This window comes from Streptomyces sp. NPDC014623 (assembly GCF_043088245.1).
Classification (GTDB): Bacteria; Actinomycetota; Actinomycetes; order Streptomycetales; family Streptomycetaceae; genus Streptomyces.
The window spans coordinates 114,421-169,930 of the sequence record NZ_JBIBZU010000009.1; the positions used below are offsets into that span (position 1 = coordinate 114,421).

General features: G+C 70.6%; 50 protein-coding genes and 4 tRNA genes (1 of these 54 cut by a window edge). 18 read left to right on the forward strand and 36 right to left on the reverse strand.

What is annotated here, in order from left to right:
- The first annotated feature begins 149 nt into the window (after positions 1-149).
- Positions 150-1,643 carry a S1C family serine protease gene (locus ACF1FZ_RS16715; RefSeq protein WP_391774120.1) on the forward strand — a complete coding sequence of 498 codons (1,494 nt, stop codon included), beginning with the start codon at positions 150-152 and terminating at the stop codon, positions 1,641-1,643.
- A gap of 134 nt (positions 1,644-1,777) precedes the next feature.
- On the opposite strand, the gene ACF1FZ_RS16720 is transcribed toward ACF1FZ_RS16715, so the two are convergent.
- Entirely contained in the window at positions 1,778-3,031 is a 1,254-nt protein-coding gene (locus ACF1FZ_RS16720) for a hypothetical protein (protein WP_391774121.1), read from the reverse strand.
- Positions 3,032-3,497: 466 nt separating this feature from the next.
- On the opposite strand from ACF1FZ_RS16720, the gene ACF1FZ_RS16725 reads away from it, so the two are divergent.
- Positions 3,498-3,582 (forward strand) — tRNA-Ser (locus ACF1FZ_RS16725).
- Positions 3,583-3,645: 63 nt separating this feature from the next.
- On the opposite strand, the gene ACF1FZ_RS16730 is transcribed toward ACF1FZ_RS16725, so the two are convergent.
- Positions 3,646-3,936 (reverse strand): WGxxGxxG family protein, encoded by a 291-nt coding sequence (locus ACF1FZ_RS16730; protein ID WP_391774122.1) that lies wholly within the window; start codon positions 3,934-3,936, stop codon positions 3,646-3,648.
- Positions 3,937-4,340: 404 nt separating this feature from the next.
- Entirely contained in the window at positions 4,341-5,222 is an 882-nt protein-coding gene (locus ACF1FZ_RS16735) for a bifunctional DNA primase/polymerase (RefSeq protein ID WP_391774123.1), read from the reverse strand.
- 263 nt (positions 5,223-5,485) lie between these two features.
- Here ACF1FZ_RS16735 and ACF1FZ_RS16740 point away from each other — a divergent pair, with 263 nt between their 5' ends.
- From ACF1FZ_RS16740 to ACF1FZ_RS16750, 3 genes are all read left to right on the forward strand, one after another.
- Positions 5,486-5,803, forward strand: a complete 318-nt coding sequence (locus ACF1FZ_RS16740; RefSeq protein ID WP_391774124.1) for a hypothetical protein — start codon at positions 5,486-5,488, stop codon at positions 5,801-5,803.
- Positions 5,804-6,017: 214 nt separating this feature from the next.
- Positions 6,018-6,572, forward strand: coding sequence for a SigE family RNA polymerase sigma factor (locus tag ACF1FZ_RS16745; protein WP_391774125.1), 555 nt, complete (start codon positions 6,018-6,020; stop codon positions 6,570-6,572).
- 186 nt (positions 6,573-6,758) lie between these two features.
- Positions 6,759-8,405 (forward strand): long-chain fatty acid--CoA ligase, encoded by a 1,647-nt coding sequence (locus tag ACF1FZ_RS16750; protein ID WP_391774126.1) that lies wholly within the window; start codon positions 6,759-6,761, stop codon positions 8,403-8,405.
- Between the two features lie 205 nt (positions 8,406-8,610).
- Here ACF1FZ_RS16750 and ACF1FZ_RS16755 read toward each other — a convergent pair whose 3' ends face one another.
- Together ACF1FZ_RS16755 and ACF1FZ_RS16760 are read right to left on the reverse strand one after the other, a co-directional pair.
- Complete coding sequence (locus ACF1FZ_RS16755) at positions 8,611-12,672, reverse strand: PAS domain-containing protein (protein ID WP_391774127.1); 4,062 nt, start codon at positions 12,670-12,672, stop codon at positions 8,611-8,613.
- A 346-nt stretch (positions 12,673-13,018) separates the two neighbouring features.
- Positions 13,019-13,489 (reverse strand): SSI family serine proteinase inhibitor, encoded by a 471-nt coding sequence (locus tag ACF1FZ_RS16760; RefSeq protein WP_391774128.1) that lies wholly within the window; start codon positions 13,487-13,489, stop codon positions 13,019-13,021.
- A 399-nt stretch (positions 13,490-13,888) separates the two neighbouring features.
- Between ACF1FZ_RS16760 and ACF1FZ_RS16765 the strand changes: the two genes are divergently transcribed.
- Positions 13,889-13,979 (forward strand) — tRNA-Ser (locus ACF1FZ_RS16765).
- Between the two features lie 216 nt (positions 13,980-14,195).
- Positions 14,196-14,268 (forward strand) — tRNA-Arg (locus tag ACF1FZ_RS16770).
- Between the two features lie 81 nt (positions 14,269-14,349).
- Here ACF1FZ_RS16770 and ACF1FZ_RS16775 read toward each other — a convergent pair.
- The 11 genes from ACF1FZ_RS16775 to ACF1FZ_RS16825 all read right to left on the reverse strand — a co-directional run bounded on the left by ACF1FZ_RS16775 (position 14,350) and on the right by ACF1FZ_RS16825 (position 23,363).
- Positions 14,350-15,624, reverse strand: coding sequence for a tyrosine-type recombinase/integrase (locus ACF1FZ_RS16775; RefSeq protein WP_391774129.1), 1,275 nt, complete (start codon positions 15,622-15,624; stop codon positions 14,350-14,352).
- Complete coding sequence (locus tag ACF1FZ_RS16780) at positions 15,624-15,821, reverse strand: helix-turn-helix domain-containing protein (protein ID WP_250288263.1); 198 nt, start codon at positions 15,819-15,821, stop codon at positions 15,624-15,626. The genes ACF1FZ_RS16775 and ACF1FZ_RS16780 overlap by 1 nt, the downstream gene beginning before the upstream one ends.
- Before the next feature lie 167 nt (positions 15,822-15,988).
- Positions 15,989-17,152, reverse strand: coding sequence for a DUF3631 domain-containing protein (locus ACF1FZ_RS16785; RefSeq protein ID WP_391774130.1), 1,164 nt, complete (start codon positions 17,150-17,152; stop codon positions 15,989-15,991).
- Entirely contained in the window at positions 17,149-17,502 is a 354-nt protein-coding gene (locus ACF1FZ_RS16790) for a hypothetical protein (RefSeq protein WP_391774131.1), read from the reverse strand. Before ACF1FZ_RS16790 ends, ACF1FZ_RS16785 begins: the two co-directional genes overlap by 4 nt.
- Complete coding sequence (locus ACF1FZ_RS16795; RefSeq protein ID WP_391774132.1) at positions 17,499-18,404, reverse strand: bifunctional DNA primase/polymerase; 906 nt, start codon at positions 18,402-18,404, stop codon at positions 17,499-17,501. Before ACF1FZ_RS16795 ends, ACF1FZ_RS16790 begins: the two co-directional genes overlap by 4 nt.
- Before the next feature lie 83 nt (positions 18,405-18,487).
- On the reverse strand, positions 18,488-18,946 hold the full coding sequence (locus tag ACF1FZ_RS16800; protein ID WP_391774133.1) for a hypothetical protein: 459 nt from the start codon (positions 18,944-18,946) through the stop codon (positions 18,488-18,490).
- A gap of 206 nt (positions 18,947-19,152) precedes the next feature.
- Complete coding sequence (locus ACF1FZ_RS16805; protein WP_391774134.1) at positions 19,153-21,270, reverse strand: FtsK/SpoIIIE domain-containing protein; 2,118 nt, start codon at positions 21,268-21,270, stop codon at positions 19,153-19,155.
- Between the two features lie 63 nt (positions 21,271-21,333).
- Positions 21,334-21,888: a hypothetical protein gene (locus tag ACF1FZ_RS16810; protein WP_391774135.1), complete on the reverse strand. Its 555-nt coding sequence runs from the start codon at positions 21,886-21,888 to the stop codon at positions 21,334-21,336.
- A 25-nt stretch (positions 21,889-21,913) separates the two neighbouring features.
- Positions 21,914-22,246: an RRQRL motif-containing zinc-binding protein gene (locus ACF1FZ_RS16815; protein WP_391774136.1), complete on the reverse strand. Its 333-nt coding sequence runs from the start codon at positions 22,244-22,246 to the stop codon at positions 21,914-21,916.
- Entirely contained in the window at positions 22,246-23,100 is an 855-nt protein-coding gene (locus ACF1FZ_RS16820; RefSeq protein WP_391774137.1) for a DUF2637 domain-containing protein, read from the reverse strand. The genes ACF1FZ_RS16815 and ACF1FZ_RS16820 overlap by 1 nt, the downstream gene beginning before the upstream one ends.
- Positions 23,097-23,363, reverse strand: a complete 267-nt coding sequence (locus ACF1FZ_RS16825) for a DUF6284 family protein (RefSeq protein ID WP_391774138.1) — start codon at positions 23,361-23,363, stop codon at positions 23,097-23,099. Before ACF1FZ_RS16825 ends, ACF1FZ_RS16820 begins: the two co-directional genes overlap by 4 nt.
- Positions 23,364-23,877: 514 nt before the next feature.
- Between ACF1FZ_RS16825 and ACF1FZ_RS16830 the strand changes: the two genes are divergently transcribed.
- Entirely contained in the window at positions 23,878-24,651 is a 774-nt protein-coding gene (locus ACF1FZ_RS16830; RefSeq protein ID WP_391774139.1) for a GntR family transcriptional regulator, read from the forward strand.
- On the forward strand, positions 24,648-25,190 hold the full coding sequence (locus ACF1FZ_RS16835; RefSeq protein ID WP_391774140.1) for a GNAT family N-acetyltransferase: 543 nt from the start codon (positions 24,648-24,650) through the stop codon (positions 25,188-25,190). Before ACF1FZ_RS16830 ends, ACF1FZ_RS16835 begins: the two co-directional genes overlap by 4 nt.
- A 4-nt stretch (positions 25,191-25,194) precedes the next feature.
- On the opposite strand, the gene ACF1FZ_RS16840 is transcribed toward ACF1FZ_RS16835, so the two are convergent.
- The 3 genes from ACF1FZ_RS16840 to ACF1FZ_RS16850 form a co-directional block, all read right to left on the reverse strand.
- Positions 25,195-26,313, reverse strand: a complete 1,119-nt coding sequence (locus tag ACF1FZ_RS16840) for a DUF5677 domain-containing protein (RefSeq protein WP_391774141.1) — start codon at positions 26,311-26,313, stop codon at positions 25,195-25,197.
- A 522-nt stretch (positions 26,314-26,835) separates the two neighbouring features.
- The gene (locus ACF1FZ_RS16845; protein WP_391774142.1) at positions 26,836-28,032 is read right to left on the reverse strand and encodes an NAD(P)/FAD-dependent oxidoreductase; all 1,197 of its coding nucleotides are present in this window, start codon (positions 28,030-28,032) and stop codon (positions 26,836-26,838) included.
- Positions 28,033-28,123: 91 nt separating this feature from the next.
- A complete protein-coding gene (locus tag ACF1FZ_RS16850) occupies positions 28,124-29,068 on the reverse strand; it encodes an RNA polymerase sigma-70 factor (RefSeq protein WP_391774143.1) in 945 nt (314 codons plus the stop codon).
- 244 nt (positions 29,069-29,312) lie between these two features.
- On the opposite strand from ACF1FZ_RS16850, the gene ACF1FZ_RS16855 reads away from it, so the two are divergent.
- From ACF1FZ_RS16855 to ACF1FZ_RS16885, 7 genes are all read left to right on the forward strand, one after another.
- Positions 29,313-30,200 (forward strand): DUF2797 domain-containing protein, encoded by an 888-nt coding sequence (locus tag ACF1FZ_RS16855; RefSeq protein ID WP_391774144.1) that lies wholly within the window; start codon positions 29,313-29,315, stop codon positions 30,198-30,200.
- 680 nt (positions 30,201-30,880) lie between these two features.
- The gene (locus ACF1FZ_RS16860; protein WP_391774251.1) at positions 30,881-31,618 is read left to right on the forward strand and encodes a response regulator transcription factor; all 738 of its coding nucleotides are present in this window, start codon (positions 30,881-30,883) and stop codon (positions 31,616-31,618) included.
- On the forward strand, positions 31,611-33,257 hold the full coding sequence (locus ACF1FZ_RS16865) for an ATP-binding protein (protein WP_391774145.1): 1,647 nt from the start codon (positions 31,611-31,613) through the stop codon (positions 33,255-33,257). The genes ACF1FZ_RS16860 and ACF1FZ_RS16865 overlap by 8 nt, the downstream gene beginning before the upstream one ends.
- A gap of 25 nt (positions 33,258-33,282) precedes the next feature.
- On the forward strand, positions 33,283-34,599 hold the full coding sequence (locus ACF1FZ_RS16870; RefSeq protein WP_391774146.1) for a glycosyltransferase: 1,317 nt from the start codon (positions 33,283-33,285) through the stop codon (positions 34,597-34,599).
- On the forward strand, positions 34,596-36,683 hold the full coding sequence (locus tag ACF1FZ_RS16875; RefSeq protein ID WP_391774147.1) for a glycosyltransferase family 39 protein: 2,088 nt from the start codon (positions 34,596-34,598) through the stop codon (positions 36,681-36,683). Before ACF1FZ_RS16870 ends, ACF1FZ_RS16875 begins: the two co-directional genes overlap by 4 nt.
- 195 nt (positions 36,684-36,878) lie before the next feature.
- Positions 36,879-38,378: an MFS transporter gene (locus ACF1FZ_RS16880; RefSeq protein ID WP_391774148.1), complete on the forward strand. Its 1,500-nt coding sequence runs from the start codon at positions 36,879-36,881 to the stop codon at positions 38,376-38,378.
- Between the two features lie 78 nt (positions 38,379-38,456).
- Positions 38,457-39,227 (forward strand): TetR/AcrR family transcriptional regulator, encoded by a 771-nt coding sequence (locus ACF1FZ_RS16885; protein WP_391774149.1) that lies wholly within the window; start codon positions 38,457-38,459, stop codon positions 39,225-39,227.
- 376 nt (positions 39,228-39,603) lie between these two features.
- On the opposite strand, the gene ACF1FZ_RS16890 is transcribed toward ACF1FZ_RS16885, so the two are convergent.
- The 4 genes from ACF1FZ_RS16890 to ACF1FZ_RS16905 form a co-directional block, all read right to left on the reverse strand.
- Positions 39,604-40,074, reverse strand: coding sequence for a PPOX class F420-dependent oxidoreductase (locus ACF1FZ_RS16890; RefSeq protein ID WP_391774150.1), 471 nt, complete (start codon positions 40,072-40,074; stop codon positions 39,604-39,606).
- A 203-nt stretch (positions 40,075-40,277) separates the two neighbouring features.
- Complete coding sequence (locus ACF1FZ_RS16895; protein WP_391774151.1) at positions 40,278-41,093, reverse strand: YceI family protein; 816 nt, start codon at positions 41,091-41,093, stop codon at positions 40,278-40,280.
- 180 nt (positions 41,094-41,273) lie between these two features.
- Positions 41,274-43,769 (reverse strand): MFS transporter, encoded by a 2,496-nt coding sequence (locus ACF1FZ_RS16900; RefSeq protein WP_391774152.1) that lies wholly within the window; start codon positions 43,767-43,769, stop codon positions 41,274-41,276.
- A gap of 23 nt (positions 43,770-43,792) precedes the next feature.
- Entirely contained in the window at positions 43,793-44,305 is a 513-nt protein-coding gene (locus ACF1FZ_RS16905; protein ID WP_391774153.1) for a MarR family winged helix-turn-helix transcriptional regulator, read from the reverse strand.
- Between the two features lie 327 nt (positions 44,306-44,632).
- Between ACF1FZ_RS16905 and ACF1FZ_RS16910 the strand changes: the two genes are divergently transcribed.
- Positions 44,633-44,848, forward strand: coding sequence for a hypothetical protein (locus ACF1FZ_RS16910; protein ID WP_391774154.1), 216 nt, complete (start codon positions 44,633-44,635; stop codon positions 44,846-44,848).
- A gap of 238 nt (positions 44,849-45,086) precedes the next feature.
- On the opposite strand, the gene ACF1FZ_RS16915 is transcribed toward ACF1FZ_RS16910, so the two are convergent.
- From ACF1FZ_RS16915 to ACF1FZ_RS16960, 10 genes are all read right to left on the reverse strand, one after another.
- Entirely contained in the window at positions 45,087-45,953 is an 867-nt protein-coding gene (locus tag ACF1FZ_RS16915) for an RNA polymerase sigma factor SigF (RefSeq protein ID WP_391774155.1), read from the reverse strand.
- A gap of 234 nt (positions 45,954-46,187) precedes the next feature.
- Entirely contained in the window at positions 46,188-47,045 is an 858-nt protein-coding gene (locus ACF1FZ_RS16920; RefSeq protein ID WP_391774156.1) for an RNA polymerase sigma factor SigF, read from the reverse strand.
- A 186-nt stretch (positions 47,046-47,231) separates the two neighbouring features.
- The gene (locus ACF1FZ_RS16925; protein WP_391774157.1) at positions 47,232-47,525 is read right to left on the reverse strand and encodes a Dabb family protein; all 294 of its coding nucleotides are present in this window, start codon (positions 47,523-47,525) and stop codon (positions 47,232-47,234) included.
- Positions 47,526-47,535: 10 nt separating this feature from the next.
- Complete coding sequence (locus ACF1FZ_RS16930) at positions 47,536-47,700, reverse strand: hypothetical protein (protein WP_391774158.1); 165 nt, start codon at positions 47,698-47,700, stop codon at positions 47,536-47,538.
- Between the two features lie 380 nt (positions 47,701-48,080).
- Positions 48,081-49,700, reverse strand: a complete 1,620-nt coding sequence (locus tag ACF1FZ_RS16935; RefSeq protein WP_391774252.1) for an MDR family MFS transporter — start codon at positions 49,698-49,700, stop codon at positions 48,081-48,083.
- Between the two features lie 107 nt (positions 49,701-49,807).
- Positions 49,808-50,455, reverse strand: coding sequence for a TetR family transcriptional regulator (locus ACF1FZ_RS16940; protein ID WP_391774159.1), 648 nt, complete (start codon positions 50,453-50,455; stop codon positions 49,808-49,810).
- A gap of 117 nt (positions 50,456-50,572) precedes the next feature.
- Positions 50,573-50,657, reverse strand: a tRNA-Ser gene (locus ACF1FZ_RS16945).
- Positions 50,658-50,736: 79 nt separating this feature from the next.
- A complete protein-coding gene (gene tadA / locus ACF1FZ_RS16950) occupies positions 50,737-51,165 on the reverse strand; it encodes a tRNA adenosine(34) deaminase TadA (protein WP_391774160.1) in 429 nt (142 codons plus the stop codon).
- Positions 51,166-51,246: 81 nt separating this feature from the next.
- Complete coding sequence (locus ACF1FZ_RS16955) at positions 51,247-51,813, reverse strand: hypothetical protein (protein WP_391774253.1); 567 nt, start codon at positions 51,811-51,813, stop codon at positions 51,247-51,249.
- A gap of 218 nt (positions 51,814-52,031) precedes the next feature.
- Complete coding sequence (locus ACF1FZ_RS16960) at positions 52,032-52,268, reverse strand: hypothetical protein (RefSeq protein ID WP_391774161.1); 237 nt, start codon at positions 52,266-52,268, stop codon at positions 52,032-52,034.
- Positions 52,269-52,382: 114 nt separating this feature from the next.
- Between ACF1FZ_RS16960 and upp the strand changes: the two genes are divergently transcribed.
- Entirely contained in the window at positions 52,383-53,018 is a 636-nt protein-coding gene (gene upp / locus ACF1FZ_RS16965) for a uracil phosphoribosyltransferase (RefSeq protein ID WP_391774162.1), read from the forward strand.
- A gap of 39 nt (positions 53,019-53,057) precedes the next feature.
- On the opposite strand, the gene ACF1FZ_RS16970 is transcribed toward upp, so the two are convergent.
- The 3 genes from ACF1FZ_RS16970 to ACF1FZ_RS16980 all read right to left on the reverse strand — a co-directional run.
- The gene (locus ACF1FZ_RS16970; RefSeq protein WP_391774254.1) at positions 53,058-53,654 is read right to left on the reverse strand and encodes a LytR C-terminal domain-containing protein; all 597 of its coding nucleotides are present in this window, start codon (positions 53,652-53,654) and stop codon (positions 53,058-53,060) included.
- Between the two features lie 141 nt (positions 53,655-53,795).
- On the reverse strand, positions 53,796-54,092 hold the full coding sequence (locus tag ACF1FZ_RS16975; protein ID WP_003955420.1) for a type II toxin-antitoxin system VapB family antitoxin: 297 nt from the start codon (positions 54,090-54,092) through the stop codon (positions 53,796-53,798).
- A gap of 249 nt (positions 54,093-54,341) precedes the next feature.
- On the reverse strand, positions 54,342-55,510 hold the 3' portion of the coding sequence (locus tag ACF1FZ_RS16980) for a M20/M25/M40 family metallo-hydrolase (protein WP_391774163.1). Its footprint extends 370 nt past the window's final position; 1,169 of the gene's 1,539 nt are visible here — the last part of the coding sequence; the start codon falls outside the window, past its right edge; its stop codon occupies positions 54,342-54,344.

Here is a 55,510-nt window from a genome sequence, read left to right on the forward strand (position 1 = left end):
TAGGACCTTTTTGCCTGATGTAAAGATTGGCGTGCGGATGCACAGGTCCTGCTTACAGTGGCCTGACGTGCTGTGGGAAAAGCTGACTGCAGACACGTGCACAGCGGATCTCTTGCCGAATGCCGAGTGGAACCGAGGAGTAAAGAGCTGTGAGCACCGAGAACGAGGGCAACGAGGGCAACACGGTTCCGTCCGTACCGTCCGTTCCGCCCGCACCTCCCGTGCCGGCTGCTGCTCCTGAGAGCACCCCGCAGGGAGGTCACTCCGCGCCGGAGGTCCCGCCCGCCGCTCCCGCGGACGCACCGACGGCCCCCATTCCGGCCGCCACGCACCACCAGGGGGCAGAGCCGTCCGCCGCCGGGCACGAGCCGCCCCCCTACGCGCCGCCGTCGCCGCAGCAGTCCACGGCAGGCTCGGCCGCCTGGCCTCCGCCCCCGCCCGCCGTCCCCTCGTACGCGGACGGAGGCAGCCCCCCGGCCTGGGGAGCCCCGGCACCCTCGGAGTCCGGGTCCCCGCGCAAACGCCGGGCGAGCGGTCTGGTCGCCGCCGTGGCGGTGGCCGCCCTGGTCGCGGGAGGCTTCGGCGGTGCCCTCGGTTACTGGGCCGCCGACAGCAACGGACTCGGTTCCTCCTCCGGGTCCACCACGGTCGCCGCCTCCAACAGCCCGAAGGACTTCAAGCGCGACCCGGGCACGGTCGCGGGCGTCGCGGCGGGCGCGCTGCCCAGTGTGGTCACCATCGACGCGCAGTCCGGCGACGGCGAGGGCGGCACGGGCACCGGCTTCGTGTACGACAGGGAAGGCCACATCCTCACGAACAACCATGTGGTGGCTTCCGCGGCGGACAGCGGTCAGCTGTCCGCGACGTTCTCCGACGGCAAGAAGTACGACGCCGAGGTCGTCGGCCGGGCCCAGGGCTACGACGTGGCGGTGCTGAAGCTGAAGAGCCCCCCGAAGGGCCTGACCCCGCTGCCCCTGGGTGACTCGGACAAGGTCGCGGTGGGCGATTCCACCATCGCGATCGGCGCGCCGTTCGGTCTCTCCAACACGGTCACCACGGGCATCATCAGCGCGAAGGACCGTCCGGTCGCCTCCGGCGACGGTTCCAGTAACAAGAACTCGTACATGAGCGCCCTGCAGACCGACGCCTCGATCAACCCGGGCAACTCGGGCGGACCGCTCCTGGACGCGGGTGGTGCGGTCATCGGCATCAACTCCGCCATCCAGTCCACCAGCGGTGGCGGCGTCGGGCAGTCCCAGGCCGGCTCCATCGGCCTCGGCTTCGCCATCCCGGTCAACCAGGCGAAGAACGTCGCCGAGCAGCTGATCAAGACGGGCCAGCCCGTCTACCCGGTGATCGGCGCGACGGTGACGATGGAGGAGAAGACCGGTGGCGCCGTCATCTCGGACGCGGGCACGGACGGCACCCCGGCTGTCACCCCGGGCGGCCCCGCGGCAAAGGCCGGGCTGAAGGCCGGCGACGTGATCACCAAGTTCAACGACACGGTGGTCGAGAGCGGTCCGACGCTGATCGGCGAGATCTGGACCTACAAACCGGGCGACAGGGTCACGCTCACCTACACGCGCGACGGCAAGACGTCCACGGCCGAACTGACCCTGGGTGAGCGCAAGGGAGACAGCTGACCGGCCGGGCGCGCCCCACGCATCGGACCGGCCCCGGGCACGGATCGCCGCGTCGATGCGGGCGGGCTGCCCGAGCGGCCTGAGGAACGGTCCCGGAGGCCTTCGTGACGGGACCCCTGGCCGGCCGTCCGGGCTCAGGAGCGCTCGCGAACGGCCGGGTTGTTCAGGCAGAGCGCGATGTTCCGCACCGCGGCGGTGAGTTCCTCGATCACCCGGGCCGCCTGCTCCGCGTTGTGGAAGACCGGGCGTTCCGTCAGGGCCAGGCCCAGTTCCTGGGCGGACCGGAGAGCCGGCTCGACGCTCTCGGCGGAGGGGGTGGCCGCCGCGGACGTCTCGGCCGCCGGCGGGAGCTTCGGCACCACCGGTTCTGCCGCCGGCGCGCCGGAGGCCGCGGATGCCGGCTGGTACGAGGATTCGGGTACGGCCGGTGCCGGTGCGCCGGACGCCGGTGCGCCGGCCCCCGGCGTCTCCCGGTGTCCGTCGGCCCAGGTGTGGGCGGCGCCGAAATCACCCGTCGTGGAGGTGCACTCCTCATCCGGCCACCCCGGCGCGGTCGGCACGGACTGCGCGGGACGGGAAGCCTGTTCGAGGTGGGCGGATGCGTCCCGCGCCTGCCGCGTCCGGGGGAGCACGAAGTGCTCGAAACCCGGGAACGCGGGAGCGGCGGAGGACGCGGGGGACGCGGAGGGGCCGGGATGGCGCGGGTGGTACTCGGTCTGCCACTGCATGCGGTAGCAGTCGACCTGGTCGGCGCAGGAGGTGCGGGCGTGGAAGACGGCCGTGTCCTTCCCCAGGTCCGGGTACCAGAGGTTGGGTCCGGGGAAGCGCACGGTCCGCACCCGCGGCTTGATCGGCTCGGCGCACCCCATGCAGCAGTTCTCCGGCACCATGAGCGGGATGCCGCCGTTCTGCTCCGGCGAACGGGGGCCGCCCTCCCAGCGGTACTCGCCGTGACGGCAGGGCGGTAGTTCGCCGCAGGCGCGGCAGACGGCGTAGTGCTCGGGGAGGACCCGCCAGTCGTGGCTGGCGGGCGCGCACCAGTGCTTCGACGCGGAGCGGGGCAGGTTCTCGTTACGCAGCACCAGTACCACCGGGCGCTTGTAGAACTCGGTCCGTTCCGGGGCCGGTTTGACCGCCTGGTTGTTGGCCCGCCGCAGTTCGTTGGCGTGCCACCACAGTTCCACGTGGTCGCGCCACGCCTTCTCGTAGGAGTCCGGCCACCGGTCGCTCGGATAGCAGTTGATCTCCAGGATCCGCCACGCCTGCCGGTCCAGTACCACGATGGAGCCGGCCCGCAGTCGCATGTGCGTCCCGTTGTCCCCCTCGTCCGGCCAGTCATGCCGGCCGATATGGGTGGGCTGGTCTGGGAGCCACTCGCACACCTGCATGACATGCTCCTCGGTAAGGGAACTTCCTAGTTTCAACTGGGGCATTAAGGAACATTCTGACAAACAGGACTTTTAGGTCGGTTCAGACACGCGCACGCTGTTGATCGAAGGTGACCGGAAACGCCTCCCGTGCCCTCGCTCCCTTTCGCGCACATCGCTGCTGCCAGGTCTTTCGGCCCCGGATCCGATATCGGGCCCGGTCTGCCGCCGACGCGTGGACGGCGGCTTCGTACCCTGGTGACCACATCCGACACTCACCCGTATGTGTGGTGATGCACGGATTGCTGTCCCTCCGTACGTGTACATCACTTTGCGTGCCCGTCGCCGAATGCCCTACGACGGCACGCCGGGGGACCCGGAAAGTGGTATGGGTGCGAGCAGCGACGGCCTCGCTGTGGACCACCGCCTCTCGCGACGCGCGCGCCGGGTACGCTGTACCCGCTCCGTCCCTGATGGGCGGTGCGTGGGTGGGTTGCCCGAGCGGCCTAAGGGAACGGTCTTGAAAACCGTCGTGGCGCGAGTCACCGTGGGTTCAAATCCCACACCCACCGCAGACGAGAGGCCCCTGACCGGGAACACCGGTCAGGGGCCTCTCGCCTGGGAGCGGTCCCGGCTCAGGGACGGTCGGTGGGGTGCGCGCCGCCTCCCGTGCCCCGGTGGGTACCCGTGTCGTGTGTCTTCTGCCGACGAGGGATGAGTCCGAGCAGACCCAGAAGACCGGCAAGGCCCCAGATCCCCCATCCTCCGCCGTCATCGTCCTTCTTGTCGTCGTTCTGGGCCTGGGGCTGAGTAGCCTGCGCGGCAGCCGTTCGGGCCGCCACCGGCGTCTGTGCTTCCGCGGTGACCGCAGCGGGCCCCGCGAGGAGAGCGGCGGTCAGGACGGCACCGATAGTCGTGCGACGCATGGGTCCTCCTTCTGTGGCCCCTACTGGACGGGGTCTTGTGCCCATGTCGCATGACGTCGGAGTGCCGTGCAACTCCGGTGGACGTGAAGACCTCCCCGGAAACCCGGCCGGGCCCGCTCTCCGGGCTCCGACAGCCGTCGGGGGCATTAGGCCGAACGGATGTCCGATCCGCCGGCCCGCATGTGGCCGGCCGGTGTCCCCGGGGGCCGGGCGGCTGCCGGCGGGCGCATGGTGCCGGACACCGCTGTGGCGCGGTTCTCCGCACGGTCACCGGGGCGGGAAGGATCTGTCCGGGGGAGCTTCGCCGGCGCCTTCCGCGGCGGTGACTCCGTGCGGGAGAAGGGCGGATGCGCGCAGGGCGGGGCGCCGCCCGCTGCCGGGGGCCGGCAGCGGGACGTGCGTGATCAAGCGGTACGTCGCGGGGCGGTCAGGCGTGCGGCCGAGGCGATCGCGGCGCGGGCCTCCTGTTCGGTGAGGCCCGTGCCGACCGCCGCGTCGGTGAGAGCGTCCGCGAGGTCGTCGCCGAAGCCGCGTTCGTACGCGCGGCAGGCCGCCCAGAACAGGCGGGTGTTGCGCTGGCCCTCGTGCGCGGCGCGTACGAACTGGACCAGGCCCTGTCCCTGCCGGGCGGGAGAGACCCGGTCGGCGGGGTGATGAGGGCGCGGTGGGGGCGTGAGCAGGCGCAGGAGGGCGCGGGGGCAGGGGGCCGGGGTCAGGTGGGCCGTGCCGGGGGCGAGTCTGTATCTGCCGTGGGCCGTGACCGAACCGGGCCCGACCAGGTAGCCGCCCGCTCCGCGTACGTCGATGCCGGGGGCGAGGCGGCCGGCGGAGTTGGCCACGGAGACACCGGACGGGCCCGTCAGCCAGAGGTGCCTGCCGCCGCTGGGCGTGAGCACCGTGACGGTGGCCGGGATGGTGAACAGGTGCTGCAGGGCGAGCTGCTGGAGTGCGGCCACGGAGTCGTTGCCGTGGGCCGTGTCGATGTCGAGGTCGATGCCGATGAGGTGGTGCGGGGGCCGCCCGCAGGCGATGCCGTACCCGGTGGCCCGGGGAGCCGCGGCGAAGAGCGCGCGGACGGCGGCCGGGTCGGTGGTGGCGTCGTGGACCCCGTGGCCGGGCAGCCCGCAGGCGCCCCGGCACCGCACGGGCGGGTCCTCGTCGCGGTGCGGTGAGCGCAGGGCGGGGAGCTTGGAGGCGGACAGCGGGAAGACGGGGAGCCCGCGCTCTGCGGCGGAGAGCGCATGGGCCAGGGCCAGGGTGGCGGTCTGCCGGTCGGTGGTGGCCATGGAGCTATTTTCGTACAACTGTTCGAAGAAAGGAAGAGGGCCTGGTACTGGGGTTCGGTGTTCGAGTGGGATGTTCACCTCGTGAGGGAGGTTTATCGGGTGTTCCTCACACGAACGGGGGGATCGCGCGGCATGGGAGGTTCGCCTGGGATGCGGTGGGCAGTTCTGCTCCCACGACGTCGTGACCACTACCGGGGCGGTCGGCCGACTGCTTCGGAAACCAGACGTATCGAGCCACGTTCTCGGTCCCCGGAGGAATTGACATGGCACATATCCGTACCGCTCGCGCTCTTGCCCTCGTTGCCGCCCTGCCTCTTGCCGCCACGCTGTTCGGAGGGGTCGCGGTGGCGGACAACGGTGCGTTCGCGAGGGACGGATCGAACGCGGGGGTGGCCACCATCGGGTCCGGCGGTGTCGGCGGGGACAACCTCGGCAATTCGTCCACGTCGCAGCAGCAGGCCGTCGGTGCCGGTGCCTCCAACCACAGCAATACGGTTCAGGTGAACAACTCGCCCTTCGCGTACATCGACCAGTCCACCTACAACGTCTATGTGACCTTCGGCCCGCTCTGGGTGAACTGAGCCCAGGGCCCGTGCGGCAGCGGCAGCGCCGCTGCCGCACGGGCCGCTTCCCTGCCGGTGAGGGTGCGTCCCCGGGGGTGAGGACCCTGAGGACGGGGTGGGCCACCTCCACCTTCAGGAGGTGCAGGCCGCCCGGCCCCTACAACCTGAGGCGGACGAAGCTTCGGGACCTGGGGCCGATCCCCTCGCCCGTGCCCGCTCCTAGCGTGGAGCCATGACCACGCCAGTCTGCACCGGCGCCTCCAGGGCGGCCGCTGCCTCCGCCGGACACCGCCGCTATCCGTCGTTCTCGTCGTACGTGAGGGCCCGGGGTCCCGTACTGCTGCGCACCGCCCGTTCCCTCACCGCGAACCCGAGTGACGCGGAGGACCTGCTGCAGACCGCCCTCACCAAGACATATGTCGCCTGGGAGCGGATCGAGGACCACGGGGCGCTCGACGGATACGTCCGCCGCGCACTGGTGAACACCCGCACCTCGCAGTGGCGCAAGCGCAAGGTCGACGAGTTCGCCTGTGAGGAACTGCCCGAGAAGGAGGCCGCGCCCGCCCCGGACCCGGCCGAGCGGCAGTCGCTGCACGACGCGATGTGGCGTGCCGTGCTCAAGCTCCCGGACCGCCAGCGGGCGATGGTCGTCCTGAGGTACTACGAGGACCTCAGCGAGGCCCAGACGGCCGAGGTGCTGGGCGTGTCCGTCGGCACGGTCAAGAGCGCCGTCTCGCGGGCCCTGGGCAAACTCCGCGAGGATCCGGAGCTCAGTCCGGTCCGGTGAGCGGGCCTTTCGCGGGGGAGGCCCCGGCCCCGGTGCCGGTGATCCCGCCCTTCGTGCGGGGCGCGCCGCAGTCCGCCTCTGCCGGCCGACACGGATTCGTACTCCCGGAAGTAGTGACATACCGCTTGGTATGTGAGCAGAATCAGCGCACCCTTACTGCCGCGTAGCGCCCACCGGGAGGACGCCGTGCTGAGCACCATGCAGGACGTACCGCTGACTGTCACCCGCATCCTGAACCATGGGATGACCATCCACGGGAAGTCGCAGGTGACGACCTGGACCGGCGAGCCGGAGCCGCACCGGCGCAGTTTCGCCGACATCGGCAGGCGCGCCTCACAACTGGCGCACGCCCTGCGTGACGAGCTGGGTGTCGAAGGCGACCAGCGAGTCGCGACCCTCATGTGGAACAACGCCGAGCATGTCGAGGCGTATCTGGCGATCCCCTCGATGGGCGCCGTGCTGCACACGCTCAACCTGCGGCTTCCCGCCGAACAGCTGGTCTGGATCGTCGACCACGCCGACGACAGGGTCGTCCTCGTCAACGGTTCGCTGCTGCCGCTGCTCGCACCGCTGCTCCCCCACCTGCCCTCCGTCGAACATGTCGTGGTGTCAGGACCCGGTGACCGTTCCGCACTCGACGGAGCCGCGCCCCGGGTGCACGAGTACGAGGAGCTGATCGCAGGCCGTCCCACCGTCTACGACTGGCCCGAGCTGGACGAACGCCAGGCAGCCGCCATGTGCTACACGTCCGGCACCACGGGGGACCCCAAGGGGGTCGTCTACTCCCACCGCTCCATCTACCTGCACTCCATGCAGGTCAACATGGCCGAGTCGATGGGGCTGACCGAGAAGGACACGACCCTGGTGGTCGTGCCCCAGTTCCACGTGAACGCCTGGGGACTGCCGCACGCGACGTTCATGACCGGCGTCAACATGCTCATGCCCGACCGCTTCCTGCAGCCGGCTCCGCTCGCCGAGATGATCGAGCGGGAGCGGCCGACGCACGCCGCGGCCGTGCCCACCATCTGGCAGGGGCTGCTGGCCGAGGTCACCGCCGAACCGCGCGACCTGTCCTCCATGGCCCGCGTCACCATCGGCGGTGCCGCCTGCCCGCCCTCCCTGATGGAGGCGTACGACAAGCTCGGTGTCCGGCTCTGCCACGCCTGGGGCATGACGGAGACGTCGCCGCTCGGCACCATGTCCAACCCGCCCGCCGGGCTGACGGACGAGCAGGAGTGGCCGTACCGCATCACCCAGGGCCGCTTCCCGGCCGGTGTCGAGGCGCGTCTGACCGGGCCCGGCGGGGAACACCTGCCGTGGGACGGGGAGTCCGCCGGTGAACTGGAGGTCCGCGGCCCCTGGATCGCCGGTGCGTACTACGGCGGTGCGGACGGCGGGGACCTGCGTCCCGGGGACAAGTTCAGCGAGGACGGCTGGCTGAAGACGGGCGACGTCGGCGTGATCAGCGACGAGGGCTACCTCACACTGACCGACCGGGCCAAGGACGTCATCAAGTCCGGCGGCGAGTGGATCTCCAGCGTCGAACTGGAGAACGCGATCATGGCGCACCCGGATGTCGCCGAGGCCGCGGTCGTCGCCGTCCCCGACGACAGGTGGGGCGAGCGCCCTCTCGCGACCGTCGTCCTCAAGGAGGGCGCCACCGCCGACTACCGGGCGCTCAGGACCTTCCTCGCCCAGTCCGTCGCCAAGTGGCAGCTGCCCGAACGCTGGGCGATCGTCCCGGCGGTGCCGAAGACGAGCGTGGGCAAGTTCGACAAGAAGGTGATCCGCAGGCAGTACGCCGACGGCGAGCTGGACATCACACAGCTCTGACCCGGGCGACGCCCGGACCGGGACGGGCCGTCTCGTGAGGGGTGGCGGGCCGGTGTGCGGCCGGCCTCCCGGCTCATGACGAGCGCCGGTCCCGGCACACGACCGGGGTCCCCGTGTCACGGCGAGGGCGGTACGGGAGGACGCGAGGGCGGTACGGGAAGATTCCGTACCGCCCTCGCCTCATGCGCCCGATGACGCCCGGGCGTCAGTTCGTCCCTATCTTCGCCAGCAGATCGACGATCCGTGACTGCACCTCGTCGCTCGTCGAACGCTCGGCGAGGAAGAGCACCGTCTCACCGGAAGCGAGCCTCGGCAGGTCCGCCTCCTCCATGCCGGCCGAGGTGTAGACGACCAGTGGGGTGTGGTTCAGCGCGCCGTTCGCGCGGAGCCAGTCGATGATGCCGGCCCGCCGGCGGCGTACCTGCATCAGGTCCATCACCACCAGGTTCGGCCGCATCCGGGTGGCGAGATCGACCGCCTCACTGTCGCCCGAGGCCCGGGCGACCTGCATGCCGCGGCGCTCCAGCGTCTCCGTCAGCGCCAGCGCGATCTCCTCGTGCTCCTCGATGACCAGGACCCGCGGCGGATGCTGGTCACTGTCGCGCGGGGCGAGCGCCTTGAGGAGCACGGCGGGGTCGGCACCATATGCCGCTTCCCTGGTCGCCTGCCCCAGACCGGCCGTCACCAGCACCGGGACCTCCGCCGCCACGGCCGCCTGACGCAGCGACTGCAGCGCCGTACGGGTGATCGGCCCGGTCAGCGGGTCGACGAACAGCGCGGCGGGGAACGCGGCGATCTGGGCGTCGACCTCCTCACGGGAGTGCACGATCACCGGGCGGTACCCACGGTCGCTGAGGGCCTGCTGGGTGGAGACGTCCGGGGCGGGCCAGACGAGCAGCCGGCGCGGGTTGTCCAGCGGTTCCGGGGGCAGTTCGTCGTCGACGGGCTGCGGCTGCGGCCGGTTGTCCACCTCGACGGCGCCACCGGGACCGTCCAGCGGCTCCGGGCCCTCGGCGCCCTCGTCGGGGGCTCCTATGGCGTACGCACGGCCCTCGGACGCTGGCGGGGACAGCAACTGACCGGAACCGGAGCCCTGCACGGTGCTCCCCTGCGCCCCGCCGGGCTGCGGCGGTACAGCGGCCGGAGCGGGCTGCGGCGGCACAGGGCCCACGGCGGGCTGCGCCGGGGCCTCGGGATCGGGCGGGGCGGCGAGCTTACGGCGCCGCCCGGCACCGCCGAGCGTCTGGTTCTGCTGGTGCGCGAGGTGCTGCGCGAAGGGCACACCCTGCCCCAGGGTCCGCACGCTGAACGCACGGCTCTGGGAGGAATCCGACGACGTCGGCCCGGGCGCCTCGGCGGGCAGCGGCTGACGCCGCGCGTCCGGTGCGCCGGTGCCGGCCGGATGCGATTCCGGCGCGGGCGCGGATTCCGGCATCGGTGCCGGCGCGGGCGCGGGTTCCGGCATGGGTGCGGGCCCGGCCTGGGCGGCGGTGGTGCCCGTGGTGTGCGTGGTGGTGCCGGAACCGGTCCAGGACTCCTCGCCCCCCGGCTTCCTGCCGTCCTCGTGCGGCGCCGCGGCCGGGACCTGCGCCGAAGTGCCGGACTCCGCCCGGTCGGGCTGCGGAGGTACGGCGGGCAGCGGCTGCCCGGGAACGGGGTGGCCGGGCCGGGTCTGCGGCTCAGGCGCATCCGAGGGCCGTGCCCTGCGCCGGCCGGACGGCAAGGGGTGTGGCTGCGGCGGGGTGTGGTCCGCGTCCGGTGCGGTCCGTAGGGCGTCGTGCCGCTCGGGCAGCGGACCGCCCCGGGCCGGGACCGGCCCCCTGCCGGAGGGCTCCGGGGCCGGGACCGGCCGCGGGACCGGTGAAGCCGGGGAGGCGGCGGAAGGCGGCGCCACGACGGGCGAGCCGGGAGCCACCGGCGGGATCCGGTCCGCCGCGGCGGGCGGCAGCGCGAAGGCGGTACGCGGCCCCGAGGGCTCGGCCGCGGCGTCGCGTTCCTGCGCCGCGGCGAGCGCCCGGCGGGCCCGTCGTCCGCCGGGCTGCTGCGAAGACTGCTGCGGCCGCGACTGCTCCTGCTGCCCGGAGGCGTCGGACGACGCGAGGGCCGGCAGTGCGGGCCGGCCGCCGCCGCTCTGACGCCCGGGGGCGCCCTGCGGCACGCCCTGCGGCGGTACCGTCTGCCCGCGCTGCGGGCGGCCGCCGCCTCCCTGCGCGCCCTCGGCCGCCGTGACCACGGACCCCTCCGAGGGAGCCGAGGCCGCCATGGGCAGCGCCAGCGCCTGACGGGGCTGTTCCGCATTCTCCGCACCCGCCTCCGCGGGGCTGGGCCGCCCGCGCCTGCGGCCGGAGCCCTCGCTCCGGCGATGCGGGGTCATGTCCTCTTCCTGCGGCCGCTCCTGCGGGTCCGTGGAGTCGCGGCGTGCCCGGCGCCGGCCTGTCGGCTCCCCGGCCGCGGTGTCACCGGACTCAGGACCGGCCGTCCCCGGGTCGACGGGACCGTCCAGGAACGCGTCCGTCGACGCCCTGCGCGCCCTGCGCCGGCCGCCTTGCGGAGCAGGCTCCGGTCCCGGCACGGCGGTCTCCTCCGCCACCGGGAGAGGCCCGGGCGCGATGGTCCCGGAGCCCGTGCCGAGCGGTACCTCCAGGACGTACGCGCTCCCGCTCATCCCCGGCATCTCGTGTGTCTGGAGCACACCGCCGTGCGCGCGTACGATCCCGCGCACGATCGGCACGTGCACCGGGTCGCCCCCGGCGAAGGGCCCGCGCACCTCGATCCGTACGACGTCACCACGCTGTGCCGCGGCCACGACGACCGTCGAGTCGACGTGACCGCCGCCCGGCACCGGCCGGGTCTTGCCGGTCGAGTCGACACCGGCCACGTCGGCGACGAGATGGGCGAGAGCCGTGATCAGCCGGCCCGCGTCGACCTCGGCCTCGATCGGCGGCGCGTGCACCGCGAACTGCGCGCGGCCCGGCCCGATCAGCTCGACCGCGCCGTCGATGCCCGCGGCCACCACGGCGTCGAGCAGCACCGTCTGCTTGACGAGCTCCTCGGCCCCGGTGTCCAGGCGCTGGTAACCGAGTACGTTGTCGACGAGCGTCGTCATGCGCGCATAGCCCGCGGCGAGGTGGTGCAGGATCTGGTTGGCCTCCGGCCAGAGCTGACCGGCCGGATCGGCCGCGAGGGCCGAGAGTTCGCCGCGCAGTTCCTCCAGCGGCCCGCGCAGGGACTCACCCAGCACCGCGGTCAGCTGGGTGTGCCGCGCCGTGAGACCGGTGAGACGCTCGGCCTGCTCCTCCAGCTCGGAGGCGTACCGCTCGGTCCGGTCGGCGGCCTCGGCCGCGTGCTGTTCGGTGAGCGCGGCGACTTCGGCCCGGTGGCTCTCGGTGAGCTCGGCGATCTCGGCAGCGTGCCGTTCGGTCAGCCCGGTGACCTCTTCGGTGTGCTGCTGCGTCAGCTCCTCGTAGGGCCTGCGGTCGGTGAACGTCATGACGGCACCGACCAGCTGGTCCCCGTCGCGCACCGGGGCCGTCGTCAGGTCCACCGGCACCCGGTCCCCGCTCTTCGACCAGAGCACCTGCCCGCGTACCCGGTGCTTACGGCCGGACCTCAGGGTGTCGGCGAGCGGCGACTCCTCGTACGGGAACGGGTCGCCCTCAGCACGCGAGTGCAGGATCAGCGGGTGGAGCTCCTGGCCACCCAGGTCGCTGGCGCGGAAGCCGAGGATCTGGGCGGCGGCGGGGTTGACCAGGACGACCCGGCCGTCGGTGTCCGTGCCGACGACGCCCTCCGAGGCGGCGCGCAGGATCATCTCCGTCTGGCGCTGCGAACGGGCCAGCTCGGCCTCGGTGTCGACGGTGCCGGAGAGGTCCCGCACGACGATCATGAGCAGCTCGTCGCCGGTGTAACTGGAGTGGATGTCGTTGTAGCCGGCGTGGCCGCTGTCCAGGGAGGCGCTGGTGACCTCGACGGGGTAGTCGGTGCCGTCGGTCCGGCGCGCGGTCATCCGCGTCGGCTTGGTCCTGCCCCACTCGTCCGCAGCATCCGGCCTGCGCATCGACCCCGGAATCAGCCTGGAGTCGAACTCCGGAAGCAGATCGAGCAGTCCGCGGCCCACGAGCGCGGTGCCCGGGGTCTCGAACATCTCGAGGGCGATGGTGTTGGCGTTGACGACCGTGCCGTTGCAGTTGACGAGCAGGAGCCCGTCCGGGAGGGCGTCGAGTATGGCTGCGAGGCGAGCAGTGCCTCGGGACGGCCTGCTGCTCACGAGACGCTTCCTCCCTGAATACCGCACCTTGCCGACAGCGGGCCCCATCCTGCCCCTCGGGCCTCAGGCTGTCACTGGAGGAGTCTAAAGGCAGGGAGCGCGTGACGGGCGGCGGATGAGGGGGAGCTCTCACCAAGGTTCTGTGCACACGGTGTACGCCGATGGTCTGTGTCGTGACCGCGAGCGCCCCCTCTGACGTGCACCGATACGTCCCAGGGATGCTTCCGGGAGTCTGCCTGAAGCGGCCCCGGAACCCGGCGTGCAGGCCCCTGGGGGAGGCCTGCACGCGCCCCGGTGTGCGCCCTTCGGTTCTGCCGAAGTCCCGGCGCACGCCCCGCCGAACCGGCTACCTGGCGGAGGGGAGCACCGGTACGAGGTTGTTCCAGCGGGAGATCTCGCAGCCGTTGGCCCGGCTGAAGCGCGCGTCGACCTCCTCCCCCTGCCAGGTGCCCTGCACCCGGGCGGCCGCCGGTCCGCCGGCCTGCTGGGTGCACATGGCGTTGCGGTCCGTGGCCACGAAGGGGTTCCTCCCCGCCTGTGCGGCCTCGTCCAGCAGGTCACAGGCACGCTGAGCGGCGGGGTGGCTGCCGCCCGCCGGGCCGCACTCCAGCTCGAAGACCCCGTCGGCCGCCGGATTACCGGACTCCGAGACCGTCACGGTGAGCCGGGTCTTCGTGTCCTGCGCGACCGGCCAGTTCCCCTGGAGCACGGGGAGGGGAGGCAGTGGCACCAGGGGGGAGACGGCTGTGGCGGCGGGCGCGGCGGCGGACAGCGCGGCGAGGGAGGCGACGGCGGTGAGGGTGAGACGGCGCAGCATGCGGGGCTCCTGTTTCGTTCTGGCGCGCCCGGGGGCGCGCCGGCCTGCTCCGGTACGCCCCGGGTGGGGCTTACCGGCCATACGGGGGTGACGGACGGAGGGCGGAGCCCTCGCCCTCTCTAACGCTCCTTACGCCCACACGTTGCGCAACTCATGGAGGGCCGAGCGGGAGAACGCGCCCCGGCATCCGGGCGGAGACCGTGACCAGCCACGCTTCCGGGGCGCTCACCCATCCGGTGGCACGGACCCGTCCGGCGACGCTCACCCGTCCGGGACCGTCTGCCGCAGGGCGCTTTGCCTCGTCGCCCATCCGCCTAGTACCGTGAGCGGCGATTGGTGACAGCGCGCTCGACTGTGTCATCATCTGCACGCACCACTCGCGTTCACGCGAGGTGTGCTGGAGGCGTCGCCTAGTCCGGTCTATGGCGCCGCACTGCTAATGCGGTTTGGGTCTTAAAGCCCATCGAGGGTTCAAATCCCTCCGCCTCCGCAGGAACCCGAAGCCCCGTGCCCCCGGCACGGGGCTTCGGTCGTATCCGGCGGCGGGAACCTGCTCGAGATCTGCTCCGGAATGATGTTTTCGCAGGTCAAGTGGGGTGTGGCTAATGGATTTCGCGTCACGGCGCAGGTCATGTAATGTTGTTCCCGCAACGCCAACCAGGAAGAAAAACCGGGGAGGCAAGGCCAAGGATCACACCGAGGCCACGCACTCGTAGCTTAACGGATAGAGCATCTGACTACGGATCAGAAGGTTGCAGGTTCGAATCCTGCCGAGTGCACACAGCTCAGAGGCCCCCTGGACATCGTCCAGGGGGCCTCTGACATCAGCGGGTGACATCAACGCACCCGGAGACGCGCTCTCAGTCGCCTGACGCTTCCTCCTCCGACCCGTCCTCAAGGTCATCGAGATTCAGCGCGTCGTCCATGCGCTCCGCAGCCGCTCGCAGCGTCGTGTCCATCACGTGCGCGTAGGTGTCGAGCGTCATGGTGATGGTGCTGTGGCCGAGCGTCTCCATGATCGTGCGAGCGTCCACCCCTCGTGAGAGCAGGAGCGAGGCGCAGGTGTGCCTCAGGTCGTGGACCCTGACGCGCCGTACGTTCGCGTTCCTGCACAGAATCGTCAGCATCCGGTTGAGGCTGCGCGGGTCGATGACCCTCCCGGTCTGCGTGGTGAAGATCAGTCCGTCAGGCTGCCCCGGCGTTGGCTGCCACTTCTTGCCCGCGACCTTGCGTTCGCGCTCCTGCTGCTCACGGTGGTGGGCGAGCGCTCGTACGAGGTGCTGTGGCAGAGACACCGTACGGATGGACCGGGTGGTCTTCGGTGTCCCGAAGAGAAGCTCCCGCCGGATGCGCTGCACGTTCCGACGCACCCGGAGCTGTCGGTTCGTGAGGTCCACGTCCGACCACGTAAGGGCGAGAGCTTCCCCCCGCCGCAGGCCGGTCGACACGAGCAGCAGCCACAGCGCGTACAACCGGTGCGTGCGTGCGGTCTTGAGCAGGATCCGGACTTCGGCGCCGTCTAGGGGGCTCACTTCCTTGCGTGTGACGGTCGGGGTCTCGACGATGCGCGCGACGTTCCGAGCGATCAGCTCTTCGCGCATCGCCTGCTGTAGGGCTGACCGCAGTACGGCGTGCACGTACTGGACGGTCCGAGCGGACGGAGGCCGCTTGCAGCACTTGCCCACGGCGCAGCAGCCGCGCTTTTCTTCCGGGCGCTCGTGGTCGGCACGTCGCAGGCAGCAGAGGCAGGAGCCCTTGAACTCGGTCAGGAACCGGCGTACGTCCGCAGGCGAGAGCCGGTTGAGCCGCTTTTTACCGAGTGCCGGCCGAATGTAGAGCCGGGTGAGTCCCTCGTAGCTGTTGAGGGTGGCGGGCTTGAGCCGTTCCGGCGCGATGGCGGCGAGCCAGTACGTCAGGTAGTCGCCGAACGCCATCGTGGAGGACGCGGCCGGGATGCCCTGGCGCGTCTTCTCCTGCAACTCAGTGAGCTTGTCGGCGACTTCCTCGCGGGTCTTGCCGTAGACGAACTTCCGCGTCCGGGTCCCGTCCGGGCGGTAGACGTAGGCGGCTGCGTGATAGCGACCGTCGGTGCGCTTGGTGATCGTTCCTTCGCCGTTGGCGCGTCGTTTGGCCATCAGGCGGCCTCCTCCATCTGGTTGCGCATGTACTCGCGGACGGCGTCGACCGGGATGCGTCGCGCCCGTCCGGCGGTGAAGCTCGGGAGCTGCTTGGAGCGAATGAGGTCGTAGACCTTGCTGCGGCTGAGACGAAGCGCCGCCATGACTTCGGGGACCTTGAGCGCTTCGTGACTGGCGGGCATGGCGGTGGTCATGCGGGGGCTCCTCCGGGATGGTCCTGGGGCGTACCTCTGAAGGGCGCTACTTCCGCTACCGCCGCTACCTCGCAGGTCAGAGGCCTGTTGGAGGTAGCGGGAAGGGGTAGCGGTAGCGGATGGGTAGCGGCAACCGAGACCGGCTGCCGCTACCGCGTCAGTGCTGGTCAGACGGTGCTTTCGGTGCCGGGTAGCGGAGGTAGCGGACTTTCCGGGGGTGGGGGGCAGTAGCGGGCCCAGGCGTCCCAGAGATCGGCGGTGTAGTAGCCCTTGAGCACGCTCCCGGCGGTCTTGATGTTGCGGGAGGCGATGGGCTCGTTGTCGGCCGTCATGTACTCGGCGAGCATCTTGGACAGGCGCCGGTTGTCGAGCGGCTTTCCGTGGAGGTCGGCCCACGGGGCGTCGTCCAGGGCATTGAGCCGGTCGAGGATGGCGACGGTGGGCAGGCGGTCGATGCCGACCATCACGTGGTCACGCAGGTCCGTGAGCAACCGGACACCGATGCTGCCCTTGTCGTTGGCACGGGAGGCAGTCACGAGGGTCACGCACGCGGCGCGGGCCCGCTCGGGCCAGTGACCGCCGACCGCGTCGGCAATGGCGAGCAGCGGTTCCCACACGTCGGCCGGCCGGTCGCTGACCCCGTCGGGCATGTCCGGCCAGGCACCCATGACGAAGCCGCGGGCGTGCTCGGCCCATGTGGCGAGCCGGTCCCGGAGCTTGTGTCCCTCGGCTTCGTGGATGCGGGCCCGGAAGGGCTCGACCGTTTCGTTGCGGGCCCGGCGGCGCATCCGGACGATGACGGCCCGACTCATGATCGTGTCCGGGAGGGACCCGAGACCGGCGACCGCGACCGCGCAGTACGAGGGAAAGGCCTGGACGGTCTGCTGTCCGCCGTCGCCGATGCACCGGTAAGTGACCCCTGTACGGCGGTGACCGGCGTTCAGGAAGCCGCGCAGTTCCTCGTTGTCCCCGGCTTTGGGCCCGAAGACGGTGTCGATCTCGTCGAACAGGATGGTGGGCTTCCCGTTGCCCGCCGAGACGGACCGGAACAGGGCGGCGGCGGACGCGTTGACGGCCGTCATGGGCTGCGGGACGAGGGTTTCCACGATCTCCAGTGCCCGGGTCTTCCCGGAGCCCGGTTCGGGGGACAAGAAGGCGATGCGGGGGGTGGAGTCGAAGCAGTCGAGCAGGTGGGCGTGCGCGTCCCACAGAGCGACCGCGACGAACGCCGCTTCGCTGGGGAAGACGTTGAAGCGGCGGTGGAAGGCTTCCACCTCGTCGAGGAGAGCGGCGCCGTCGATGGGTGCCGTAGTTGGTGTGGGGTCGGTCATGCGGCGGCCCTCCCAGAGGTGGCGGGTGTGGTGTGGGGGCACGGCTGAACGCGTGCTCGGACGTTCAGTTCGATGACGGCCTGGCGGCCCCGGGCACGTTCGTGGTGGCCGCAGGCACAGAGCCAGTCCGCGACGGGGATTTCGTTGCGGCCGAGTCCGCGCACGGTGAGACCGGCCTGGATGCCGGTCACGTTGACCGCGCGCGGGTCAGGGAAAACAGCAACGCGGACGCCTTCGGCGACGACCTTCGGCGCGCTACTGCGGGACGCGACCGGGGCCGGTTCGGCGGTGCTGGGGCCGGTGGTCGGTGCGGGACGGCATTTCAGGGAGGCATCGGATCGGGTGCTCATGCCGCTTCCCCTCTCGGCCGGCAGTTGCGCAGCGACCAGTTCAGAACGCTGCGCAAGGTCGAGCGGCACTGGGAGGCCGGGAGTCCGCTGGACTCACCCGCCCACTGAAATGCCTGCTCGACCTCGTCCCGCGAGAGGTCGCCCCATCCCACGAAGCGGGCCACCTTGCGGGCGCTCTCGAAGAGCTGCGCCTCACGTCGTCCTTCCGGTGCAGTCGCCACGGCCGCTGTCTCGCGTTCCAGCGCGGTGCGGGCCGCACGGTCACGGACCCTCGGCAGGGAGAGCCGGACCGGCTGCTGTGGCCGCTCAGCGGGCTTGAGAGCGTCCAGCAACCACGCGGGCAGCTCGGCTACCGGAGCGTTGTCCAGGACCTCATAGGGCTGGCCGTGGACGATGCTGCCGGGGGCGACGACGTACCCGCCCCAGGCCCGTGAGTCGATGAGCTGACCGAGCTTGCCCGCGCTGTTCGCCAGCCGCACGCCGGGCGGGGCGGTGAAGTAGAGGTGGTGTCCGCCGCTCGCGGTCCGCACCCGGTAGGTGGCGGGTGTTACCTGTCCGGCGCGCTCGTAGAGCGCTTGAAAGGTCGTCACGCCGGAAGGCGTGTCCGTGCTGCTGTTGGGCTTGGGCATGTCGAGGTCGATGACGACCAGCCCGGCCGGGCCGGTGGCCAAACCGATGTTGAACGGGCGATCGGCCCACGCGCGGCGGATACGGCCGGGGTCGGTGGTGGCCCGGCCCTCCCACTTGCGGTGACCGTCCGTGCAACCTCCGGTCCGGGGGCAGGCGGTCTCGCCGTGGAGGGCGGGCCGCTTGTCGCCGGGGCGGAGCGGGAAGACGTGCCAGCCGCGTTCGGCGGCTTGTAAGGCTGCGGACAGCAGCGCGGACGGGGCGTGATGGGTCATGCTGGATGTCTCCAGTTCTCTTTTGTGGACTGCTGGATGAGAGCGGCTCCAGGCTTTGGCGAGACGGGGGCCGCTCTCTGCGTTCAGTTGCGGAAGCGGTTGTGCTTGATGACGGCCTTGCGGATGTTCACCGTCGTTGCCCCGCGCTCGCGGCCGGCGGTGAGGACCTGGAGGGCGATGAAGCCGCCGAAGATGACGGCGGCCAGGATGATGAGTTGCTGGACCAGGGCGGCGAGTGCGGCGAGGAACGTGGTCAGCAGGAGCAGCCCGCCGCAGACGGCGGCGAACCCGATCCCACCGAGCGCGATGTTCACGGCCGTGCGGGAGACGAGCGGCTTGGCCCCGGCCGGTTCGGGCTGGGTGTGGTCGATGGCGTAGCCGGTGATGACCCGCCCGTCGGGCAGGACGATGGACGTCACCGTGGGGACGGTGGCGAGCTGGACGGGGACGAGCGGAGCGACCGGGTACGGCGTGCTCGGGGCAGGGTGGTGGATAGCCACGGCCTGTGCGGTGGGCCGGTGGGTGGTGTTGTCGGGGAGCATGCGGAATCCCTTCCTCTGCTGGGTCAGGGAGGCGGAAGCACCCCCCTCGGGGAGCGCTGCGAGGGGTGTGCGGGGGTGTTGAGCTGGGGTGACTCCCTGCCTCCCTGAGCCTTGTTTGTGCAGGTCAGATCCAGGGAGGTGGGTCAGGGAGGCGGTGAGGGAGTTCTCCCTGCCTCCCTGACCCGCCCGGGGTGCGCTCCCTGTGGTCAGGAGGCGGAAGCGGAACCGTCGGCGGCCCGGTTGGTCAGGGCGCGGGCGACGCGTTCGCGGCCGACGACCATGCGGCCGTCGGACTTGTAGGGCTCGGCGCCGGTGCCGTCCAGGACGCGCTTGAGATCGGCGTGCGTCCAGCTCCCGTAGGCGTCCTCGGACAGCACCGCGAGGCGCTGCAGCACGTCCTGTGTCAGCACCCGCGCCGTGTCACCAATCACCGTGGCAATGTCCGCGAGCGGGTCACGCGCCTCGTCCCGCTCGATGACGTGAAGCGTGGTGACCCCGTCCCGCATCGCCCGTGCGCGGGCGGTGATGAGCGCGGCGGCCTCGGTGTCGATGAAGTGGGTGCGCACCGTGATGGACGCCTGCCCGGCCGGGATCGCGATGCCGTCCGATGCGACGACGAGCGTCCCCTTGTCCAGGCCGGGGCGGAGCAGGTTCGGGGCGGCCCCGCCGTCGACCGCCTTGTCACCCAGCGCCATGCGGGCTTGCGATTCGGTGCCGAGCGCGAGGGACGCACGGGTGTGGGCGCCTTCGCGGACCAGCTTGGGAAGGTTCTGGTCGGTGGGGTCCTGCGTGCCCTGCCACAGGGTCACGTTGACCGCACGCCCCTGGTTGTGAATCTTCCTCGCGGCCATGAAGTACCGGGACGTGGCCTTGGACCCGCCGTACGGTCGCTTCTCCTCGTCCACGACCGGGCACATGAACGCCACCTGCGCTTCGTCGACCAGCAGGACGAGCGGCGGGAACACCGTTCCGGGCGGGGCTTGCAGGCGGCGTTCCATCTCGCTCACGCCACTTTCCAGCATTTCGGTTGCCTGGATGACGTGGTCGTCGGTCGGCCCCTGGATCAGCACCGTGGCCAGGCCGTCGAACATGGCCCAGTCCCCGGCTCCCTTGAGGTCGGCCAGCCGGAATTCCACGGACTTGTCGAGCGCCAGCCACAGGGCCAGCGCGCGGAGTGCTGCGGTCTTGCCCTGGTTGGACAGGCCCGTGATCAGGAGGTGGCGCTGGTAGAGGCTCAGGACGGCTGCGTCGCCGCGCAGGTCTTGGCCCCAGGGGGCCTTACCGGTCTTGTAGTTCGCGGTCAGGTCCTGGTCGGTGGTCAGCGGGGACGGGCCGATCGGCTCGTCCAGCGCCCCGGAATCCGCGACCCACAGTCGCACGGTGCGGGCGGCCTGCGGGATGGTGATGAACACCTCGTGCTCATGCCGGGACAGGTTCTCGGCAAGCTTGCGCCGCCGGTTCTGCACCTCGTTCGTGGAGACACCGGAGGGGAGCGTTACGTCGACTTCCACGCCGCATCCGGCGATCCGGATCGGCCCGAGCATCGAGGCGCCGGCGTCGCCCATCTCCTTGATGGCGGTCCGCAGCGGGGCGATGCCCAGGTTGCGCAGGGCGAGCACGACGATGGACGGGGTGATCGGCTCCCCCTCACCGGAGCGGACATTGGCCGGGAGGGCCCATTGGGGTGCGGCCTGCTGGTCCTTGCCGACGGCCCACAGGCCGAGCAGGACCGCCCACGGACCGATCGTGACCAGCGGCCCCCAGGTCACGGTGATGATGAAGACGATCCAGCGGACCAACTCGATCAGCGCCATGGTGGGGGCGCCGATGTCGGTCCAGTCCTTGTTGGCGACGGCCAGCATGATGCCCAGCAGTAAGAGGCCGCCCGCTCCGATTCCGAGACCGGCGGTGATGCCCTTGGCCGCGTCCATGGGGGCGGTGAGCAGTTCCATGCGGCGCCGGTGGCGCTCCTGGCGGAAGCGCTGCCCGCGCTCCTCCCACTCGGTGGCGGCCTCCATGTTCCCCGCGGCTTCCGCCGCACGGAGCAGGCGTTCGTAGCGGGAGGCGGTGCGGCCCTCCCAGGTGCGGCGGGCCACGATCCGGGTGCCACCTAGGACGTAGAGGCCGTGGCGGGCGGTGGCCCGGCAGACGGTCTTGGTCGTCTCGTGGGTGGCCACCGTGCGAACGGCCCGCCCGGAGCGCACCCACAGGGGCACAGACGGCTTTTCAGCGGCGGACGCTGCTACAGCAGTCGTCCCGCCCGCCGGGGGCGGGACGGGGGCGGGGGTGGTCTCCTCGAAGAGGGGAACGACGTTGTCGCTCATGGCGGAACGACTCCTGACTGCCCCAATCCTGGGGCGAGGAAGGCGGAAGGTGCGGGGGCGGGGTCAGGCTGCGGCGGCGGGGACGAGACGGCCGGCCAGGTACTCGGCCCCGTACGCCTCCTTCTCCTCGGCCTCCAGGCAGCGTTCGTGCTCCCGGGACAGGCGCCGCGACTGCTTCTCGACCCCGAGGTCGTTGCGCAGACCTGCGATGAGGCGTTCGCGTACGTCCTTGCGGCTCATCTGCATCGCGTGCACCAGCTCGTGCACGAGCGTGATGGCAAAGGTGGCTTCGTTGGGGTGCTGGTCGACATTGACGACGACCAGCACCCCGCCGTCGGCGAGCGGGATAGCGCGGCCCGCCGTGTCGCGGGCCAGGCGCTTCGCGGACCGCAGGGCGCGGGCCTGGACGCGCTTGTCGGTGCATCCGGCGGTCTCCCACTCGGCAGCCGTGGTCACATCGGCCAAGTGCCGCTCCGAGGTGAGGACGACCTGCACGTCGGGCATGCGGCCGGGCACGGCCCGCTCCACGACCCTGACGGCCTCTTCCGCGAGGCGCTTTGCGGTGCGCAGGGTGGCGCGGTAGCCGAAGAGCTTGTGTGTGCTGACGGTCAGCTTCACTACGTCTCCGTTTCGATGCCGCAACTCAGGCGGCGGATGTGAGGTCTGAGCAGGGCACGCACATGCCGAGCGAGCGCGGGATGCAGTACCCGGCATCGCGACGGCAGGTAGGACAGGTCCGCCGGGCCGTCATCGCCTTGGCGAGAGCGGCCCGACGGCCCGGCGTCATGGGCCGGACGGGCTTGGCTCGGTCGACGCGGTAGAGGTAGGCGACCAGCGGCCCCCGCCGACGGCGGGGACGTTCGAGCTGCGCGGCCACGTCCTGCCCACCGGGCCGCAGCCCGAGCGCCCGGAGCTGGCGGCGGGTCGCGTAGCCGTCCGGAGCCAGGCGCCACCGGTAGACGGGGATGGCGCCCATCAGGCCGCCACCTCATCCGGTCCGGCCGCACGCTCGGTCCGCAGGGTCTCGCGCAGGAGACGGGCCTTGGCCGCAGAGGTCCGGACGGCCTTTCGGATGCCCTCGGCGGTCAGTTCCCCGACCGGCCAGTCGGCCGTAGCCGACCGTGCCTCTTCGAGCAGTTCGTCCGGCGTGCGGACCGGTCGGGCCGACCGGGCAACGTCCGGCACCCGACCGGTGGCCGCACGGGGCCGGACCGACTCGGCAGCCACCGCCCGTACCGCCACCGGCTTGGTCCGCTTCACCAGGTCGACCGGTACCGGGGCCGGAAGATCGGGAGGAACGTAGACCGGCGCGACCTCGGCGGGGGCCGACTCTCGCAGGTCAGAGGTAGACCGATTTACGGTCGTCTCGGCCGTTTCCTCCGCAATTGCCGGTGCGGCCGGTCGGTGGTGCAGCACTTTTGCCACGAGGTCGGAGCCGAAGTAGATCGACCCGACCGGCAGCGACGTGGCCAGCAGTACCAGCGCCCAGTTGGCGGGGTCCCAGTCGGCCAGTCGACCCCAGTCGACCGAACCGCCGTGCAGCTCCGGGACGAGCCCGTGCACGTAGTTCAGGACCAGCGAAGCGAGCGTGTAGGTAGCGAGCACCCGCAGGGCGAACCGCCGGGCCTCGCCACTCAGGACGAGCGTGGCGATGAGGGCGAGCGCCATGAGGCCGTCGACTACGAACGGGTAGAGCAGGGACGCGGTGCTGTCCGCGCCGATCGCGCTGGCCACGTCCCGCAACGCGTTCCAGGAAACCCGGAACGCCATGCCGACGACGACGACCAGGGCCAGGACGAGAGCGGCCCGCCCCTTTCGGTTCAGGTTCATGCCGCGCCGCCGGACTGCTCCGTGCCGGCGCGGTTGGTCAGGTCCCGGCGGGCCACCAGGACCCGGTTACGGGCCCGGCGGACACGCCGCTCGTCCAACTCGCTCACCGGACGATCGATGGTCATGATCTGCGCGTCCAGTAGCTCGACCTCCGCCCGGATCAGCGGCATCTCACGGTCGATCGCGTCCAGCTCGGCGGCCGACGGCTCGATGTCGAGCGACTCGGCCGTAACAAGGGTCTGAAGTGCAGCGATGATCTGCATGGGTCGTTTTCTCCTCACAGGGTGGACGGCCCGAACAGCGGCCCCGGTGTTCGAGCACCGGGGCCGCGCGCCGTTGTGTGGTGAAGCAGGAAGAGGTGTTCCGGCTCCCCTCTGCCCCGCCCGTACGAGACGGACGGAGGAGGCAACCGGCCGCAGCAGCCGAAGCCTGTGCGGTGTGGTTGACGTGCGTGTCTCCTTCGGGGGCGACTCCCGTTTCACGGAAGAGCCGCTAGCCCGTTGTAGGCAGAGACATGACCTTTCGGTCTCGTGCCATCCGGTTGACAAGGGATCCGGTGCCCTCCCCCCGTCCGACGCGGGGCTCCTGTGTCGCGCAATCCGCCGCCCGGAGGCAGAGGGAATAAGCAGCAAGAGGGCAGACTTGAAGGGGCTGCACCACTTGCTCAACTTGTTGGTACAAGTTGATGCAGTGATGGTGCACCAACGGACTGTGAAGAGTCAAGCGATCGGGGCCCACATGTACCAACAAGTTGAGCGAGTGCGTCATGATGGGGTCATGAGCAAGCAGCCGAAGTACCGGCAAGTCGCGGATGCTCTGCGCCGCGAAATCGACAACGGGACGTATCCGCCCGGGTCGCGGCTCCCCTCGGAGAGCGAGCTGTCCGCGCGCTTCGATGCGTCGCGGAATACCGTGCGGTCCGGGCTCGGTCTGCTGGTCACACAGGGGCTTGTCACGTCCAGCCAAGGCCTCGGTTACGAGGTGGCCAAGCATGAGGTGTTCGAGCTGAACGCCTCCCGGTTCGAAAACCTGAGCTTCCCGCAGAACGGCGATGCCTACAGCACGGGCGTCACGGCCGCAGGTCGCCGACCGCATCAGACGTTCAGGGTCGAAGTTCTGCCCGCGCCGGCCGATGTGGCCAAGAGGCTCAAGGTGGACCCCGAATCCCGTGCAGTCCTGCGGTTCTGTCATCGGTACGTGGATGACGTGCCCTGGTCGACCCAGGCCACGTACTACCCGGCGTGGCTAGTCGATGAGGCTCCCCGCCTGGCGGAGCCTGGCGACATCGAAGAGGGCACCACCCGATACCTGGCCACTCACGGGACCGAGCAGATCGGGTACTTCGACGAGATCTCGACCCGCATGCCGACCCCGGACGAGGCACGGCTGCTGGAGATCGGTGCGGGGGTGCCGGTGCTCCTCTGGATGCGCACGGGCTACTCGGCGGAGCGGCCAATTCGCTGCACCATCACGACGTTCCGGGGCGACCTGAACCGGATGAACTACGAGATCGGCGACCAGGCCGCCCGAAGCGAGAACGAATCGCAGTGAAGATCACAACCGCACGCCCGGATGACGTGGCCAAGTTGTTGGCCTTCCGAGAGGAGGCAGCAGCTTGGCTCACGCGCCTCGGTAGCGACCAGTGGCAGCGCCCCTACCCGGCTGACCGGCTGCTGGCCACGATTCGAGCGGGCGCCGTTTTCATGGTCATCGACGGCGACCTGACAGCAGGCACCATCACGCTCTCGCCGGACGTAGAGGAAGGCCTGTGGACGGAGCAAGAGTTGAGCGAACCGTCCACCTTCGTCACCAAGCTGACTGTGGCCCGGTCCCATGCTGGACAGAACCTCGGTGGTCGCCTTCTCGACTGGGCAAGTGACAGGGCCTATCGCGGCGGCGCGCAGTGGCTGCGCTTGGACGCGTGGACGACGAATTCTGCCCTACAGCGGTACTACCTCCGTCAGGGCTTCGAGCATGTGCGCACGGTTTGCGAGGGCGGCGCGGTCAACGGCGGCCCGCGCGTTTCCGGGTGGCTAGGACAGCGGCCAACGGCCCCGGCAGTCCATGGCTTCGAAGACGAAACAGCCTGAGATCTCAGCGATGCATTCCGCCATTCTTGAATTCAATGCGCGCATCTTCCACAGCATCACGCATTGCCTTGACGGCGAAAATTGAATCGAAGTCACCCGTGACTGATGCAATCACTTCGCAAGTCGCCGTGCAAACTACTGACAGTGTGATTGCGGCCACAGCAAGAAATTCGCGGGTGGCTTCATGTTGCACCTCGCTGGAAGTCGCGAAAATTGCGCCATTGCGAAAGCGGGCGCGACTCGTCAGCGCGCTTGGGCCGCCATGGATTGCCTCATTTCCCGCGAGGTAGTAGCTGCGCATGTGGCTCATGTCGGTGAATTTCTCTAGTTCGGTGAACGGGATTGGGGGGCGCCTTCCTGGAAATAGAGGCGCAGCCCATCCATTTTGCCGGAAGAAGTCACTGCCCCACGCGGCCTCAGCGCGCCTTGCAATCTCCGCCTCTCTACCTGTGAGTTCCTCTGGAATCGAACCCGGTGCGGATAGGGCGCGAGCCTCCTTCCTGGCCTCGGCGACCGCCCATGCGCCGTAGCGATCGGACACATCCGTGTCGAGCGGCCCGAGCGCTGATAGGCAATCCGCCGTGACAGCTAGCTCATGAAGACTGCGCGTTCTAGCCTTGACCGCCTCAGGAAAACCATTTTCCGCCAGGAGTAGTATCTCGTTTCCGATGGCACATGCGCGCGAGTGCAGAGATAGGAGAGTGATGACCTTAAGGGGTCGGCCTCCCATGGTCGAAGGGATGCCAAGCAAGGGCTCATTTATGGTCTGATCGGACTCGGTGACCCATTCTCCAATACAGTTTTCCATCATTTGATTCATAACTTCAGCAGTGAGTAGGCATTTTCTGTAGAGGCGGAAGCCTCGGCCCCATCGGCGCAAATTCGCCCGACGGACTTTCTCCATCATGCCCTTTTTTCTGAGTGCCCACTTCTCTGAAGTTCTCTCCAGCCAGGCGTGATCCTGAGGAACTAGCTCTCTTGAATTCTCCACCGCCTTCTCTACCGCCTTACGCAAGGCCAGGTCTACCAGATCATTGTCATCCTTCTTGTACTCGCCGCTGGCGATTCCGCCATTCAGCTCCTTTAGTACAAACTGTAAAAGTGTCGAATCTTCAATTTCCATTACCGCTCTCCTTGGAGTGGGAAACCTTCAATTCGAGCACAGCGCACCCTTCCGCGCAAGCTGTTTCGTCGAACCGTGCTTAGCGATCTTCTCCCACGCTGATCAGTGCCACCGGCCGCACGGTTGAGAGAGGGGCCTGAGAGCCAGGAAGGCCTAGCAGCGGAATGGGCCCTGTGTGAGAAGCGTCGGGGTTGGGTGCACCAGAGTGCGGTCCCGCCTGACATCAACGCCTGACATCAACGATGGCGTACACGGGAGCACGCCAGAGCACACGCTTGCCGCGCAAAGCGGGCCCGGTGGCCAGGCTAAGCCGTGTGACGTACGGGTGCACCCGCCTACGGATCAGAAGGTTGCAGGTTCGAATCCTGCCGAGTGCACAGCAGGCCAGAGGCCCTCAGGAGAAATCCTGAGGGCCTCTCGCGTTGCCCGGTGCGCCGCCGCTCGGGCCGTGGGCAACCGGACCGGACGGCCGACGGCGGGTCAGCACCGGCCCGGCGCCCACGGTTGCGGGGCCCGGACGGGTCAGGCCGCTTCCCCGACGGCCGGGCTGAGCCTGGCCGGTTCCTGTACGACGCGGCGGCGCCGGGTGGGAATTCCGAGCGTCGGGTTGGCGACGCCCCATGCCGCGCCTTTGCAGACCAGTTCCTTGTAGACGGCGGCCATCCGTCCGGTCAGGGCCGCACGGACGGGTCGGTCGTCGGCGGTGACGTACTGGATCAGGCCTTCCCTGCGGCCCAGCGAGATGCACTGGTTGAAGTAGCGGAGTGAGGTGTTCGGGAGCTTCCCGCCGGTCAGGCGTGCCGCGAGGGAGTCGGCGGCCTGCCACGCGGTGGGGATGCCCGAGGCGCACGACATCCGCAGCGGCTTGCCACCGGGCCCCGCCACCAGGGCCGCGTCGCCGATGGCGTACACGTCGGGGTGGGAGACCGAGCGCATGGTTCCGTCGACCACGATCCGGCCCGCGTCCGTGGTCTCCAGGCTGGTGGCCTGCGCGATCGGGTGGGCCGCGAAGCCGGCGGTCCACACGGTGACCGCGGCCGGGAGGGGGGTGCCGTCGGCGGTGGTGACGTGGCCGGCCTCCACGCCGGTGACCGCGGTGTGTCCGTGCACGGTGATGCCGAGTCGGCCGAAGACCTTCCGCAGGTGCCGGCGGCCCTTGGGCGAGAGCTGGTCGCCGAGTCCGCCGCGGGCGGCGAGGGCGACGTCGAGGTCCGGGCGGGCCTCGGCGATCTCCGCTGCGGCTTCCAGACCGGTGAGACCGCCGCCGACGACGACCACGGGCTGTCCGGCCTCCAGGCCGGCCAGGCGCTCGCGCAGGCGGAGTGCCCCGGGGCGGCCGGCGAGTTCGTGGGCGTGCTCGGCGGTACCGGGGACGCCCTGGGTGTTCCAGGTGCTGCCGAGGGCGTACACGAGGCTGTCGTAGGTCAGCTCCTCGGTGCCGTTCGCGTCGGTGACGGTGACGGTCCTGCGGTCGGCGTCGACGCCGGTGACCTTCGCGATCCTCAGTTCGACGCCGGTGTCTGCGAACATCTCGTCGAAGGGCCGGGGTTCGAGGTCCTGGCCGGCTGCCAGCTGATGCATCCTGACGCGCTCGACGAAGTCGGGCTCGGCGTTGACGAGGGTGAGGGTTACGTCCTCGGCGCGCAGCCGCTTCGCGAGGCGGCCGGCGGCGACGGCGCCGGTGTATCCGGCTCCCAGGACGATGATCCGGTGCTTCATCTCTCTGCTCCTGTCTCGCGGGTTCGCCACCTGAACCGGGCAGCCCGCCGTTTCCTGACAGCAGTGCGATGTGAAGCACCTCACACCGGGGTCAGAAGAGGCGGAGGAGGGGCTCCCCGTGGTCGGAGGCAGCCCAGTGCCGGGTCGCGCGTTCGAGCTTGTCCGGGTTGACCTGGCTGCGGAGAGCGGCGATGCCCTCTGCGGTGATCTCCAGGCACATGACGCCGATGACCCGGCCGTCGAGGACCACCACGAGGGCCGGGGTGTTGTTGGCGGTGGCGGCGTGGACCTCGGGGGAACCTCCTACGAGGGCACGCTTGGACGAGCCGGGCTTGAACATGCCCCGCATGAACTTCGCGACCGCGACGGCTCCCTCGAACGCCTTGGCGCGGGCCGGGACCTTTCCGCCGCCGTCGCCGACCGCGATGGCGTCACCGGTGAGCAGCCGTACGAGTGGCTCGGTCCGGCCGCTCGTGGCGGCCGCGAGGAACTCCTCGACGACCCGCCGGGCGGCGGCCCCGTCGACCCGGGTGCGGGCCCTGCCCTCCGCGACGTGCTTCTTGGCCCGGTGGAAGATCTGCTGGCAGGCGGCCTCGGAGATGTCGAGGATCTCCGCGATCTTCCGGTGCGGGTAGCCGAAGGCCTCCCGCAGCACGTACACCGCCCGCTCGTCGGGTGAGAGCCGCTCCATGAGGGCGAGAACCGCGTACGAGACGGATTCGCGCTGCTCGGCGGTGTCGGCGGGGCCGAGCATCGGGTCACCGGCGAGCAGCGGCTCGGGCAGCCACTGGCCCACGTAGGTCTCGCGCCGGACGCGGGCCGAGGTGAGCTGGTTGAGGCACAGGTTGGTGAGGACCTTCGTCAGCCAGGCCTCGGGGACCTCGATGCGGTCCACGTCGGCGGCCTGCCAGCGCAGGAACGTGTCCTGTACGGCGTCCTCGGCATCGCCCGCGGACCCGAGGAGGCGGTAGGCGATGGCCTGCAGACGGGGCCTGGAGGCCTCGAACCGGTCCACGTCGTTCATGGTCAGAGCCATGGCCCGGATCCTAGCCCTGGTGGCACGCGAAGGGCCCGCGGCCGACGGCGAAGGACCCTCGGATCCGGGCCGTCCCGGCCGGAGTCCATGGGCACAACCGGTCCTGAGCACGCCCGCTCGGGATGTGTTTTGTTACATTCCGCTCCCCGGACTCATCGGTTCCACGCCGGCCGCCCTGAGCAGCGCGGCCCGAGGACGGGCAGGCGCGCCGAGAGGGACGGCACGGACGCTGAAGGGGGACGGCATGGGTGGCTGGCGTTGCACCGGGCTGCGCTGGCCGCAGGGCGGGCCCGAGCTCGGATGGGTGCGGAGCGACGGGACCGGGCGGGGGCGGACGAGTGTCCTGTCGTACGGCAGGGAGATCGGGTTCCGGGCCCGGGGGGAGCGGCACTGTGTGGGGGCGCGCGGCACCCCCTGTCCGGTCGGGGCGGTGGTGCCCGCGCGGAGTGCGGGGGCGCGGTGCCCGGAGTGCGCGCGGCTGGACCGGGCGCACTCGGTGGCCGCCGACACGATCGCCGACGACCCCCGGACGTATCGCGTCTACCTGGCCTGGTTCGGGCCGGGCATGGTCAAGGCCGGGATCACCGGGGAGGCGCGGGGCGCCGCGCGGCTGCGGGAGCAGGGCGCCGTGGTGTTCACCTGGCTGGGGCGCGGGCCGCTGATGGCCGCGCGGCGTACGGAGGAGCTGCTGCGTTCGGCGCTCGGGGTGCCCGACCGGATTCCGTACGCGCGAAAGCGTGCTGTGCGGGGCCGTCTGCCGGGAGCGGTGGAACGGGCCGCCGAGGTCGAAGGGCTGTACCGGCGGGCCGCCGCCCTGGAGGGCGCCGGGTGGCCGGAGGCGCTGGAGCGGTTGCCGTTCGAGGCGGTCGACCACGCGGGGGTGTTCGGGTTCGCCGGTGCGGGTCCGGCGGCGCGGGTGGTGACGGGGCTGGTGGACGGTGGCGTGGTGGCCGGACGGCTGGTGGCGGCGGCCGGACCCGATCTGCACCTGGGGACCGTGGACGCCGGGACCGTCGTGCTGGACACGCGGCTCGTCACCGGCTGGGACCTGGCGGGGGCCGAAGGGCGGTCGGGGATCAGCGTGCCGGTCGTGGCCGTGGGGGACGGTGGCGTGCAGGACGGGTTGTTCTGAGACCGTCGCCGGAGGACGCGCCCGGAGCGCGCGCACGGTCCTGCGGGCTTTCCGGACGCGTACGGGGCGCACGAGGCGGGTGGGCTGGACGGACAGCGACGACCGGGACCGGGACGGTACCGGCGGTTCTGGCAGCGGCTCGGGCTTCCCGGGACCATCGACGTCCACACGCACTTCAGGCCGGGATCCCGGTGGTGACGCACTGCGGTTCCGGACCTGCGCCCGGTGCGTACACGGGTCCCGGGCCGGCCGGCCGCCTGTTGCCCCGCCGTCCCCGGCTGCAGCCGGTAATGGCGCACATGGGGAGGCCGGAGTACGCGGAGGTCCTGGCGCCGGCGGCGGAGCACCCCGGGGCACGGCTCGGCACGACCACGGCGTTCACGGACTTCACCGAGGGCTTCACGCCGTTCCCGGCGGCGGAGCGCGGGCGGCTCGCGGATCCGGAGGACCGGGTCCCGCCGGGCACGGGCTTCTCGGACGTCCCGTATCCGTACGCCCACCAGCTGCACGCCCTGGAGCGGCTGGAGCCGGGCGACGACTGGGTGCGGGCCGTCTGCAACGGGAACGCGAGCGCGCTCTTCCGGCAGGGCCGGGGCGGCCCGGGGCCCGGCGGTTCGTTTCTCAGGGAATTCACAGGTGGGCGAAAGCTCTCTCTCACGGCGGTCTCACAGGCTTGGGCCATGACGACGACCTCGCCCCAGGGGCGTACAGACCTGCTCAGGACCGACCGCAGTCCCATCCGGGTGCTGGTCGTGGACGACGAGGCCCCGCTCGCCGAGCTGCTCTCCATGGCCCTGCGCTACGAGGGGTGGGAGGTGCGCAGTGCCGGGGACGGGGCGGGGGCCGTCCGCACGGCGCGCGACTTCCGTCCCGACGCGGTGGTCCTCGACGTGATGCTCCCCGACATGGGCGGGCTGACCGTGCTCGGCAGGCTGCGGCGCGAGCTCAACGACGTGCCCGTGCTGTTCCTGACCGCACGGGACGCGGTGGAGGACCGGATCGCCGGGCTCACCGCGGGCGGCGACGACTACGTCACCAAGCCGTTCAGCCTGGAGGAGGTCGTGGCGCGGCTGCGCGGACTCATCCGGCGCTCCGGTACGGCGTCCGTGCGCAGCGAGTCGACGCTCGTCGTCGGTGACCTGGTGCTGGACGAGGACAGCCACGAGGTGAGCCGGGGTGACGACTCGATCCATCTCACGGCGACCGAGTTCGAGCTGCTGCGCTTCCTGATGCGCAATCCGCGCCGGGTGCTGAGCAAGGCGCAGATCCTGGACCGGGTCTGGAACTACGACTTCGGGGGCCAGGCCAATGTCGTCGAGCTGTACATCTCCTACCTGCGCAAGAAGATCGACGCGGGGCGGTCCCCGATGATCCACACCCGGCGCGGGGCCGGGTACCTGATCAAACCCGGTGCCTGACCTCGTGAGCGGGAGGAGCGCGCGCCGCCCCTGGACGCTGCGCACCCGGCTCGTCGCGTACGCGGTGACGCTCATCGCGGTCGTCGCGGCGGTGATCGGTTCGGTCACCGCGATCGCCTTCCGGAGTTACATGTACGGGAAGCTGGACGGCCAGCTGCACGACGTCACCAGGCTGGCCGAGGCGCGTCCGCCGGGCGGTGGCGAGGTCGCCCGGGGCGGCCCGGGGAGCGGGGACCCGCTGGACTTCGTCGGCAGGGGCGGCCCCGACACGTTCGGTGCCGTGGTCGCCGGCGGTTCCGTCACCGTCTCGAAGGTGATGAACGGTCCCGATGCCCGGCAGAGCACCGAGGAACTGACCGATGCTCAGGAGGACGCCCTCGAAAGCTCGGAGGTGACCCCGGGCGGCGGACCCCATGACGTCGAGATCCCCGGGCTCGGCGGCTACCGCGTCCAGGTCGTTCCGTCGGGCGACGGGGCGTCCGTCCTGGTCGGCATTCCCACGGCCGAGGTCGACAAGGCCGTCACCACGCTGATCCTCGTCGAGGTCTGTGTCACCGGCGCCGGGCTCATCGCCGCCGGTATCGCCGGTGCGGCGATGGTCGGCGTCGCGCTGCGTCCGCTGCGCAGGGTGGCCGCCACAGCGACCCGGGTCTCCGAACTCCCGCTGCACAGCGGCGAGGTCGCCCTCCTCGAACGGGTCCCGGATGCCGAGGCCGATCCGCGCACCGAGGTCGGCCAGGTCGGCGCGGCCCTCAACCGGATGCTGGGGCACGTGGGTTCGGCCCTGGACGCGCGGCAGAAGAGCGAGACGCGGGTACGGCAGTTCGTCGCGGACGCCAGCCATGAGCTGCGCACACCGCTCGCCTCGATCCGTGGCTACGCCGAACTGCCCCGGCGCGGGCGGGAGACCACCGGGCCCGACACCCGGCACGCCCTGGGGCGCATCGAGTCCGAGGCGCAGCGGATGACGGGCATGGTCGAGGACCTGCTCCTCCTGGCGCGTCTTGACGCGGGACGCCCGCTCTCGTACGAGAGCACCGATCTCTCGCCGCTCGTCATCGACGCGGTGAGCGACGCCCGTGTCGCGGACCGCGCCCCCGGCCGCGCCCCGGAAGCCACTCATCACTGGCGGCTGGAGCTGCCCGAGGTGCCCGCGACGGTGCTCGCCGATCCGACGCGGATCCAGCAGGTGCTGGTCAACCTGCTCGCGAACGCCCGCACCCACACCCCGCCGGGGAGCACCGTCACGGTCCGCGTGCGCCGGGCGAGCAGGGAACTGCCCCGGGTGACCCTGGAGGTCCAGGACGACGGGCCCGGCATTCCGGCGGAGCTGCAGCCCCGTGTCTTCGAACGGTTCGCGCGCGGCGACGCCTCACGCTCCCGGCACGCCGGGTCGACGGGGCTCGGCCTCGCCATCGTGCAGGCCGTCGTGACGGCGCACGGCGGGACGGCCGAGGTGCGGTCGGTGCCGGGCGACACGGTGTTCGCCGTCCACCTGCCGGCGGACGCGGTGTACGGGGCGGGTGCGGACAGTTCCGCAGGGGCTCCCGCCGGCGGCTCCGTGCCCAGGGAGGGGCGCCCCGGTCACGCCCGTGCGGCGTGCTCACAGGCGGATCACAGGCTCAGCACACAGAGGTGACAGCGCGGTTGGCGAGTGTCGGGTCATGCGAACCGACACTCCCTGGAGCACCCTGCCGGCCCGGGAACACCTCCTGGCCGCAGCGGTCGGCGCGGCCGGCGCTCCCGCACCCGTACCCGTGCTCGACGTGGTGATCCCCGTGTACAACGAGGAGAAGGACCTCGAACCGTGCGTGCTGCGCCTGCACGACCACCTGGCGCGGACGTTCCCCTACGGCTTCCGGATCACCGTGGCGGACAACGCGAGCACCGACCGTACGCCCCGGGTGGCGGCCCGGCTGGCGGACCTCATTCCCGAGGTGCGGTCGCACCGGCTGGAGGAGAAGGGCCGGGGACGGGCACTGCGCACCGTCTGGTCCCGGTCGGACTCCCCGGTCCTCGCCTACATGGACGTGGACCTCTCGACCGACCTGAACGCCCTGCTCCCCCTGGTCGCGCCGCTGATCTCCGGTCACTCCGACCTGGCCATCGGCTCGCGTCTGGCCCGCAGTTCGCGGGTGGTACGGGGCTCCAGGCGGGAGTTCGTCTCGCGGGCCTACAACCTCATCCTGCGCTCCTCGCTGGCCGCCGGCTTCAGCGACGCCCAGTGCGGCTTCAAGGCCGTACGGCGCGAGGTCGCGCAGCGTCTGCTGCCGATGGTCGAGGACACCGGGTGGTTCTTCGACACCGAGATGCTGGTACTCGCCGAGCGGGCCGGGCTGCGCATCCACGAGGTGCCGGTCGACTGGGTCGACGACCCGGACTCCACCGTGCACATCGTGAGGACCGCGACCGAGGACCTGAAGGGGGTCTGGCGGGTGGGCCGGGCCCTGGCCACCGGGGCCCTGCCGCTGGACCGGCTGGCGCGCCCCTCCGGGGACGACCCGCGCGCCCGGGCCGTGCCCGGGGTGCCGCCCGGGCTCGCCAGGCAGCTGGCCGGCTTCTGTGCCGTGGGTGTGCTCTCCACCCTGGTCCACCTCGTCCTGTACTCGCTCTTCCGGCTGGGCGTCGGGCCGCAGTCCGCCAACGCCGGGGCGCTCCTCGTGTCCGCCGTGGCCAACACGGCGGCCAACCGGAGACTCACCTTCGGTGTGCGCGGCCGGAGTGGCGCCGTGCGCCACCAGGCACAGGGTCTCGTCGTCTTCGCGATCGGGCTCGCCCTCACGAGCGGTTCGCTCGCCGCCCTGGGCACGGCGTCCGCATCCGCGTCGCACGGTACGGAACTCGCCGTGCTGATCGCGGCCAACCTCGCGGCGACGGTGCTGCGCTTCCTGCTCTTCCGCGCCTGGGTCTTCCCCGCCCGGCGCACCGGCCACCAGGACGCCCGCAAGGGGTCCGTACACGAACCGAGGGACGTCCGATGACCGCCGCCGCACACTCCGGCCACCTCCAGGCACCACCCGGCCCCCCTGGGGCGTCCGCGCACGCCGCAGGCCCGCGGGAGCCGCTGCCGCGGCGCGTCCTGCGGGGCCGGCCAGGTGACCCGCGCTGGGCGAGGCCCGCCTTCCTCGGCATGCTGCTGGTCATCGGGCTCGCGTACCTGTGGAACCTCAGTGCCTCCGGTTACGCCAACTCCTTCTACTCCGCCGCCGTACAGGCCGGCAGCCAGAACTGGAAGGCCTTCTTCTTCGGTTCGCTGGACTCCGCGAACGCCATCACCGTCGACAAGCCCCCGGCCGCCCTCTGGCCGATGGCCCTGTCGGTGCGGATCTTCGGCCTGAGCTCCTGGGCGATCCTCGCGCCCCAGGTGCTGATGGGTGTCGCGACGGCCGGTGTCCTCCACGGAGCCGTGCGCCGCCGCTTCGGCGCCGCCGCCGGGCTGATCACGATGGCGGTCTTCGCACTGACCCCGGTCGCCGCGCTGATGTTCCGCTTCAACAACCCGGACGCGCTGCTCGCGTTCCTGATGACCGTCACCGTCCACTGCGTGCTGCGCGCCCTGGAGGCCGGCCGGACGAAGTGGCTGGTCTGGGCGGGTGTCGCCGTGGGCCTCGCGTTCCTGTCGAAGACCCTGCAGGCCTTCCTGATCCTGCCGCCCCTGACCGTGCTGTACGCGGTGTGCGCGCCGGTGTCCGTACGGAGGCGGTTCGGCCAGCTCTGCCTGGCGGCACTGGCGGTGGTCGTCTCCGGCGGCTGGTGGGTGGCGATCGTCGAGTTCTGGCCCGCCTCCTCGCGGCCGTACATCGGCGGTTCGCAGAACAACTCCTTCCTGGAACTCACCTTCGGCTACAACGGGCTCGGCAGGATCAACGGCGAGGAGACCGGCAGCGTCGGCGGTGGCGGCCGGGGCGGCGGATGGGGCGAGACCGGCATCGGCCGGATGTTCGACTCCGAGATCGGCAGCCAGATCTCGTGGCTGCTGCCGGCCGCGCTGATCCTGCTGTTCGCGGGCCTCTGGCTGACCTGGCGGGCGAAACGGACCGACACGGCCCGTGCGGCGTTCCTCGCCTGGGGCGGTTCGCTGCTGATGACGGCCTTCGTCTTCAGCTTCATGGCCGGCATCTTCCACCAGTACTACACGGTGGCGCTGGCTCCCTGCATCGCGGCGCTGGCCGGCATGGGTGCCACGGTCCTCTGGGAGGAACGGAGCAGGTGGTGGGCGGGCGCCGCACTCGGTGTGACCGTCGCCGCGACGGCCGTGTGGTCGTACGTCCTGCTGGGGCGCACCCCGGACCACTACCCGTGGCTGCGCTGGGCGGTCCTGGCCGGAGGGCTGGCGGGGGCGGTCGGGCTGCTGCTCGTGGCACGGCTGGGCCGGGCGTTCGCGCTGGGCGTGATGGGGCTGGGCCTCGCGGCGTCGCTGGCCGGGCCGACGGCGTACACGATCAGCACGCTGAACACCGGACACCAGGGTTCGATCGTCACGGCGGGCCCGGCGGGCGTGAGAACGGGCGGTCCGGGCGGCGGCCCCGGCGGTGGCACGCGGCCCCCCGGAGAGGGCACGCAGCAGGGGGGACAGGCCCCGGGCAACCCGGGTAACGCTCAGGGGAACCGGCCGGGCGGCGGCTTCCCCGGCGGAGGGATGCCGGGCCGGAACGGGCAGGGGCGGGTCCCCGGCGGGCAGCAGGGCGGCATGCCCGGCGGCGGCACGGGCGGTCTGCTCAACGGCGCATCCGTGGGCTCCGGGGCCGGGACGCTCCTGAAGCAGAACGCCGACGCCTACACCTGGGCCGCCGCTGCCATCGGTGCGCAGAACGCCGCGAGCTACCAGCTCGCCACCGGCGACCCGGTGATGGCGGTCGGCGGATTCAACGGCAGCGATCCGTCACCGACGCTCGCCCAGTTCAAGAAGTACGTCCAGGACGGCAGGATCCACTACTTCATCCCGGGCGGCGGCATGGGGGGTGAGGGCGCCTCGTCCCAGATCTCGACGTGGGTGGAGACGAACTTCGAGGAGGTCACGGCGGGAAGCGCGACCTTCTACGACCTCACCCGGCCGAAGAGCTGAGCCCGGCGCGGGCAGGGCGGCACGGGCAGAGTGGCGCGGGCAGGGCGGCGGCCCCGGAGCACAGGCTCCGGGGCCGCCGCCCTGCTGCGTCCCGGCGCTGGACACGCCATGTGTTGTACGACGTACAGGAATTGCCTTACGGTGTATGAGAAAGTTTCCCTTACATCGTACAAGTGCACCGGAAGGGGAGTCCGCATGACGGCGACCACCGCCGAGCAGAACGGCCTCACACCCCCGAGCGCCCACGCGCGGCGCTGGCTGGTCCTCGGGGTCGTCTGCCTCGCCCAGCTCACCGTGCTGCTCGACAACACCGTCCTGAACGTGGCGATCCCCTCGCTCACCGCGGATCTCCACGCCTCCACCGCCGATGTGCAGTGGATGATCAACGCCTACGCGCTCGTCCAGTCGGGGCTGGTGCTCACGGCGGGCAGCGCCGCCGACCGCTACGGCCGCAAGAAGATGCTGGTCGCGGGCCTCGCGCTGTTCGGCGTGGGCTCACTGGCGGCGGGGCTCGCGCAGTCCTCCGGACAGCTGATCGCCGCCCGGGCGGGGATGGGGGTCGGAGGTGCGCTCCTGATGACGACCACCCTCGCCGTCGTGGTGCAGATCTTCGACGACACCGAACGCGTCAAGGCGATCGGCATCTGGTCCACCGTCAGCTCCCTGGGCTTCGCGTCCGGTCCGCTGATCGGCGGGGCGATGCTGAACCACTTCTGGTGGGGTGCGATCTTCCTGATCAACATCCCCGTGGCGGTCATCGGCATGATCGCGGTCGTCCGGCTCGTCCCGGAGTCCAGAAATCCACGGGGCGACCGCCCCGACCTGGTCGGGGCGGTGCTCTCCACCGTCGGGATGGCGGCCGTCGTGTACGCGATCATCTCCGGCCCGGAGCACGGCTGGGGGTCCGGCCCCGTCCTGCTGACCGCCTTCGCCGGGGTGGCGGTCCTCACCGGGTTCGTCCTGTGGGAGGTGCATGTCCCCCACCCGATGCTGGACATGAACTTCTTCCGCGACCAGAGGTTCACCGGCGCGGTCGCCGGCGCGATCCTGGTCGCCTTCGGGATGACGGGATCGCTCTTCCTGCTCACCCAGCACCTGCAGTTCGTCCTCGGCTACGAGCCTCTCGAGGCCGGGCTGCGTACGGCTCCGCTCGCCCTCACCGTCGTCGCGCTCAACCTCACGGGGCTCGGCGCCCGGTTCGTGGGGAGGGCGGGTACGCCCGCCGCCATCGCCACGGGGATGTGTCTGCTGGCCGCCGGTCTCGGAGCGATCGCGCTGCTGGGCGGGCGGGACTACGGCGGCATGCTGTTCGGCCTGATCGTGATGGGGGCGGGCGTCGCGCTCGCCATGCCCGCGATGGCCAACGCGATCATGAGCGCCATCCCGCGCGAGAAGGCGGGCGTGGGCGCCGGGGTGAACGGCACCCTGGCCGAGTTCGGCAACGGGCTCGGGGTCGCCGTGCTCGGGGCCGTACTCAACTCCCGCTTCGCCGCGCTCGTACCGGGTGCCGTCGGGGCCACCTCGCTGCCCGCCGCACTCGCCGCGGCGGACGGCGCGGCGGACCGTGAACGCGTCACCGGCGCCTTCGCCTCGGGCCTGGAGACCAGCCAACTGGCCGGCGCGGCCGCGGTCCTGGCCGGCGGGTTGCTGGCCGCGGCCCTGCTGAAGAGGGCGGAGCGCCCGGAAACGGACTGAACCCCCAGGTGACGGGCATAGCATCGGACGGGGGATCCGGTACACAGGAGTGCCACCGCAAGACAAGGAGTGTGCGCCATGGGGTCCGCAGCAGACCGTGTGAAGAACCCTCGGGTCAGTGTGTGGCTGGACCGGCGGACCCCGTCGCGGACCCGTAAGGCGGACCAGCCGGCCGGGCTCGACCGGGACAGGATCACAGCCGCGAGCCTGCGGCTGCTGGACGCCGACGGCCTCGCGAAGTTCTCCATGCGACGGCTCGCCGCCGATCTCGATGTCACGGCGATGTCCCTCTACTGGTACGTCGACACCAAGGACGACCTGCTGGAACTGGCCCTGGACGCGGTCTTCGGGGAGATTCCGGCCACGCCGGAGGACGCCGACTGGCGTGACAGGCTGCGCGAACTGGCCGGCAACTACCGCGCGATGCTGGTCCGCCATCCCTGGGTGTCCACGCTGATCGGCAGCTTCCTGAACATCGGGCCGCATTCGATGCTGTTCTCGTACGCCGTCCAGGACGTCATCAACGCCACCGGGCTGCCGCTGGCGAACCGGACGGGGGCGATGTCGGCCGTCTTCCAGTTCGTCTACGGATTCGGCAGCGTCGAGGGGCACTTCGTACAGCGCACGGTGACGGCCGGGCTCAGCCAGGACGAGTACTTCCAGCGGGCGATGGGCACGATCCGCGCGGACCCCGAGATCAAGAGGATCATGGAGCCTTCGGAGAACCTGATGGACGCGCGGGGCGGGGACACGGTGGAGGAGATGCGCGAACGGGATTTCGTGTTCGCGCTGGACCTCCTGATCGCGGGCATCGAAACGATGTGCGAGCGCGCGGCGCGCCACTCGTAGCGTCCGTAGGGGGAGTTCGGTCACCGCGGGCACGCCCCTGGGCGACGGCCTCCCGGCAGACCGCGGAGTCGGCGACGGCGTCCTCGTCGGCCGTGGTGCCGGCCGAGTGCGACGTGATCACCGTGCGCGGCAGCCGTCAGGCGGGGACGGCCGGCCCGGCCCGCGTCGACGCTGTGAACCACAGCAGCCGCGGGGTCCGCAGCGCATCGGCAGCGTGTCACCGACGTACACGAAGGGGCGGCCGGGCCCGGTGGCGTACGCCTGCCCGGCCGGCCGTGGTCCGTTCCCGTTCACGGACCACGGCCGGGGCACGGAGGGGGAGGCCGGCGGGCGGGCGTACGCGAGCTGACACGGGCGGGGCGGTTTCACCGGCAGGTCAGCTGCCGCTCGCCAGGTGGGCGGGGAAGCCGCCGGTGGCGACCGGGCCCCAGCGCTCCGGAGTGATGCGGATGAGGGACTTGCCCTGTTTGACCATCGCCGCCCGGTACTCGTCCCAGTCCGGGTGCTCCCCGGAGATGTTGCGGAAGTACTCGACGAGCGGCTCGACCGAGTCCGGTGAGTCGATCACCTCGGCCGAGCCGTCGATCTGTACCCACGGGCCGTTCCAGTCGTCCGACAGGACGATCAGGCTCACCCGCTCGTCCCGCTTGGCATTACGGGTCTTGGCCCGTTCGGGGTAGGTGGAGACGACGATCCGGCCCGCGTCGTCGACGCCGCAGGTGAGCGGGGAGCCCTGGGGGCGGCCGTCGGACCGGGTGGTCAGCAGGATCGCCCGGTGCCTGGGCCGCACGAAGTCCAGGAGTTCACCGAGCTCCACGGTGGTGTTGGTCGCGATGTGGGGTGCCATGCGGCCCACCCTAGGGGTGCCCGCGAGGTCCCGCCGTACCTCCGGGGCGTGGTCAGCGGTGTCCGGTGGGGCGCAGCCGCAAGGCGGAGCGCCGGCCTCGTACCGGACGTGCCCGGCCGGCGCGGCGACGCAGCCGGTGGGCGTGCCGGACGCCATGGGCCCGGGCGGGTCTCCGCGGACACCCCCCAGGGCCCCGGCCGGCCCTATCCCTGGACGGAATCACCCTGGACCGCCTGGATGTCGAGCTCCACGCGCAGGGTCGTGCCGATCGCGGAGATGCCCGCCTGCAGCACCTGGTTGTAGTTCATGGCGAAGTCGTCGCGGCGCAGCTCCGCCGTGGCGTGGAAGGCCGCCCGCACCCCTCCCCAGGGATCGGGGCCGGTGCCCAGGTAGCTGAGGTCGAGGTCGACGTCGCGCGCGATGCCGTGCATCGTGAGCACGCCGTGCACCGTCCAGCGGTCGGGCCCGGCCGGGGTCAGCGCGCGGGAGCGGTAGACGATCTCCGGGAACGCCTCCACGTCCAGGAAGTCCGCCGAGCACAGGTGCTTGTCCCGCATGGCGTTGCCCGTGTCGATGCTGGAGGAGGTGATGGTGGCCTCCACCCGGGAGTGCTGGACGTTCTCCGCGATCTCGATACGGCCGCCGAATTCGGTGAACCGGCCGTGCACACTGGAGATCCCCAGGTGCTGCGCGACCGCGGCCACCGACGAGTGCACCGGGTCCAGTGACCAGGTGCCCGGAGGCGGCAGCTCGACACCGCCCTGCCGGGCCAGCACCACGGTGCCGGCCTCGGCCCGGCCGCTGGCCGTGACGAGCGCGGTGGACGCGGCAGGGGCGTAACCCACCGCTGTGACGATCACCGTGTACGCGCCGGCCGGCAGGAGACCGTCGGTGCGGACGGCCCCGTTCTCGTCGGCGGCGGCCCGGAGCACCTGGGTGCCCGTCGTGTCGGTCACCGTCACGACGGCGTGCTGGACCGCCCAGCCGTCCCGTGTGCGTACCTGTGCGCGAAGTCCCATCCCGTGTTCTCTCCTTGCTCAAATCACTCGTGAAGCAGCGACTCAATGAGTCGGGCCCCGGGCGGGACCGGCAGGCCGTCCCCTGCCTGCCGGTCCCGCCACGGGGCCCGTTTCCGCCGGCGGCCACAGCCTCTCCGCTCGAAGGGCTGTTCCGCCAGGGGCCTTTGTGGATCTTCCGTCCTACTCGCCCGGGTGGGCGAGCTCGATGTCGTGTCCGTCGACTCCGCTGCCGCTCACGGTCAGCGAGCCGGCCACCGGCGGGTAACCGGTCGCGATCACGGAGTACTCACCGGCGTCCAGGTCGGTGAAGGCGTACACGCCGTCCTCCCCGGTCGTCGACGTGGCGACCACGTTGCCGGCCGCGTCGATCAGGGTGACCCGGGCGTCGTTCAGCGGGGACCGGCCGGAGCCGGCCCTGACGACGCCCCGCACCAGCGCGCCGGACCGCAGGACCACGTCGACCCGGGTGACGCCCTGGCCGCCGACCTCCACCGGCAGGGCCAGCGGACGGAAGCCCGCGGCCGTGACGGCGACGGTCACCGAGCCGGGGACGAGTTCACCGAAGGTGAAGTCACCCGCGTCGCCCGAGACACCCGTGGCCAGCACATCGCCGCGCACATCGGTCACGACGACCATCGCGCCCTGGACCGGGAGGCCGCCCTCGGCGGTCCGTACGGTCCCGGAGAGACCGCTCGTACCGGCGAGCAGGATGTCATAGGCCAGCGGCTCGTCGCCGACGACCACGGTGGAGGCCTGCGGCTGGAAGCCGTCGGCGGAGGCGATCAGGACGTAACTGCCGGAGGCCGGGGCGTCCAGCACGTAGGTGCCGTCGGCCTGGGCGACGGAGCGGCCCAGCTGCCGGCCGCCCAGCGAGATCAGTGTGACGGCGGCGCGGGCGACGGGTGCGCCTTCGGCGCCCCGCACCACACCGCGTACGGGCGTGCCCTGAATGGTGAGCTCCTTCGTGGCAGGCGTCTCCTCCAGGGTGGTGACCGAGGTGGCCCCGGCCGTCCCCCCTGCGACCGGCACGGTGGCGGTGCTGGTCCCGGCGGACCGCGGGGTGGAGGCGGTGGCCTCGTCGGGGGTGCTGTCGTCGCCCGCCCTCGTCTTCAGCGCGACCTCCTTGATGAACAGCGTCAGGATGAAGGCGACCAGCGCGGCGGGCGCGGCGTACAGGAAGACGTCGGCGACACCGTGGCCGTAGGCGACCTCCATGACCGTACGGAGCGGGGCGGGCAGCGCGTCGAGGTCGGGGATGCCCCCGCCGCCCGTTCCGCCGTGGCCCAGTGCCGCGCCCTCGGGGCCGAGGTCGGCGAGGCCGTCCTTGACGTAGTGGGTGACGCGGTTGCCCAGGACGGCACCCAGCGCCGAGACGCCGATCGCACCACCGAGGGAACGGAAGAACGTCACGACGGAGCTGGCCGCGCCGAGGTCGGCGGGAGCCACCTGGTTCTGCGTGGCGAGGACCAGGTTCTGCATCATCATGCCGATGCCGAGACCCATGACGAGCATGAAGACGGCGATGTGCCAGTACTCGGTGTCGTACCGGATGGTGCCCAGCATCCCGAGGCCCGCGGTGAGCAGGAAGCCGCCGCTGACCAGCCAGGCCTTCCAGCGGCCCGTCTTGGTGATGATCTGGCCCGACACGGTCGAGGACAGGAAGAGGCCGGCGATCATCGGGATCGTCATGACGCCGGACATCGTCGGCGACTTGTCCCGCGCCAGCTGGAAGTACTGGCTGAAGAAGACGGTGCCCGCGAACATCCCGATACCGACGAACAGCGAGGCCGCGGAGGCCAGCGTGATGGTGCGGTTACGGAAGAGGCGCAGCGGGATGATCGGCTCGCTGGCCTTCGACTCGACGAGCAGGAAGAGCGCGCCGAGGACGACGGTGCCGCCGAGCATCGTCCAGGTCTGCCAGGAGATCCAGTCGTACTTGTCGCCCGCGAAGGTCACCCAGAGCAGCAGCAGCGAGACCGCGGCGCTGATGAAGAACGCACCGGACCAGTCGACCTTGACCTCGCGCTTGACCACGGGGAGCTTCAGGGTCTTCTGGAGCACGATCAGGGCGATGACCGCGAACGGCACACCCACGTAGAAGCACCAGCGCCAGCCCAGCCAGCTGGTGTCGGTGATGACACCGCCGAGGAGCGGGCCGCCCACCGTGGCGACGGCGAAGACCGCGCCGAGGTAACCGCTGTACCGTCCACGCTCGCGCGGGGAGATCATCGCGGCCATCACGATCTGGGCGAGGGCGGAGAGACCGCCGACGCCGATGCCCTGCACCACCCGGCAGGCGATCAGCATGCCGCTGCTGGTCGAGAGACCGGCGACTATGGAGCCGCCCACGTAGATGATCAGGGCGATCTGGACCAGCAGCTTCTTGCTGAACAGGTCCGCGAGCTTGCCCCACAGCGGGGTGGTGGCGGTCATGGCCAGCAGGGTGGCCGTCACGACCCAGGTGTAGGCGCTCTGGCCGCCACCGAGGTCGGCGATGATCTCGGGCAGGGCGTTGGAAACGACCGTCGACGACAGAATCGCGACGAACATGCCGAGCAGCAGCCCGGTCAGCGCTTCCATGATCTGCCGGTGTGTCATCGGCGTGCCTGCGGGGGCCTCGGCAGCCCCGTGCTTGGCGTGGCCGCCCCGCACACCGGGTGGTGTGGTCGTAGCCATTGAATTCCTTGTCTTTGCTTCTGTTACACAGGTGTACGGGTGTGTGGATCGTCGGGGTGCCCGGTGCGGCAGTCGCCGCTGTGCCTTCCGGGGGCACACCCTCCGGAGCCGCGGCAGGAGAAGCTGTCGCGCAGCCGGGACAACAACGTGTTGAGCTGACCGACTTCTTCGTCGGACCAGTCGATGAGGTTGTGGGCGAACATCTCGGTGGTCCGCCGGGCCAGCTCGTCGAGCAGTTCGTTGCCCGCGGGGGTCAGCCGCAGGATGCGGGACCGCTTGTCCGCGGGGTCCGGGAACCGTTCGATCCAGCCGTTCTCCACCGCGTGAGTCACATGGCGGCTGGTCACCGACATGTCCACGGCCAGGAGTTCGGCGAGCCGGGTGATCCGCATCTCGCCGTACTGGGCCAGCAGTGTCAGCACGGCGGCCGAACCGCCGGAACACTCGGCGGGCATGATGCGGGCGAGGCCCCGCTTGACGGCTCCGACGGCGCTGAGCTGCCGGGCCAGTTCTTCGTACCGGCTCCGTGCTGCCACTGACCCTCCAGGCGTCTCGCGAGGTCATCTTGTTGCTTAGGGCAACGATAGAAGCAGTTGGTTGCTGCAGGCAAACGAAATGGGGCTTGCAGAAGTAAAGGAACCCAAAAGCCTGCGTAGGGGCCGGGTCAAGCGCGCAGCGCACGGGGGGCGGGCGGGGCCGGATGCGGCTCGCGTCACATGCGGGGACCCCGCGAAAAAGCTCGTGGAGGTGGCGCGGAGTGCTCCGGCGGACAGGTGAAGAGGCCGGGTACGGGGAGGAGGGGCATCGGCCCCCGCGGACCCGGGGGTTGGGTGCGAGACCTGCGTTCGCTAGGGTCCTGGGCCATGGCACACAACCCCCACGCCCCGCAGCCGGGCCCCGAGGGCACTCACGACCCGGCGGGCAGCACGCAGATGTTCCGCGCGTTCGTCGACGAGGGCGAGCCGCAGCGCAGGCAGCAGCCCGCGGCGACCTCCTCAGGTCCGAGGGCCGGGGTGATCGTGGCCGTCGTCGCGGTCATCGTCGTCCTCGGCGCGGTCGCCTGGCTCGCGTTCGGCTGACCGTCCCTCCCGTCCCCCGTCACGGCCGGACCGCCGTCCCTCTTTCCGGGGGGCCGGGCCCGCCGGGCGCCCACCAGGGCGCGTACGCCGACCTTCGGCACCGCTCCCGCACCGTCCTTCGGTGCGGGAGCGTCTGTGTCGGTCTCCGGACGGAGGACCCGGACACGGCGAGGCCGCCGGGGCGGCGGTCGTGACGCCCCGGCGGCCGGTGAGCCGTCCGTACGGACCCGTCAGGGGGTCAGTCGGCGATGAGTCCTTCCCTGAGCTGGGTGAGCGTCCGGGTCAGCAGCCGGGAGACGTGCATCTGCGAGATGCCGACCTCCTCACCGATCTGCGACTGGGTCATGTTGGCGAAGAAGCGCAGCATGATGATCTGGCGCTCGCGCGGGGGGAGCTTGGCCAGCAGGGGCTTCAGGGACTCGCGGTACTCGACGCCTTCCAGTGCCGCGTCCTCGTACCCCAGGCGCTCCGCCAGCGAGCCCTCGCCGCCGTCGTCCTCGAGGGAGGGCGAGTCCAGCGAGGAGGCCGTGTAGGCGTTGCCCACGGCCAGGCCGTCGACCACGTCCTCCTCGGACACCCCGAGCGCCTTGGCCAGCTCCGGCACCGTCGGCGAGCGGTCGAGCTTCTGGGCGAGCTCGTCACTGGCCTTGGTGAGGGCGAGCCGCAGCTCCTGGAGCCGGCGCGGTACCCGCACCGACCAGGAGGTGTCGCGGAAGAAGCGCTTGATCTCCCCCACGACGGTCGGCATCGCGAACGTGGGGAATTCCACGCCCCGTTCGCAGTCGAAGCGGTCGATCGCCTTGATCAGGCCGATCGTCCCCACCTGGACGATGTCCTCCATGGGTTCGTTGCGGCTCCGGAACCGTGCCGCCGCGTACCGCACGAGCGGGAGGTTGAGCTCGATCAGTGTGTCCCGCACGTAGGCCCGCTCAGGGCTGTCCGTTCCGTCGGGACCCGAGGCGGGGCCCAGTGCGGCGAGCCGCAGGAACAGGGAGCGGGACAGGGTGCGGGTGTCGATGGCTTCCGGTGAGCTGGTGAGCACGGCGGGTGCCGGCACGCTCTTCGTGAGCGTGAGCACCTTCGAGCTGCCCTGTTCTGCGGACATGCCACCCCCTTGAGGTCGCGGACGGTCGCGGTGACCACGACCATCGGAGGAACGCAGCCTCCACCTGAATACCGGAGGTGGGGCTGCGGCAAACGCGGTTCCAGCAGAATGTCACATGTCGGCAACGCGCTGTAGTGACATGTCGACAAGCAAGCGCTGGAACTGCGCAGGAAACAGGGGGTGCGGGGCTTTTGCGCCCCGGGACCCGGCTCTCTCGGGATCTACCCGTTCCGGTTACGCCTCGATCCTGTTTGCGGATCGCAGTCGGGCGAAACTTCTGGCCAGGAGCCTTGACACATGCATCTGGGACACGCCCAGTTCGGCGCTGATCTGTGACTGCGTGAGGTTGTTGTAGTAGCGCAGCAGCAGGATCCGCTGCTCGCGCTCGGGCAGTTGCACGAGCAGGTGCCGCACCAGGTCGCGGTGCTCGACCCCGGCCAGTGCCGGGTCCTCGTAGCCGAGCCGGTCCAGGAGGCCGGGCAGCCCGTCACCTTCCTGGGCCGCCTCCAGCGAGGTCGCGTGGTAGGAGCGGCCCGCCTCGATGCAGGCGAGGACCTCGTCCTCGGAGATCTTCAGCCGCTCGGCGATCTCGGCGGTGGTCGGTGAACGGCCGTGAGCGGTCGTCAGGTCCTCCGTGGCGCCCGTGACCTGGACCCACAGCTCGTGGAGGCGTCGCGGCACGTGCACGGTCCGTACGTTGTCGCGGAAGTAGCGCTTGATCTCTCCGACCACGGTGGGCATGGCGAATGTGGGGAACTGGACGCCGCGGCCCGGATCGAAGCGGTCGATGGCGTTGATCAGTCCGATGGTGCCGACCTGGACGACGTCCTCCATGGGTTCGTTCCGGCTGCGGAAGCGGGCCGCCGCGTACCGCACGAGCGGCAGGTTCGCCTCGATCAGTGCCGTGCGCACCCGGTGATGCTCAGGGGTGCCGGGCTGGAGGTCCTTGAGCCGCCCGAACAGGACCTGGGTCAGTGCTCTGGTGTCCGCACCCCGGGTCCTGGCGGGCGTGGCGGGGTCGGGGGTCTCGGTCTGGATGTCGTCCGTCTGGACGTTCTGGGGCGGGACTTGAGGCGCTGTACTGGCCGGCACGGTGTCGCCACCCCTTTGCGGTCAACTAAGGTCAACTTATTCGTCAAAAGCGGTCATAGCATCACAAGACATATCCACTCCGCGCAAGCACCGCATAGTGTCGTGTTGAGGGTCTTTTGGTTTAAACCTATCGAAAAGCCCCTCCCTTGTAGGGGAGGGGCTGACGGGACCAGATGTGCGAGGGGGTCAGAAGGGGTAGTCGGCGATCACCCAAGTGGCGAACTCGCTCCACTGACCCGCCGCCGCCCGGTGCTCGGGGTGCTCGACGTACCGCTTGAGCGCGTCCTCGTCGGCGACCGCGGAGTTGATGGCGAAGTCGTAGGCGATCGGCCGGTCGGTGATGTTCCAGGCGCACTCCCAGAACTCCAGCTCGGGGATCTTCCCCTCGAGCTCCCGGAAGGCCTCCGCACCTGCGACGACCCGCGGATCGTCCCGCTCGACACCGTCGTTCAGCTTGAACAGGACCAGGTGGCGGATCATGGTGGTTCTCCTACTTCACGAGCTCGGACATGAAGTCTCCGACGCCCTGCGCGGCGCTCGAAATACCTTCGAACCCTATTTGGACGAGGTCGGCGCTCCGCTCGGGCGAGGTGATGATCGTGTACAGCACGAAGACCACAATCATGTAGAGCGCGATCTTCCTCGCTTGCACCACAGCCCCGCCCCTCCCCCTCGATCACCTGTGCAGTCGGGTGATTGTAGCCACACGTACGGCCGTGCCCGCTTGCCGTGCCCGCTTGCTGATGAGGCTTTCAGGGCCGAAGGACCCGTCGGTTCGGGCCCTTCGCCTGCAGGCACGGCTGACGGCAGGGTGGAGTATGGGTGATGGGCCCGCCGCACCCGCAGGAATGGGCGGGCCGAGGAACGGGACCTCCACGAGGTCCCCGCCGCGTGCCCCCCGACCGCGGCGAGGGCCTGCGGTACCCGTTCTCACAGGGGGAAGCGGCATGTCCCCCCCATGCCGCTTTCCCCGGCCCCACGTCCGAAGGGCCCGGCGCGCCGCGCCGGGCCCTTCGTGTCATGCGTCCGTGCGGGTCAGTCCTTCTTCAGACCGGCCGGGCCGGGGGCCGCGTCCAGGGCGCCGGGGTCCTCACCGTTGCGAGGTGCCGGGACGGCGGCGGTGGCCGCGGAGGCGTCCTCGGCTGCGAGGCGTTCCATGCCGCTCGTCGTCTTGAGGGGCTTCTCCTTGATGAAGAGCACCGCGAGAAGGCCGAGGAAGGCGAACGGGGTGGCGATGAGGAAGAGGTCGCCGGTCGCGACGCCGTACGCGTGCTCGACGATGTTCTTCATCGGTTCGGGCAGCTTCGTCATGTCGGGCACGGCGCTGCCGTGCCCGCCGCCACCGCCGGCCACCGGGATCCCGCTCTCGGAGAGGCCCTTGGCCATCTCGCTGGCCACCCGGTTGGCGAGGATCGCACCGAGCACACTGGTGCCGATGGTGCCGCCGAGGCTGCGGAAGAAGGAGAGTACGGAGGTCGCGGCGCCCAGTTCGTGCGCGGGTACGTCGTTCTGCGCGGCCAGCACCAGGTTCTGCATCAGCATGCCGACGCCGATACCCATGAGCGCCATGTAGAGACTCAGCAGACCGAAGTGGGTGTCGGCCTCGATGGTGGAGAGCAGACCGAGGCCGGCCGTCATGACGACGGCGCCCGAGATGAGGTAGATCTTCCACTTGCCGGTCGCCGAGATGATCTGTCCGGCGATGGTCGAGGACACCAGCAGACCGCCGATCAGCGGAAGGCTCATGAGACCTGCGGCGGTCGGGGACTTGCCCAGCGAGATCTGGAAGTACTGGGACAGGAAAACGGTCCCGGCGAACATCGCGATACCGACGAAGAAGCTCGCCAGGGTGGTGAGCGACACCGTGCGGTTGCGGAAGATGTCCAGCGGGATGATCGGCTCGGCGGCCCTGGACTCGACGAAGACCGCCGCCACCAGGAGCACCACGCCGGTGGTCACCAGTGCGGCCGTCTGCCAGGACGCCCAGTCGAAGCTGTTGCCGGCGAGGGAGGTCCAGATCAGCAGCGCGCAGACACCGCCCACGATCAGGAAGGCACCCAGCCAGTCGATCTTGACCTCACGGCGCACGGTCGGCAGCTTCAGGGTGCGCTGGAGCAGGATGATCCCGGCCAGTGCGAACGGGACACCGATGAAGAAGCACCAGCGCCAGCCGAGCCACGAGGTGTCCACGAGGACACCGCCGATCAGCGGTCCGGCGACGGTGCCCACGGCGAAGACCGCGCCGAAGATGCCCGCGTACTTGCCGAGCCGGCGCGGCGGGATGATGGCGGCCATCACGATCTGGGCCAGCGCCGTCAGACCGCCGGCACCGACGCCCTGGATGACACGGCTGATGATCAGGGTCACGACGTCCTGGGAGAAGCCGGCCACCAGGGAACCGACCACGAACAGGGCGAGCGAGAGCTGGAGCAGCAGCTTCTGGTTGAACAGGTCGGCGAGCTTGCCCCACAGCGGCACGGTGGCCGTCATGGCGAGCAGTTCGGAGGTCACGACCCAGGTGTACGAGGACTGGCTCGCACCGAGGTCGGCGATGATCCGCGGCAGGGCGTTGGCGACGACCGTACCCGCGAGGATGGCGACGAACATGCCCGCCATCAGCCCGGACATCGCCTGGAGTATCTGCTTGTTGGACATGGAGGTGGGCGACTGTTCAGGCGCCTCGGTTGCGGTCACGGTGTCCTTCTTCGGTGCTGGAGCAGAACAGGATGGGTGGGCGAAGCGGCCCCCGGCGGCGTGCGGGGCTACGTCGGCGGCCGGGGGAGGCCTCGTGCCAGTTGGGCGAAGACTTCCTGGAAGACGTCCGCGAGCCCGGTCTCGCCGGCGTGGTCGCACCAGTGCTCGACGGCGACCCGCACCGCGGTCTGGGAGACGGCGGCGAGGAGCCGGGGGAAGGTGCCGGCGTCGGACGGCCTCTCGTCGCCGGGCCGGGTGGCGTCGAGCCAGTCGGTGATGGCGGCGGCCAGGGCCCGTTCCTCCGCCACATGCGCCTTCAGCCCGCGGTGGATGAGGTGCGGTGAACGTTGGAGCACCTTGGACTGAAGGGCCCAGAGCTCCTGCTTGCCCTCGAACCCGTCGAGTTCGGCGACGAGGGCGTCGCGTACGACTTCGAGAGGCGGCCGGCCGGCGGGGGCGCGGCGCACGGATTCCCTGACCCGTTCGCCCACCTCGTCGTCGACCAGGACGAACGCGTCGTCGTGACTGGGGAAGTAGTTGAAGAACGTTCGGGGGGAGACGCCGGCCGCCTCACTGATGGCCTCGACGGTGACGTTCTCGACACCGTGCTCGGCGGCGAGCCGGACCGCCGCCTCCGCGATGGCCCTGCGGGTGGCCTGCTTCTTGCGCTCCCGCAGTCCGGGTCCGGTTGCTGTCGTCTTCGCCACAACGTGCATAGTAGGCAAAGATGCACATCCTGCAAAATTATTACCCAGCGATTCCGGGAGCCCGGAGACCGGCCGGAAACGCAGAGAAGGGGCAGACCCTTTCGGGTCTGCCCCTTCGTCCATCTGCGGTAGCGGAGGGATTTGAACCCTCGGTGAGTTTCCCCACACTCGCTTTCGAGGCGAGCTCCTTCGGCCGCTCGGACACGCTACCGAGAGAGAGCTTAGACCATGCCGGGCCCTGGTCCGAAATCCGATTCCCGGTGGCGGCCCCGAGCGTGCGCGGAGCGCACTCAGCGCTCCCGGAAGAACGCCGTCAGCAGGTCCGCGCACAGGTCCTCCAGGACACCGTGGATCACCTCGGGGCGGTGGTTGAGCCTGCGGTCGCGTACGACGTCCCAGAGCGAACCCGCGGCCCCGGCCTTCTCGTCGCGTGCCCCGTAGACGACCCGGCCGATCCTGGACTGGACGAGTGCGCCCGCGCACATCGTGCAGGGCTCCAGGGTGACGACCAGGGTGCAGCCGGTCAACCGCCAGGACCCGAGAGCGGCGGCGGCGCGGCGCAGGGCGAGCACCTCGGCGTGCGCCGTCGGGTCGGCGGTCGCCTCGCGCTCGTTGTGGCCGGTGGCGAGCAGGGTGCCGTCCGGGCCCAGGACAACGGCGCCGACCGGCACTTCGCCGGCCGACGCCGCCTGCGCGGCCTCGTCCAGGGCTCGACGCATGGATGCCTGCCAGGGGTCCCGAACGGGATCGGACGGAGGCGGTGAGGAAGGTGCGGGTGGCGGTGCGTTCACCCGCGGACCCTAACGGACGGCCTCCAGGACCTCGGCCGCTCCCAGTGCGTCCGCGATCTCCGCCAGCGCGTCGGTGTGCAGGGTCAGCAGATCCTTCTCGGACAGCCCGAGGTCGGCGAGGACCCCGAGATCTCCGAGCGGCCCCGCGGGTACGGCACCGGGGTCGTCCTCCAGGTCGGGTTCGGCGGCAGCGACGCTGCCGGCATCGGACTGGGATTCATCCGGTTCGCCGTCCTCCGTGCCTTCGAGGTCCACGAGCTCCTCGAGTGCGGCGATCTCGTCGTCGGCCCCCGGTTCGCGGCCGAGCAGTTCATCGGTGAGCAGGATCTCCCCGTACGAGGAGCGGGCGGCCGCGGACGCGTCCGAGACGTAGATACGGGGGTCCTCCTCACCGTCCACCCGGACGACGCCGAACCAGGCGTCCTCCTGCTCGATGTAGACGAGGACCGTGTCCTCGTCCACCGAGGCCTCACGGGCCAGATCCGTCAGATCGGACAGGGTTTCCACATCGTCGAGCTCTGTGTCGCTCGCTTCCCACCCGTCTTCGGTGCGCGCGAGCAGTGCGGCGAAGTACACCGTGACTCTCCCACTGGTCATAGGTGAATCGGTCCGACGGGAGGGCAGACGGTCATCCGGCTGCTCTGGGCCCCGCCCAATCGGCATCGTGGCAGAAACGAACGCGATGCGAGACCTCTTCGACCGTTGCGTCGGCCATCAGTTGTTCCGAGGGCGCCCGCGCCGGCGGTGTCCGCACGGTTCCCCCCGGGCGTGTCCCGCCCGCCCGGGAAGGGCCCTCACCAGCGGAACGTACGCATCCGCATCTGCTGGCGCATACGGGCCGCGCGGGCCCGGCGCGGCTGGACCCGGTCGCGCAGCTGCTTCGCCTCGTGGAGTTCCCGGAGGAACTGCGCCCTGCGTCTCCGGCGCGCCGCGTCACTCTCCTGCGTGTCGGGTACGTTCTCCCGCGCGTCGGGCAGGCCGCGCGCGTCGCGTCCCGCCTGCCGCTGATTCCACTGCTCCCCGTCGGGCAATCGACACACCACCCCAAGCCTGGGTACGTACGTCCCCACCTTCCCCCCGGACAGGCGCTTGATGCCAGTGCGGACCGGCGGGAAGGCCGTCCGGGCCCGGTTACTGTTGACGGCATGCGGATCCACGTCGTCGACCACCCGCTGGTGGCGCACAAACTCACCACGCTGCGCGACAAGCGCACCGACTCCCCGACCTTCCGGCGGCTCGCCGACGAGCTGGTCACCCTCCTCGCGTACGAGGCCACCAGGGATGTGCGGACCGAGCAGGTCGGCATCGACACCCCGGTGACGCCCACGACCGGTGTGAAGCTGTCGCATCCGCGCCCCCTGGTCGTCCCGATCCTGCGTGCCGGGCTCGGCATGCTGGACGGCATGGTGCGACTGCTCCCGACCGCCGAGGTCGGCTTCCTGGGCATGATCCGCAACGAGGAGACGCTCCAGGCGGAGACGTACGCCACGCGGATGCCCGAGGACCTCTCCGGCCGTCAGGTCTACGTGCTGGATCCGATGCTGGCCACCGGCGGCACGCTCGTCGCGGCCATCCGGGAGCTGATCAAGCGCGGTGCGGACGACGTCACCGCGGTCGTGCTGCTCGCGGCGCCCGAGGGCGTCGAGGTGATGGAGCGCGAGCTCGCCGGTACGCCGGTCACGGTGGTCACGGCCTCGGTCGACGAGCGGCTCAACGAGAACGGCTACATCGTGCCGGGGCTCGGCGACGCCGGTGACCGGATGTACGGCACCGCCGGCTGATCCCGGCGGACCGGGCTTCCCGGACCGGCCCCCGCCGCCTCAGCAGGAGGACGGTGCCGGGGCCGGCTTCGTCAGGGCGGTGAGTGCCGATGCCGCCGCCGCGGGGGTGCTGAACGCCTTGAACTTCGTACCGATGATCAGATCGACGTCCGCCGTCCTGCGGGTGTCGGTCTTCTGCGAGGCTCCCGGCAGCTGGGTGGCGAGCACCGGGAACGAACCGCTCATGGCCGTCGGGCCGCCGAGCAGCATGCCGGTGCCGGGCACCTTCTTGTCGTACGCGGCCGGGGCGTTGTCCACCTTGCCGATGGCGAAGCCGCGCTTCTCGAGCTCGTCCGCGGCGGCCTTGGCCAGCCCGCTGCGAGGCGTCGCGTTGTAGATGTTGACCTTGATGGCGGCCGGTTTCGGGAGCGCCTTCACGGGCGCCGAGGCGCTCGGGGAGGGGCAGACCTTCGGGCGGTCGGCCGCGTTGGCCTGCTTGTTCCCGCCGGTGAAGACGTCGACGATCTGGAGCGTGCCCCAACCGGCCAGTCCGAGGGCCACCACGGCGGCGGTGGCCGAAAGGACCAGCTTTCGGCGATGACGGGGGCGGCGCATGCGAGGGTAGGTGTTACCCGTGATGCGGTACTTTCCGCCCATGCCGGGAGGGGTCAGCATGCTCATGGGCGCAGCGTAGTGCGACCTGGTGATGATGCCTACTAAACGATCAACCGATGGCACCCGTACGTGCATAAAAGCACCCGAAAGGCCCGAAATGCGCCATGAGTGGGAGTGGCGGGCTCAGCCCAGTTCGAGCACGCGGGCGTGCAGTACCTGACGCTGCTGCAGGGCGGCGCGCACGGCGCGGTGCAGCCCGTCCTCGAGGTAGAGGTCGCCCTGCCACTTGACGACGTGGGCGAACAGGTCGCCGTAGAACGTGGAGTCCTCGGCGAGCAGGGTCTCGAGGTCCAGCTGGCCCTTGGTGGTCACCAGTTGGTCCAGGCGGACCGGACGCGGCGCGACATCCGCCCACTGTCGGGTGCTTTCCCGGCCGTGGTCGGGATATGGCCGCCCATTTCCGATGCGCTTGAAGATCACACGGAAAGCCTACCGGGCAAGAGCCTCGGGGCGCAGCCGAGGGACAGGACCGGGGCGAATTCCATAACGGCACGTAACAGGCCAAAGAGTCACGTGATCCGTGAGGTGAATGAGACATGTTCGTGCGTGTGCCCTGGTGGCTGAGCGGTGACGGTGCGGCAGCCGCTCGATGGCGGTCTGATGACCTCTCGGCGTGTCACCCCGCGGGCGGACGACGGCACGCCCGCGGGGCGCGGTACCTGTCGTGCGTTACTCGGTGATGCCGTGCACGTGGCCCTTGCGCGGGCCGGCGTCGCTGCGGTGCTCGCCGGCGGCGGGGGCCGGACGGGCCAGCGGGCCCAGGTCGTGGGCGTAGGTGCCCACCGCGTTGGCGATCACATCGATGTTGGTGTCGAAGTGCCCCGTGCCGATGTTGCCCAGATCGTCGCAGGCCGCGTGGTAGCAGGGGTCGTACGCGACACCGGCCGTTCCGCCGTACGTCCCGGCCTGCGCGGCCGTCTTGATTCCCTCGGCGCCCGTGTCCGTACCGCCGGACGGGATGCCGACCTCGATGAACGGCCCGTAGTCGGAGCGCCCGGTGAAGTCCGTGCCGGTGTGCGGCTTGTTCTTGCCGTCCAGGAACGTGTTGATGTCATGTTCCAGCCGGGCGGATCCCTCGGGGCCCGGCCCCTCGCCCACACCGTCGGAGTCGTCGCCGTCGAAGACGAACTGCACGCCGTTCGGCGAGGCGATCATGTCGAAGTTGAGGTAGAGCGCGATCTTCGCGCGTTGTGCCCCGGAGAGCTTCGCGACGTACGCCTCCGAGCCCAGCAGTCCGTATTCCTCCGCCGACCACCACGCGAACCGCACCTTGTTGGCGGGTGTCCGGCCCGACTCGGCCAGCTGCAGGGCGACTTCGAGGAGTCCGGCGGAGCCGGACGCGTTGTCGTTGATGCCGGGGCCGTCGGTGACCGAGTCGAGGTGCGCGCCGAGCATGACCGTCTTCGCGTCGTCACCGCCGCGGGTCTCGGCGACGACGTTGCGGGTGGTCCGTTCCTCCCGGAACTCGCGGATCTCGAGGGAGACCTCCACGTCGCCCTTCGCCAGGTCCGCGAGGAGGCTCTCCCCCTCGTCCTGGGTGATACCGCCGGTGGGGATCTTCCCCTCCCCGGCTCCGCCCAGGGTGCCGGAGAGGGGCCCTTCGGTGTTGTTGTAGACCACCGCGGCCACCGCGCCCGCCGCCGCGGCGGCCTCCTGCTTCCGGGCGAAGGAGCAGCCGCCCCGTTCGATCAGGGCGATCCTGCCGGTGAAGCCCTCTGAGGAGTAGTCGGCCGCCTCGCAGCCCGTGGTGCCGTCGGCGGGGACGGCGACGAGAGCCGCCGTGATCCCGCCCTCCTCGGTGGAGGCGGTGTAGGTCATCGCCCTGATCGAGACGTCAC

What these genes read in the sequence shown, in the direction of transcription:
- ACF1FZ_RS16855 (WP_391774144.1), top strand. Translation starts at nt 29,313, where the DNA reads ATGGGTGGCTGGCGTTGCACCGGGCTGCGCTGGCCGCAGGGCGGGCCC.
- ACF1FZ_RS16860 (WP_391774251.1), top strand. Translation starts at nt 30,881, where the DNA reads ATGACGACGACCTCGCCCCAGGGGCGTACAGACCTGCTCAGGACCGAC.
- ACF1FZ_RS16845 (WP_391774142.1), bottom strand. Translation starts at nt 28,032, where the DNA reads ATGAAGCACCGGATCATCGTCCTGGGAGCCGGATACACCGGCGCCGTC.
- ACF1FZ_RS16925 (WP_391774157.1), bottom strand. Translation starts at nt 47,525, where the DNA reads ATGATCCGCCACCTGGTCCTGTTCAAGCTGAACGACGGTGTCGAGCGG.
- ACF1FZ_RS16900 (WP_391774152.1), bottom strand. Translation starts at nt 43,769, where the DNA reads ATGGCTACGACCACACCACCCGGTGTGCGGGGCGGCCACGCCAAGCAC.
- ACF1FZ_RS16890 (WP_391774150.1), bottom strand. Translation starts at nt 40,074, where the DNA reads ATGGCACCCCACATCGCGACCAACACCACCGTGGAGCTCGGTGAACTC.
- ACF1FZ_RS16780 (WP_250288263.1), bottom strand. Translation starts at nt 15,821, where the DNA reads ATGACCACCGCCATGCCCGCCAGTCACGAAGCGCTCAAGGTCCCCGAA.
- ACF1FZ_RS16880 (WP_391774148.1), top strand. Translation starts at nt 36,879, where the DNA reads ATGACGGCGACCACCGCCGAGCAGAACGGCCTCACACCCCCGAGCGCC.
- ACF1FZ_RS16745 (WP_391774125.1), top strand. Translation starts at nt 6,018, where the DNA reads ATGACCACGCCAGTCTGCACCGGCGCCTCCAGGGCGGCCGCTGCCTCC.
- ACF1FZ_RS16935 (WP_391774252.1), bottom strand. Translation starts at nt 49,700, where the DNA reads ATGTCCAACAAGCAGATACTCCAGGCGATGTCCGGGCTGATGGCGGGC.
- ACF1FZ_RS16885 (WP_391774149.1), top strand. Translation starts at nt 38,457, where the DNA reads ATGGGGTCCGCAGCAGACCGTGTGAAGAACCCTCGGGTCAGTGTGTGG.
- ACF1FZ_RS16910 (WP_391774154.1), top strand. Translation starts at nt 44,633, where the DNA reads ATGGCACACAACCCCCACGCCCCGCAGCCGGGCCCCGAGGGCACTCAC.
- ACF1FZ_RS16825 (WP_391774138.1), bottom strand. Translation starts at nt 23,363, where the DNA reads ATGCAGATCATCGCTGCACTTCAGACCCTTGTTACGGCCGAGTCGCTC.
- ACF1FZ_RS16800 (WP_391774133.1), bottom strand. Translation starts at nt 18,946, where the DNA reads ATGCTCCCCGACAACACCACCCACCGGCCCACCGCACAGGCCGTGGCT.
- ACF1FZ_RS16820 (WP_391774137.1), bottom strand. Translation starts at nt 23,100, where the DNA reads ATGAACCTGAACCGAAAGGGGCGGGCCGCTCTCGTCCTGGCCCTGGTC.
- ACF1FZ_RS16720 (WP_391774121.1), bottom strand. Translation starts at nt 3,031, where the DNA reads ATGCAGGTGTGCGAGTGGCTCCCAGACCAGCCCACCCATATCGGCCGG.
- ACF1FZ_RS16795 (WP_391774132.1), bottom strand. Translation starts at nt 18,404, where the DNA reads ATGACCCATCACGCCCCGTCCGCGCTGCTGTCCGCAGCCTTACAAGCC.
- ACF1FZ_RS16785 (WP_391774130.1), bottom strand. Translation starts at nt 17,152, where the DNA reads ATGACCGACCCCACACCAACTACGGCACCCATCGACGGCGCCGCTCTC.
- upp (WP_391774162.1), top strand. Translation starts at nt 52,383, where the DNA reads ATGCGGATCCACGTCGTCGACCACCCGCTGGTGGCGCACAAACTCACC.
- ACF1FZ_RS16735 (WP_391774123.1), bottom strand. Translation starts at nt 5,222, where the DNA reads ATGGCCACCACCGACCGGCAGACCGCCACCCTGGCCCTGGCCCATGCG.
- ACF1FZ_RS16875 (WP_391774147.1), top strand. Translation starts at nt 34,596, where the DNA reads ATGACCGCCGCCGCACACTCCGGCCACCTCCAGGCACCACCCGGCCCC.
- ACF1FZ_RS16915 (WP_391774155.1), bottom strand. Translation starts at nt 45,953, where the DNA reads ATGTCCGCAGAACAGGGCAGCTCGAAGGTGCTCACGCTCACGAAGAGC.
- ACF1FZ_RS16790 (WP_391774131.1), bottom strand. Translation starts at nt 17,502, where the DNA reads ATGAGCACCCGATCCGATGCCTCCCTGAAATGCCGTCCCGCACCGACC.
- ACF1FZ_RS16895 (WP_391774151.1), bottom strand. Translation starts at nt 41,093, where the DNA reads ATGGGACTTCGCGCACAGGTACGCACACGGGACGGCTGGGCGGTCCAG.
- ACF1FZ_RS16830 (WP_391774139.1), top strand. Translation starts at nt 23,878, where the DNA reads ATGAGCAAGCAGCCGAAGTACCGGCAAGTCGCGGATGCTCTGCGCCGC.
- ACF1FZ_RS16740 (WP_391774124.1), top strand. Translation starts at nt 5,486, where the DNA reads ATGGCACATATCCGTACCGCTCGCGCTCTTGCCCTCGTTGCCGCCCTG.
- ACF1FZ_RS16840 (WP_391774141.1), bottom strand. Translation starts at nt 26,313, where the DNA reads ATGGAAATTGAAGATTCGACACTTTTACAGTTTGTACTAAAGGAGCTG.
- ACF1FZ_RS16870 (WP_391774146.1), top strand. Translation starts at nt 33,283, where the DNA reads ATGCGAACCGACACTCCCTGGAGCACCCTGCCGGCCCGGGAACACCTC.
- ACF1FZ_RS16940 (WP_391774159.1), bottom strand. Translation starts at nt 50,455, where the DNA reads ATGCACGTTGTGGCGAAGACGACAGCAACCGGACCCGGACTGCGGGAG.
- ACF1FZ_RS16760 (WP_391774128.1), bottom strand. Translation starts at nt 13,489, where the DNA reads ATGCTGCGCCGTCTCACCCTCACCGCCGTCGCCTCCCTCGCCGCGCTG.
- ACF1FZ_RS16850 (WP_391774143.1), bottom strand. Translation starts at nt 29,068, where the DNA reads ATGGCTCTGACCATGAACGACGTGGACCGGTTCGAGGCCTCCAGGCCC.
- ACF1FZ_RS16730 (WP_391774122.1), bottom strand. Translation starts at nt 3,936, where the DNA reads ATGCGTCGCACGACTATCGGTGCCGTCCTGACCGCCGCTCTCCTCGCG.
- ACF1FZ_RS16805 (WP_391774134.1), bottom strand. Translation starts at nt 21,270, where the DNA reads ATGAGCGACAACGTCGTTCCCCTCTTCGAGGAGACCACCCCCGCCCCC.
- ACF1FZ_RS16775 (WP_391774129.1), bottom strand. Translation starts at nt 15,624, where the DNA reads ATGGCCAAACGACGCGCCAACGGCGAAGGAACGATCACCAAGCGCACC.
- ACF1FZ_RS16970 (WP_391774254.1), bottom strand. Translation starts at nt 53,654, where the DNA reads ATGGGCGGAAAGTACCGCATCACGGGTAACACCTACCCTCGCATGCGC.
- ACF1FZ_RS16815 (WP_391774136.1), bottom strand. Translation starts at nt 22,246, where the DNA reads ATGGGCGCCATCCCCGTCTACCGGTGGCGCCTGGCTCCGGACGGCTAC.
- tadA (WP_391774160.1), bottom strand. Translation starts at nt 51,165, where the DNA reads ATGCGTCGAGCCCTGGACGAGGCCGCGCAGGCGGCGTCGGCCGGCGAA.